The organism is Paenibacillus mellifer, assembly GCF_023195895.1.
In the GTDB taxonomy this organism is placed as follows: Bacteria; Bacillota; Bacilli; order Paenibacillales; family Paenibacillaceae; genus Fontibacillus; species Fontibacillus mellifer.
The window spans coordinates 1-57,671 of record NZ_JALPRK010000014.1; the positions used below are offsets into that span (position 1 = coordinate 1).

At 55.6% G+C, this 57,671-nt stretch carries 39 protein-coding genes and 1 riboswitch (1 of these 40 running past the window's edge); of the genes, 7 read left to right on the plus strand and 32 right to left on the minus strand.

Translation table 11 applies throughout. The annotated features are described in order from the left end of the window. Window positions 1–37: 37 nt before the first annotated feature. From M0651_RS15050 to M0651_RS15095, 10 genes are all read right to left on the minus strand, one after another. Window positions 38–1,315: a BNR-4 repeat-containing protein gene (locus tag M0651_RS15050; protein WP_248552569.1), complete on the minus strand. Its 1,278-nt coding sequence runs from the start codon at window positions 1,313–1,315 to the stop codon at window positions 38–40. A gap of 200 nt (window positions 1,316–1,515) precedes the next feature. Next, window positions 1,516–2,661, minus strand: coding sequence for a glycoside hydrolase family 88 protein (locus M0651_RS15055; protein WP_248552570.1), 1,146 nt, complete (start codon window positions 2,659–2,661; stop codon window positions 1,516–1,518). Between the two features lie 38 nt (window positions 2,662–2,699). Continuing rightward, window positions 2,700–5,078 carry a GH36-type glycosyl hydrolase domain-containing protein gene (locus M0651_RS15060; RefSeq protein WP_248552571.1) on the minus strand — a complete coding sequence of 793 codons (2,379 nt, stop codon included), beginning with the start codon at window positions 5,076–5,078 and terminating at the stop codon, window positions 2,700–2,702. A gap of 295 nt (window positions 5,079–5,373) precedes the next feature. Continuing rightward, window positions 5,374–9,507 carry a glycoside hydrolase family 2 protein gene (locus M0651_RS15065; RefSeq protein ID WP_248552572.1) on the minus strand — a complete coding sequence of 1,378 codons (4,134 nt, stop codon included), beginning with the start codon at window positions 9,505–9,507 and terminating at the stop codon, window positions 5,374–5,376. Beyond that, window positions 9,486–10,193, minus strand: coding sequence for a hypothetical protein (locus tag M0651_RS15070; RefSeq protein WP_248552573.1), 708 nt, complete (start codon window positions 10,191–10,193; stop codon window positions 9,486–9,488). Before M0651_RS15070 ends, M0651_RS15065 begins: the two co-directional genes overlap by 22 nt. 221 nt (window positions 10,194–10,414) lie before the next feature. Beyond that, on the minus strand, window positions 10,415–14,212 hold the full coding sequence (locus tag M0651_RS15075; RefSeq protein WP_248552574.1) for an Ig-like domain-containing protein: 3,798 nt from the start codon (window positions 14,210–14,212) through the stop codon (window positions 10,415–10,417). 125 nt (window positions 14,213–14,337) lie between these two features. Continuing rightward, the gene (locus M0651_RS15080; protein ID WP_248552575.1) at window positions 14,338–15,876 is read right to left on the minus strand and encodes an ABC transporter substrate-binding protein; all 1,539 of its coding nucleotides are present in this window, start codon (window positions 15,874–15,876) and stop codon (window positions 14,338–14,340) included. Window positions 15,877–15,914: 38 nt separating this feature from the next. After that, window positions 15,915–16,799 (minus strand): carbohydrate ABC transporter permease, encoded by an 885-nt coding sequence (locus M0651_RS15085; protein ID WP_248552576.1) that lies wholly within the window; start codon window positions 16,797–16,799, stop codon window positions 15,915–15,917. A 15-nt stretch (window positions 16,800–16,814) separates the two neighbouring features. Next, a complete protein-coding gene (locus tag M0651_RS15090; RefSeq protein WP_372490965.1) occupies window positions 16,815–17,747 on the minus strand; it encodes an ABC transporter permease in 933 nt (310 codons plus the stop codon). A gap of 205 nt (window positions 17,748–17,952) precedes the next feature. After that, window positions 17,953–20,262, minus strand: coding sequence for a helix-turn-helix domain-containing protein (locus tag M0651_RS15095; protein WP_248552578.1), 2,310 nt, complete (start codon window positions 20,260–20,262; stop codon window positions 17,953–17,955). 240 nt (window positions 20,263–20,502) lie between these two features. Between M0651_RS15095 and M0651_RS15100 the strand changes: the two genes are divergently transcribed. Further along, window positions 20,503–21,045, plus strand: coding sequence for a flavin reductase family protein (locus M0651_RS15100; RefSeq protein WP_248552579.1), 543 nt, complete (start codon window positions 20,503–20,505; stop codon window positions 21,043–21,045). 265 nt (window positions 21,046–21,310) lie between these two features. On the opposite strand, the gene rbsK is transcribed toward M0651_RS15100, so the two are convergent. The 4 genes from rbsK to M0651_RS15125 form a co-directional block, all read right to left on the minus strand. After that, the gene (gene rbsK, locus M0651_RS15110; RefSeq protein ID WP_308195518.1) at window positions 21,311–22,627 is read right to left on the minus strand and encodes a ribokinase; all 1,317 of its coding nucleotides are present in this window, start codon (window positions 22,625–22,627) and stop codon (window positions 21,311–21,313) included. Between the two features lie 366 nt (window positions 22,628–22,993). Next, entirely contained in the window at window positions 22,994–24,634 is a 1,641-nt protein-coding gene (locus tag M0651_RS15115) for a DHA2 family efflux MFS transporter permease subunit (RefSeq protein ID WP_248552580.1), read from the minus strand. A gap of 18 nt (window positions 24,635–24,652) precedes the next feature. Then, window positions 24,653–25,090, minus strand: coding sequence for a MarR family winged helix-turn-helix transcriptional regulator (locus M0651_RS15120; RefSeq protein WP_248552581.1), 438 nt, complete (start codon window positions 25,088–25,090; stop codon window positions 24,653–24,655). Between the two features lie 243 nt (window positions 25,091–25,333). Continuing rightward, window positions 25,334–28,369 (minus strand): glycoside hydrolase family 2 TIM barrel-domain containing protein, encoded by a 3,036-nt coding sequence (locus M0651_RS15125; protein WP_248552582.1) that lies wholly within the window; start codon window positions 28,367–28,369, stop codon window positions 25,334–25,336. Window positions 28,370–28,481: 112 nt separating this feature from the next. On the opposite strand from M0651_RS15125, the gene M0651_RS15130 reads away from it, so the two are divergent. Continuing rightward, entirely contained in the window at window positions 28,482–29,360 is an 879-nt protein-coding gene (locus M0651_RS15130) for a helix-turn-helix domain-containing protein (RefSeq protein ID WP_248552583.1), read from the plus strand. A gap of 22 nt (window positions 29,361–29,382) precedes the next feature. On the opposite strand, the gene M0651_RS15135 is transcribed toward M0651_RS15130, so the two are convergent. Beyond that, entirely contained in the window at window positions 29,383–30,306 is a 924-nt protein-coding gene (locus M0651_RS15135) for a dienelactone hydrolase family protein (RefSeq protein ID WP_248552584.1), read from the minus strand. 171 nt (window positions 30,307–30,477) lie between these two features. On the opposite strand from M0651_RS15135, the gene M0651_RS15140 reads away from it, so the two are divergent. From M0651_RS15140 to M0651_RS15150, 3 genes are all read left to right on the plus strand, one after another. After that, window positions 30,478–31,494, plus strand: coding sequence for a LacI family DNA-binding transcriptional regulator (locus tag M0651_RS15140; protein ID WP_248552585.1), 1,017 nt, complete (start codon window positions 30,478–30,480; stop codon window positions 31,492–31,494). Between the two features lie 217 nt (window positions 31,495–31,711). Further along, on the plus strand, window positions 31,712–33,160 hold the full coding sequence (locus tag M0651_RS15145) for a tagaturonate reductase (protein ID WP_248552586.1): 1,449 nt from the start codon (window positions 31,712–31,714) through the stop codon (window positions 33,158–33,160). Then, entirely contained in the window at window positions 33,148–34,635 is a 1,488-nt protein-coding gene (locus tag M0651_RS15150) for a UxaA family hydrolase (protein WP_248552587.1), read from the plus strand. The genes M0651_RS15145 and M0651_RS15150 overlap by 13 nt, the downstream gene beginning before the upstream one ends. Before the next feature lie 137 nt (window positions 34,636–34,772). On the opposite strand, the gene M0651_RS15155 is transcribed toward M0651_RS15150, so the two are convergent. Continuing rightward, entirely contained in the window at window positions 34,773–34,982 is a 210-nt protein-coding gene (locus tag M0651_RS15155; RefSeq protein ID WP_248552588.1) for a hypothetical protein, read from the minus strand. 215 nt (window positions 34,983–35,197) lie between these two features. On the opposite strand from M0651_RS15155, the gene M0651_RS15160 reads away from it, so the two are divergent. Continuing rightward, complete coding sequence (locus tag M0651_RS15160) at window positions 35,198–35,539, plus strand: cupin domain-containing protein (protein ID WP_248552589.1); 342 nt, start codon at window positions 35,198–35,200, stop codon at window positions 35,537–35,539. Window positions 35,540–35,913: 374 nt separating this feature from the next. Here the strand turns inward: M0651_RS15160 and M0651_RS15165 are convergent, their stop codons facing one another. The 9 genes from M0651_RS15165 to M0651_RS15205 all read right to left on the minus strand — a co-directional run bounded on the left by M0651_RS15165 (window position 35,914) and on the right by M0651_RS15205 (window position 48,292). Further along, window positions 35,914–38,661 (minus strand): carbohydrate-binding protein, encoded by a 2,748-nt coding sequence (locus M0651_RS15165; RefSeq protein ID WP_248552590.1) that lies wholly within the window; start codon window positions 38,659–38,661, stop codon window positions 35,914–35,916. Between the two features lie 39 nt (window positions 38,662–38,700). Beyond that, entirely contained in the window at window positions 38,701–39,969 is a 1,269-nt protein-coding gene (locus M0651_RS15170; protein WP_248552591.1) for a glycoside hydrolase family 125 protein, read from the minus strand. Window positions 39,970–40,037: 68 nt separating this feature from the next. Then, window positions 40,038–41,087 carry a glycoside hydrolase family 76 protein gene (locus M0651_RS15175; RefSeq protein WP_248552592.1) on the minus strand — a complete coding sequence of 350 codons (1,050 nt, stop codon included), beginning with the start codon at window positions 41,085–41,087 and terminating at the stop codon, window positions 40,038–40,040. Beyond that, complete coding sequence (locus M0651_RS15180) at window positions 41,087–42,172, minus strand: glycoside hydrolase family 76 protein (RefSeq protein ID WP_248552593.1); 1,086 nt, start codon at window positions 42,170–42,172, stop codon at window positions 41,087–41,089. Before M0651_RS15180 ends, M0651_RS15175 begins: the two co-directional genes overlap by 1 nt. Window positions 42,173–42,191: 19 nt before the next feature. Continuing rightward, complete coding sequence (locus M0651_RS15185; protein WP_248552652.1) at window positions 42,192–43,055, minus strand: carbohydrate ABC transporter permease; 864 nt, start codon at window positions 43,053–43,055, stop codon at window positions 42,192–42,194. A 59-nt stretch (window positions 43,056–43,114) separates the two neighbouring features. Further along, complete coding sequence (locus M0651_RS15190) at window positions 43,115–44,002, minus strand: carbohydrate ABC transporter permease (RefSeq protein WP_248552594.1); 888 nt, start codon at window positions 44,000–44,002, stop codon at window positions 43,115–43,117. A 27-nt stretch (window positions 44,003–44,029) separates the two neighbouring features. Continuing rightward, entirely contained in the window at window positions 44,030–45,334 is a 1,305-nt protein-coding gene (locus M0651_RS15195; RefSeq protein WP_248552595.1) for an ABC transporter substrate-binding protein, read from the minus strand. A gap of 775 nt (window positions 45,335–46,109) precedes the next feature. Beyond that, on the minus strand, window positions 46,110–47,294 hold the full coding sequence (locus M0651_RS15200) for a GntR family transcriptional regulator (RefSeq protein ID WP_248552596.1): 1,185 nt from the start codon (window positions 47,292–47,294) through the stop codon (window positions 46,110–46,112). A 116-nt stretch (window positions 47,295–47,410) separates the two neighbouring features. Continuing rightward, the gene (locus M0651_RS15205; protein ID WP_248552597.1) at window positions 47,411–48,292 is read right to left on the minus strand and encodes an ROK family protein; all 882 of its coding nucleotides are present in this window, start codon (window positions 48,290–48,292) and stop codon (window positions 47,411–47,413) included. Between the two features lie 96 nt (window positions 48,293–48,388). Here M0651_RS15205 and M0651_RS15210 point away from each other — a divergent pair, with 96 nt between their 5' ends. After that, entirely contained in the window at window positions 48,389–49,192 is an 804-nt protein-coding gene (locus M0651_RS15210; protein WP_248552598.1) for a M15 family metallopeptidase, read from the plus strand. A gap of 22 nt (window positions 49,193–49,214) precedes the next feature. Here M0651_RS15210 and M0651_RS15215 read toward each other — a convergent pair whose 3' ends face one another. From M0651_RS15215 to M0651_RS15245, 7 genes are all read right to left on the minus strand, one after another. Further along, window positions 49,215–50,171 carry a 3'-5' exoribonuclease YhaM family protein gene (locus M0651_RS15215; RefSeq protein WP_248552599.1) on the minus strand — a complete coding sequence of 319 codons (957 nt, stop codon included), beginning with the start codon at window positions 50,169–50,171 and terminating at the stop codon, window positions 49,215–49,217. 152 nt (window positions 50,172–50,323) lie between these two features. Further along, entirely contained in the window at window positions 50,324–51,379 is a 1,056-nt protein-coding gene (locus M0651_RS15220) for a protein-glutamate methylesterase/protein-glutamine glutaminase (RefSeq protein WP_248552600.1), read from the minus strand. Window positions 51,380–51,403: 24 nt separating this feature from the next. Beyond that, window positions 51,404–52,219, minus strand: a complete 816-nt coding sequence (locus M0651_RS15225; RefSeq protein ID WP_248552601.1) for a CheR family methyltransferase — start codon at window positions 52,217–52,219, stop codon at window positions 51,404–51,406. A gap of 3 nt (window positions 52,220–52,222) precedes the next feature. Continuing rightward, complete coding sequence (locus M0651_RS15230) at window positions 52,223–54,037, minus strand: methyl-accepting chemotaxis protein (RefSeq protein ID WP_248552602.1); 1,815 nt, start codon at window positions 54,035–54,037, stop codon at window positions 52,223–52,225. A gap of 19 nt (window positions 54,038–54,056) precedes the next feature. Then, complete coding sequence (locus tag M0651_RS15235; protein ID WP_248552603.1) at window positions 54,057–54,551, minus strand: chemotaxis protein CheW; 495 nt, start codon at window positions 54,549–54,551, stop codon at window positions 54,057–54,059. A 24-nt stretch (window positions 54,552–54,575) separates the two neighbouring features. Continuing rightward, window positions 54,576–56,693: a chemotaxis protein CheA gene (locus M0651_RS15240; RefSeq protein WP_248552604.1), complete on the minus strand. Its 2,118-nt coding sequence runs from the start codon at window positions 56,691–56,693 to the stop codon at window positions 54,576–54,578. A 145-nt stretch (window positions 56,694–56,838) separates the two neighbouring features. Further along, window positions 56,839–56,923: riboswitch (cyclic di-GMP riboswitch) on the minus strand. 158 nt (window positions 56,924–57,081) lie between these two features. Further along, window positions 57,082–57,671, minus strand: the 3' end of a protein-coding gene (locus M0651_RS15245; protein WP_248552605.1) for an FMN-binding protein. It continues 1,633 nt past the right edge of the window; only the last 590 of its 2,223 coding nucleotides appear in the window; the start codon falls outside the window, past its right edge — the gene reads right to left on this strand; it ends in the stop codon at window positions 57,082–57,084.

Genomic DNA, 57,671 nt, shown 5'->3' on the forward strand with positions numbered 1-57,671 from the left:
TCTTGGACCCTCCCGTCCAAGAGCTTTTTAATGAACTTCAGTTATTCCTGCCGTAATATAACTTAAGATTCGGAATATCCACCAGGTACAGGATATCCACGCCTTTGGCGCTACGCTCCACTGCCAGCCGCTCGATCGGTTTGCCAGGGGCCAACGAGGTTTCGGTCCATCCGGTTCCGCCCGCATTGACGGCCACGAAAGCCCGATCCGCACCACTTTGCTTCACGTAATAGATTCTCGCTTCCGTACCGGTCCAGGTAACGTCCACCGCAGCTCGCGTTGCCGCAGCATCGTAAACGGTCTGCAGCACCCAGCCTCCGGCGCCGTAGGTTGCCTGCTTCACGGCGAAATTCGCGCTGCCTGCTTCGCGATAACGATAGGCGATGATCGGATTACCTGCGGAGTCCACCGTCAGTTTGGCGCTTTGTACGCCGGGTCCGCCTGGATCGTCGCCGCTTTGCACGTAGGTTTCTCCAGGGGCTAAAGGTTGGACGATATCGGCCGTAGTCAACGTTGCCGGCAGCGACACCGGCGTTCCATCTGCCTGGGTAAAGACGCCTGTGGCCGGGCTGTACTTCAGGTACGACAGCTCATGGCGCAAGGCGCTTGCGGCAAAATGGGCCCACTCGAACAAAATATGCATATCGCCGTTGGCATCAAAAGCCAGGTCATCCGGATAAACGGACCGATTCAGCGTCGACGCAATCACACCAATCTGACTCCAAGTGGAGGTAGTATTATCCCAATGGAACAAGACGCCTTCCCGTTTCCCCGCAGGATCTTTGGCCGCACGTGCGAAGAGATACAAGTCTCCGTTGGGTGCCGTTTTGACGATCGGATAAGAGATTTTCATCTCTGGACCCGGCATATCCGCCGAATGATTCTGAGGAGCTCCGCCTACCGTATCCGAACGAAAATATCGCCAGTTATTATCATGCATCGAGGCAAACACATGAAACCGGCCGCTGCCGTCCCTCGCGATGGAGGGCTGATTGTGACCTAAATCGTCGATGTACTCAGCTACGACGGACCCATTCATAACCGGGATATTGCTCCAAGCCCCCGTTCCGTCTCTTCTGGCGATATATACGTTATGCTTGTCTGCGGTGCCCCCGGGCGCATTATAAGCCAAATAAGCATATTCATACCCCGTCCCGTACGTATCCAGCGGTGACCACCATCCTGCCTGGTTACTGGAATCCATCGGGTAAGGAGCCTCCGTAAGCTCCGCAGCCGCATATCCCGTAGATGTCGGAAGCAACGTCATCAACGCCACGAACCAGAGCCCGATTCGCCAACCTTTTCCCCTTTTCACTTTTCCCGCCTCCTCGAATTGAAATCGTTTACAAATTCATCCCCCGATAAACTTGGTCCTCCCGGTACCGGTACAAGCGTATCACGCCCTCTCGAGCCGGAATAGAAACAAAACAACGATCCGAATAGAACGGAATTACGCATTTTTGCTAAAAGTAGAACATTTCTCCTTTGCCACACAACTCCCCCGATTCGAGCGAATTAACGCCCGCGTTCGAACCAATATCCCGGGATTCCGTGGGCAAGGCGCATCAACGCTTCGAGAAAAAAGTAATCCCCCCAGATCACATAATCATCGATTGCGATGCCGCCTCTCACATAGTAGGAGCCGTGCCGCAGGAAGCCCTCACCCTCGCTCTCACCGTTCGTCGCACCCGAGAAACAATGCTTTGCCAGGGCTGCCACAGAACGTTCGGCGAAAGTCAAAAGCTCCGCCCGGTCCGAATCATCGGCGGGCAAATGCTCCGCAAGCTCCAGGACACCGCACGCCGCGATTGCGGAGGCCGAGCTGTCCCGAGGTTCGCTTTCTTTTTGCGGCGCATCAAAATCCCAATACGCAATCTGATCCTCAGGCAGATGTTCGATGAAGTAACGGGCCAACCGCTTGGACGTATCCAAAAAAGCAGCGTCCCGGAAATAACGGTAAGCCAGCGCGAAACCGTAGATTCCCCAAGCCTGCCCCCGCGTCCAGGTCGATCCGTCGCGGAAGCCCTGATGCGTGCCGCCTCGGACCGCATCACCCGTCGAGGTGTCGAAATAAAACGTGTGATACGAGGAGCCGTCGCCTCTCACCAGGAAACGTTGGCTTTGCTCGGCATGAATCCGGGCGATGTCGGCATACCTCGGATCCCCGGTTTGCTCGCTGGCCCAATAGAGTAACGGCAAATTCATGAGGCAATCGATGATGATACGTCCGCCATTAATTTCATCTCCCTCGGGGCCCCAGGCTTGCAGGATGCGGGCAGTTGGCCGCCACCGTGTCAGCAGCAAATCGGCTGCTTCCAGGGTCGACTTCCGAGCGGCTTCGTCTTGTTCAACGATCCACTGCGCTCCGGTGGACAACAGATACAAGAACCCGATGTCGTGATGCTCCAAATGGCTCTGCATCGCTAATCGTTCTTGGAAGGTCGCCGTGGCCGCAGCGGCGACTTGCCGAATGGCTTCGTCCTTGCTGTACTCATAGCTGAGCCATAAGATGCCCGACCAGAAGCCTTCCGTCCAGTCGGTATGCTCCACCAGCTGGTACTTGCCGTCTCCTTGGCTGACATGGGGGAAACCCGTCTGAAAACGGGAGACATTCGCGCGCGTCATGTCCAGCGTTTGTTCGATCAGTTGATTCCAGTTCATTTTTCTCCTCCTGTTGGTTGGTGAGATGGATGTTCAGATTACATAACGACATCCACACGGACGGACGAGCGTCCGGGATATGCCGGCAAGACATGGCCCTCCAGCGGCTGACCGTCGACGGTGATGGATTTAACGCCTTGGCAAACCCGGCTTTCGTTGCGAACCGTAATCTCATATTCGCAGCCGCGGAACCGGCGCTTCACCGTGAACCCTTCCCAATCCGAAGGAATACAAGGGTTGACGGACAGGCCATCGAGGACCGGCTTGATGCCCAGGATATATTGCGTTGCGGCGACGTACATCCAGGCGGCCGTCCCCGTCAGCCAGGACACGTTGGCTAATCCGAACTTGTCGGATTCCGGCCCGAACAAATTCGAGGCGTAGACATAAGGCTCCGCCTTGTACCTCCACAGGCCCGCTTTATCCATCGCCACGTTTGGGAGCAGTTGGCGGTAATATTTATAGGCGAGATCCCCGCGCCCGAGCAGGCATTCGGCAATAATCGCCCAAGTATTCGCATGGCAAAAGACCGCCCCATTCTCCCCCGTCCCCTTGTTGTAATTCGTCAAAGGATCAGCGGGATCGGGGAACGTGCTGATGGAAGGATTGATTTTCTTGATGCCCAGCTCCGTGTCCAGCAGCTCATGGACGCTGTCCATCGCCTGCCAGCCTTTCTCCGGATCAGCCATGCCGGAGAGAACCGCCCAGGTCTGGGCGTTCAGCCAGATTTTTGCCTCATCGTGCACATCGCTGCCAAGGAAGCGGCCGTCATCCATAATGGCGCGGCGGAACCAGCGCCCGTCCCAGCCCAGATTGTTGACCAGATCGCGTTGCTGCGCATACATCGCCTCATACTTCGCGACATCCTCGGGGTGACCGGCGGCAACGGCGAGATCCACCATCCGCAGCAGCACCCAGCCCAGTTGCATGGCCGTCCAGATGCTCTCTCCCCGTCCCTCGCGGCACACCCGGAACAGCTGGTCGTTCCAATCCGACCGCAGCATCAGCGGGAAGCCGTTTGGCCCCAGCTTCGACGCCGTAAAATCGATCGCGGCCTTCAAGTGCTCATATACCGTACCTTGACCGCCATCATAATAGGGTACTTCCGCTTGCAGGAATCCGGCGTCCCCGGTTTCGGCCAGCAAATCCCAAGCCGCCAATGCCGGCCATAAATGGTCATCGGAATGGATGCTCGTCACCGGTTCCCAACCTTCGTTCGGGAAAAAGTAGTGATTTGCGTGCCCATCCCGGTACTGCTGGCCGAGCAGCAGCCGCAGTTTGCCCAGCGCTTGCTCCGGATCAAACGGGACGACCGCCAAAATATCCTGCGACGTGTCCCGGTATCCAACACCACGGAACGTGCCGGTGGCATAAAAGGAAATATTGCGCGAAAACAGGAAGTTGCGATGCGCCTGATACGGGTTCCAGATGTTCAGCATCCGCTCGGCGTCCGGATCCGGCAGCCGGCAATTCCAAGCGCCGAGATAACCCTCCCATAAGGAGCGAAGCCCTTGAAACGAACGCTCTACAAACTCGGCTTCGCGGGAGCGCGTCAGCGCCTGCTCCACCTCAGCTTCATCCCGGGCTGTGCCTAGAAAGATATGAAGAGTCCGGCTTTCGCCTGGCTGCAGAGTGACCTTGAATTGCAGCGCGCCACAGGGGTCGCCGCCCATCAGCGTCGATCCGCGGCAGCCTCCTTCTTCAATCGCCGCTGGATTCGCCTCGCTGCGATAGCTGCCGATAAATTCCTCGCGGTCGCCGTCATATCCGGACAATGGCGTGTCGGAGGCAAAATAGACCAGCGGCGTCTCCTCCGGCTTCGGTTGATTTTCGACGCCGTACCGATACACCAACGCCTCAGACGGATGGTATTGCACAGAGACCTGATGTTTGTTATAACATTGCCACTGCAGCTCGCGCATAAATTCCATCATCCCGAACTCCACGTAAGCGTAGACGTTCAGCTCCTTGGCCACCGGGGTCTCATTGGACAAGGTTAATTTCCAAACCAGCGAATTTTCGTAGGGACCCACGAAATATAATGTTTGGGCGGCGATCCCGTCCCGCTTCGCTCCGAATCGGGTGTAGCCGAGGCCGTGGGCGCTTTTCCAAGTTTCCGGTTTGTCTGCGGCAGGTTCATTGGTGGGACACCAGTACGTCCCCGAGTCCGCGTCCTGGATGTACATATAAGGGCCCGAGCGATCCATCGGCAGGTGAAAAAAACGGTAGCGCGTAATCCGCCAAATTTGCGGCGATTTATAAAACGCCACCCCGCCGCCCGCATGGGACAACATCGTATGGAACGTGCCGTTGGACAAATAGTTCATCCACGGGGTCGGCATGTCGTGCCGGTGGAACTCGATTTCTTTTTCCGCGTCGCGGAAGGAATAATAGCTATGCGGGGCGATTGATTTCATGGGAATCCACTCCTTTAAGTCAAACAAACCACAAGATTAGCGACAATTTCGATAAATTGGTTGTTCTACAAGAACAATGGGTTTCTAACGGAACCCAGAGACGTTATTCGCTCAAAAAAGGGGAGCATCCGATTCTAACGGAACGAGAAGGCCTTATTTGGAGTGATATCAGCGAAATAGCCACCCTAACCCTCGAATAAGGTCACCCCTTTCCGTTACAGCGGGAAATAGCCGGGAAATGGGCGAATAAGGTCTTTTAGATCCGTTACCGTTCACCCGAGGCCGCCAAGTCTGCCTATTTGGGCTCCACCTCGTTTAGGGTCAAGCTATACGACAGATCTTTCATGTAGCGGCCGTCGGGATGAAGAAAGACCAAACCAAAGTCGATATCCTCGTCGGCGCCACGCACGATGGCGATCAAACGGTTTAAGCCGGGATTCAGAGCCAGTTCCTGTTCCGGCTCTGGCACCAGCTCGCCGTTGAGCACAATTTCAACCGTGGTCGAGGCACCGGCGAGCATGCGCAGCCGCCCTCGGCGGGGAGCCGCCCCCTCATCCGGTACGGTCACAAAGCAGCTGAGAAACCACGGATCTTCTCCCGCGTTGGCGATGTGCAGTAGGCCGGTGGAGCGGCGTTCTTTTTTCTGCATCCAGCCGTACAGGCCTTCGCCCAAATTGTTCAGCGAAAACTCCCGATCGGTGTAGTAGGCTCTCATCGCTTCGTAATCAACGTAAGGCGGACAAGGCAACGCCATCATGGTTTCCACGGCCCATTCGCCGTCGCCCTTCTCCTCGCTTAGCAGCTCATCGTCAAAAGACGCACCCAAGTTAGCCAGCAAGCGAGTATAGAAACGTTGCGCTTTATCGCTTTCGGGATCCGGCAACAGCTGGGAGCACACCACGGTTCCGCTCCCGACCTTGGCTTCCATCAGGAACGCGCCGGAAGGCTGCGCTTTCTGGCGATTGATCTCCACTAGCGCGAGGCGGCTGTATTCGGCGGTGTACCCCTGTACGAAGAAATCCTTCCAAGCCGTGTCTTCCACGCTGGTGCAAAGCACGTCCACGCCTGGGGCTTCCAGGCGGTGGGTGGCGAGGACCCGGTTGACCACTTCCCGCGGCGACAAGAACACCTTGTCGAAGCCAAACAGGTCAACCGGGCTGAGCCCGCGGGCAGTGGCGTGCGCGTAGTCCGCCGCCAAATGGTACGTCTCGTGCGGCGCCACGCGCACGGGACGGTCCAGCAGGCGGGCCAGCGCCGCCTGCTGCAAGGGCTCCGCCGGCAGGACGAGCACGCGTCCGCCGGCTTCGGCATGGCGCCGGACGGCTTCCGCCGCCCCCGGCGCCTCAAGCAGGCAGGCTTCGGCCACCAGCAGGCCGAAGCCCTGCCCGGGCGGCATGGCGGTGCCCCCGCCATGCCCGCCGAGCGCCAGCGCCGCGGCATCGGCCAGCGCGGCGTGCCGCAGCCGCAGCCGGCCAAGCAAGGCGGCGGCGGGGCCGCCGGGGCGCACCAGCGCGGCGGTCGGCAACGCCGCCGCGACCTCGCCCTGCTCCCCGGCCGCGCCGCCCATATATGCGAGCAGGTTGCGCAGCAGCAAGCACGCCTGCGGCACGCTATCGGCATGGCCCATCAGCTCCAGCTGATTGGCCACCATCCGGCCGCGGCCGTGCCGGTACTCCAGAAGCGGCGACCACAGATCACCGCCGTCGCCAAAATCGCCTGCGCTGCACTCCAGCAGCAGCGTGAAATCGCCGCGAACCGGCTTCTCGAAGGCGGCGCGGATAATCGGACGCGGACCTTCCTCGGCAAGCTCCGGCTGCCAAAACATCAGGTCATCGTCGCCGATCCAGGAAATCGCCGGATGGCCGTAATCTCCGGCATGGGCGCGCTGGAATGGGCGCCGCGACAACGTCAGCTTGCCGAGCGAGAGCTGATTCTGTTCCAACAGCAGCAACCGGCCGCCCCGCGCGACATACGCCTGGAGCAGCCGCTCCAACGTGCCGTCCGCATCCTCTGCGTAACTTCCGATGACCAGGAGCCCATCGGCCGGTAGACAGAGATCGGCCAACTGCTCCCGGTCCACCCGTTCACAGCCCGGCACAAGCCTGCGGATCGTCTCATAATCCGCATCGTTCCCCCAATAAGCCACCGGCCGGTTGACGGGAACGGGACGGCTCCGCAAGCTGGCGGAAAAGATCCGGTAGTTCAACCGCAGCTCATGAACCGGCTGTCCGTCGTGAAGAAGCGTTGCCGTGAGCTCCGCCTGTTCTTCCGACTGGACGGGCAGCGGCTGCCAGCTCATCCGGAGCACCTTCGGCTCCGCAGGGCTTTGCGTGAACTCAAAGCTATCCTCATGGACAAGCGTATCTCCTTGCTTCACGGTCAACTTCACCATGACGTTTCGGCTCGACAGTGTGTCATTGTACACGTCAAAGCTGCGGTCAATCGGCTGGTCGTCATAGAAACAGCGATCATATTCAGCCGCGATGATCGTCACCGGCTTAAACGTCTCAGCCATCACCGCAAAAGCGGGATTCGGCCGGTACCTCGGCTCTTCCTCCGGCAGCAGACCGTTATGGAGCGTCAACGAATAAGCCGGAATCTTCTTTGGCTTCACGCCGGGGAGCTCATCGTCAACCGGCGTCGGGAGGAGCACCTCCCGTTCGGGCATCGCCCGCATGAAGTAGTGGGCGAAATTAAACGTCGATAGGCCGGACACCCTCTGGCGTCGTGCATATTCCACGAACAGCCGCTCTTTCTCCGCCAGGCCTAGGGTGCTTTCATCGGTCCCGCGGTAAGCCCGCAGCCCAATGTACATGCTGCTGTTCTGTGGGCAGATGTACCACCAGCCGCCATGTTCGCCAAAAGTCAGCGGAACGGTGCGATCCCATTGTTCGATCGTCCCGTCGATGTTGTAGTGACGGCTTTCCACCTCCGTATGCGCTTTGGGAAGCAGCCGGTTATCCCCCTCAGCGATAATCGCCCGCGTCGGGTCCATTTCCCGAATGGAGGCCATCAGACCGGGGAGATGCTTCTTGAAACCGTCCCGTCCGTCCACCCAGCGCATCTCGTTTTGCACGCTCCAAAGGATGACGGAGGGATGGTTTTTATCCCGCCGGACCAACCTGCGTACATGCAGCCGACAAGCCTCCAAAAAGTCGGGATGATCCGCTTGCATCGACTTGCTAGAGCCGTAAATGGCCGTTTCGTCAACGATCAGCATCCCTTCCTCGTCGGCGATCCGCAGATAATCCGCCGGATAAGGCTCCGCGTGCAGCCGGATGCTGTTCACCCCAATGGAACGGCACATACGGTACCAGTTGCGGATATAACCTTCCGTCTGCTGGGTCCCGCCTTGAAAATGCCACGAGTCGCCGCGCAAGTTCAGCGGAATCCAGTTCAACCTAAACTGCGGGCCTTCGCACCAAAACTCGCGAAAACCAAATGTCTCCTCCCGCCGATCAATGACGCGTTCCCCATCCAGCAGCTCGAACTCGGCCCGGTACAGAAACGGCGAATCGGAGCTCCACCACGTGGCGTCCGCCCAGTCTAAATCGAACGAAACGCGGAAGACTTCCCCGCCATGATCGTTCTCGCACAGCCGCTGCCACCGGGCCGACTCGGATGAAACCGGCTCAATCGCCCGTTCCGCCATTAGAACCTGCTGCCCCTCCCCGGTCGTCCTCCTTGGAGGTCCTCCATCATCGGGGCTCGAAGCCAGCACCCCCAGTTCGCAAACGCGAAGCCGGACACGTAGCGGTGCATCCCCTGCAATCGCAGCCTTCCCTTCCGTCCCGCCGATCACGGCGTCTGCCTCAAGTCGCCCGTTCCGGACGGAAGTGCGCAGGGTGACGTCCTCTAAGGCCAGCGCCGGGTAACTCTCCAGATAAACATCCTGCCAGATTCCCCGGCAAACACTGCCAAACCAGGAGCCGACGAGACCGGTCACCTTCTTGGCTCCAGAGGGTAATGTCGTTTGATCGAAGCTCCCGCAGACGAGATGCAGCTCATGCTCCCGCCCCGGTGTCACGGAAGACGTGATATCCAGCCTTAGTGGCAGATAGCCGTCCTCCCAGACGGCGACTTCGTTGCGGTCCAAATAGATAACGGCTTTCTGCATAATGCCGTCCAGTCTCAGCACAATTCGCTGACCCGCCATCTCTTCCGGCACCCGAAAGTGGCGATGCAGCACGCCAGCCTCGGCGTCGTCCCATTCCTTCGGGTAACCGTACAAGTCCATCGGAGCAAAGCCATGTTCGGGGATTTCGCCGAAACGCTTCCCAGCCGCCTGTGCGTATGAATGTCTCCAGCTAGAAGGAATCCTCACCTTCTGTTCCTCATAGACGAGGGATTCCGGCAGCGTGCGGCGCCGCGGCTCACCATACAGCGGCATAAAATCCCATTCTCCGTTCAGGCATAACGTATGACGCATCGTGTCTCCTCCTCCATCCGGCCAAACGCCGCGTGCAGCACTAGCTCCAGCTTCCGCCAAAGCTCCTGTCCTGCCGGAACCCCCGTCCACGGGATAAAATGCGGTTCCATCGCTTCTGCCCAGCGGACCGGCTTGAGCGACGTGTTGAGCTTCCCTTCGTAAGTGGCAGGCTCAAGAGTCGCAGGCTGCTCCGAATAGAAGAACAACAAGCTCTCATGCAGGCCGATGATGCCGTATTTGTCCCCGTCGCCCGGCTCTTCCTCTTGATATTGATAATGGTGGTAGATGTAGCTCGCGACTTCTTCGGGCTTCAACCTGGCCAGCCTTCCATAAGGTTCGGTCAAGCGATCCGAGTGCCGCCAAGCCGCACCGAAAGCGGGTTGATGGTAATGAAAAATATCCGTCATCGGCACCCACCGCCGATCCATCCCCGTCTCCGTCTCCCCTCCCGGCCATACAGCCAACCGCTCGCCAGCCGCCATCAGTAGCTGCTCCGGCGTAACCGCCGCCTCCCGCAGACATTCATAATACAGATAGTACCGATTCCCGTCGGCAAACAGGCTGAGGTGATCTACATCCAGCTGTTCCATCGCTTCGGTGAGCCCAAGCGAAACTTCCGGGACCCGCCAGATCTTGGCCTTCCCAACTCCTTCTAGACCTTCGGCCCGGTAAATGCACCGTTTCATGGCCAACCTCCCAATAGATCGGGGAAATCTATTCGATAAATCGCATAGATTTCCCCGTTTATGTCGATTTCAAAGGAATATATCTGAAATTTCATATATATTAAAGCTTCCGGAAGAGGAAGTCCCACAATCTATATGAAAAATCGCATAGAATCCCACTTTCTAGCCGCGACCGAGGAAATGTATTCGATAAATCGAATACATTGATCTCGCAGCAGGAGTCACGGATTCAACGATACCCGAATATCGTCATACAACAGATAGTCAAACCCGCTGACATAAAAACCAACCTTCCCCAGCGGCCGATGGTTCGGATCGGTCCCGGCGATGCGCAGCGCACCGTCGACGTAGGCGGCGATGTCGCCCCCCTTAACGATCACCTTCACGGTATATTCCGTATCCGGCTGCAAATCAAGGCCCGGCAAATCGGCTTCCGCCAGCTTCTGCCAGCTGATGTCGTACAGGATCCAGCCGGAGGTTCCGTCCGCCCGCGTCCGGTAGCCGATCCGGGTGGATCCAGCCGCGTCCTGTCGGTCGAAAATATACATCACCCCACCGTTCTCGGGCATCACCACCGGCGTCTTCAGCGTAAACTCCAGCACATAGGACTCGAAGTCTCGGTCCAGCAAACCGGTAGCGCCGTTCAGGATCTTGTAGCGGTGATTGCCGTCTGGATCGGCCGCAATGCTGCGGTTTGGATCGACGGGCCAACCGTTGCCGCCGTTTTCAAAATCCGTCTCATGCATCACGTTGGATACGGTGACCGAGATGTCCGCTTTGATGAGCGGATTCACCGCGGACACCGCCGTGATGATCGTTTCCCCTTCATACACGGCGTTCACGACGCCCATCGCATCCACCGTCGCCACCGCCGGATCGGCCGATTGCCACGTAACCTCCGTCTCCGGAGTATCCGATGGATCGAAGGTGAGCTGTATAGACCGCTGTTCTCCGGGAATCATCCGAATCTGACTCTCAACCGGAAGGATCCCGGCCAGCTCTGTCGACAGCGCTTTAAACCGGATATCGTCAAACAGCATGTGGCTGACGCCGGCAACGTAAAACCCGACTTTGCCCTCGGCGTTGTGTCCGGGATCGTGGCCCTTCAACCGAAGCCCGCCGTCCACATACACGCTGATGTCGCCGCCTTTGACGAGCATTTTGACCTCATATTCCGTGTTGGGCTGTAAATCGTGGCCCGGCAGCTTCACTTCCTTCAGAATCGCCCAGGCAGGATCGTACAGCAGCCAGGCCGAGCTCCCGTCAGCCCGGGTTTTGTAGCCGATCCGGCTCGACCCACTGCCGACCTGACGGTCAAAGAGATACAAGGTCGCAGCGTTTCCCATCGTCTCCGGCGTCTTCAGCTTGAAGCTGAGTTCGTATTCGGAGAACGACTTGGAGCTCAGCGCCGAAGCTCCGTTCAGCACCTTGTACCAGCGGTTTTCGCCTTCCTTGACGATGCTGCGGTTCGCATCCTGAGGCCAGCCATTCGCTCCCGATTCGAAATTGGTGAAGTCCATCACGCCGTCGCCAGCTTCCACCGTGACGTTCACTGTAGCCGTAAACTGAGGATTTTCCGCCGATGCCACCGTGATCAACGTCTGACCTACCGCCTGGCCAGTGACAACGCCGCCTCCATCGACCGAAGCGATGGCCGGATCGGCCGAGGTGAAGGTCAGCGCCGGATTGTCGGCATTCCAGGGCAAGACCGCTGTCCGCAGCTTCACCGTCTTCCAGCGATCGACCGTAACGTTGTCGTCATAAACTGCGACGCCCTGTACCGGATAGCTGTCTTGACCGAGGGTCGTGCCCGCTTTTCCTTGGACGCCGATCTGATCAAACGGGATATCCAGAAATCCGGGAATTCGCTCGAATACTTCCGCATCCGAACGCAGCGACAGGTCCCCACCCGCCAGATTAACGAAACCTGGATCCTCCGCCGTAACCCAGTTGTTGGCATATTGAACCAGTCCAAATTTGTCGTACGCCCCGTTTTCATTGGTTGTCGAGCTGCGCGGGACTACGGGATTGTAGATCACATTCCCTTGAAACGTATTCGTGTCGGGATAATAGCGATTTTCCGTGAAGAAATTGGCCAATTCCGGGTATTTCTCCAAATAAGGCGTACCGACAAAGTTGTTGTTGGCTGCAAACAACGCCAGCCACTTCGGCATATAATTCATCGGTACCTGATCGTCCGGATCGTCACCCAGAAACAAGTCTGCATAATCGTACGGAACCTTACTGTCCACGAAAATATTGTTGCGCGTCAGGATGTGCGAGCCCCCGTTATTCTTAATCGCCGAATTGCCCATTTTATAGAAAATGTTCTCGTCGATCGTCAGCCCCATCGTAAAATTGTCGGGATACACGCCTTCAACCCCGGGTTTCGTTTCCCCGATATGGTGGAAATAATTGCGCCGGATCACGGTCCCGCGCTCCTGCGGCGTTTCGCCGGCGTTCATGTAGATCGCGCCGAGGTCGGAGAACGTTTTGCATACATCGTAAATGTTGTTGTATTCCACCACATGGTCGTTGCCAAAAATCAACACGCCGGGATGAGGCGCATCATGCAGCTCGTTGTGTTCCATCCGGTTCCCCACACCCGACAGGAGAACACCGGGATTATAAGCCTTGTGATAATAGGCAAAATCGTGGATATGGGAATTCTTCACGACGTTTCTGCCTGGCGAGAGCGTCGTTTTGTCGCCGCCCGTCAAGGTCACGGCCGTCCCGCCGATGTGATGGATATGCGTGTTTTCGATCGCGTGGTCCGTGCCGGGGACGCCTTCGAAGTCGTTGTAATAGAACCGGCTTTGCGTGTTCACCAGTACGCCGCTGTTGGTGAAGTTGCGAATTTCGCTGTTCTGGATCTTCATATGGCTGCCGCCCATGAACACCGCCGCCGAATCGCGGCCATTCTCCAGGATCAACTCGGAGAAGTTGATGTAAGAAGCGTTCAGCGCATTGATCATCGGCGATCTCAGCATTGTGACTTCAATGGTCGGATCGGCCGTCATAAATTCCGCATTCGGCAGAAAATACAACTTCCCCGCTGAACGGTCGATGTAATACTCGCCGGGCATATCAATTTCCTCCAGCAAGTTTTGCGCAAAGTGGAAATCGGGGTACCAGTTCTTGAAAATCCCGCTCATCTCTCCGTAACGAAGCGTAATGGTCTTGGCAGCCGGATCGATGGAGGCGATCTTGTTGTACGACCACTCCCAGCTATAGCCAAAAATCCCGTCCAGCCAAATGTCGTCCGCCTGCGTCCAGTATTGCGGACGATCATACGTGTACGTAAACGTCCCCCCTCGCGTATGCACTTCCCCATTGGGGTCTTTCCGCGTCGGTCCGGGATCGAGGATTTCGTCCATCTGAACCGTGCCCTCGTTCGGCCAGCGTGCTAACGTCATGCCTTGCCCGTTAACGTACAATTCCATCGGCGGCACCTCGCTCAGATCGTTGGCGAGATAATACCCGTGACGGCTTAAATTCCCATAATCCGTGATGCCAAGCCCCACCAAATCCGCCACCAGCACCTTCTCCCTCGCTTCAGGACTGAGGATGCGGCTTCGCACAGCCTCATCGACAACCGGACCAAATGCCGATTTCTCCAGCAAATCGGATCCGGAGATGACCACCTTCTCGCCGGGGTACGCCGCGTAGGTAATCGGCTTGTTTGCCGTACCCGAATCCTGTTCCCGCAGTTCGAAGCTCGCCGATCGTTCGTAGCGGCCTTCGCGCAAATAAACCGTGACACCTCCGGGGGGCAGCCCTTTCTTCGCTTTCAGTTTCCGAATGGCGTCCCGGGCTTTCTCCAGGGTCCGAAACGGAGCCTTCTTACTCCCGTTGTTGGAATCGCTGCCGTTTGTGGCTACGTAATAAGCCGTGTTGCGGGGATGGCCGGCATTGCCGGAATGGCCGTTTTCCGCTGCGGAAGCGACAGGTGATGCTACAGGATTTAACGTGAATAACAGACTGGCGATCATCAGCACGAGCCAACTTTTCTTCGTCATCGTTTTTCCTCATCCTTTCGCATGCGATATGAACGGCTTTGCCCTAAACTCTACGAGCAAAGCCGTCCCTCACAGCGGGTTCCTCCCTATCTCCGCTCCACGTACTCTCGTTCAGGCGAGTTCGATTACTTTAATCCCTTCTCCTTCAGGAACGCTTCAAATTGACGAGTAACCTCTGCCACATATTTTTCCTCGCCCGCTTCTTTCAGCTTGCCATACAGCACAGGCCACGTTTCGTCAAAGTCCAGCGTACCGGTGAGAATCCCCCGCTTATACTCGCCCCACACGGCGTTCAAGTTGGCAATCTCCGTGTTCACCGGTTCGGAATTAAACTTGAAGGCGCCAACCGGGTTGACTTCGGCTTCCTGATTGATTTTTTTCGTTTCTTCCCAAATGTTCTCCGGCTGTCCTTGCTTCAGGTACGAATTAAATACGCTGCCAAAAACCCAGTCCATATTCGGGCGATACCGGGTATCCGGCAAGGCTTCGATATAATCACCGGACTGTTTTTTGTAATGGACGTCTTCAATCCCGTTACAAATCAGGTTGTAGAGCTCTTTGTCGGTATTGATCAGATTGAGCAGCATCATCGCCCGCTCCGGATTTGGCGAAGTGCGGCTGATCGACTGGTTGGTCGTTGCCGAATAACCGTTGGAATACCAGTTGCTGATCGGAACCGTGATCACCTCATTGCCGCCGTTTTTCGCCATCACCTCGGCCTCTACGCCTGGCTTCAGCGTGACGTTGAATTCCACCGCGATTTGCCCTTTGGCTTCATAATCGGTAAAGTTGGCTGTTGCCGCATCCTTGTAAATATAACCTTCCTTGTACCATTTGCTGACCAGCCGGTAATTGTCCAGCTCTTCCTCGGGATAACGGTTTAACGTGTAGGTCGGGTCGTTGGTCTTGATGAAGAAATGATTGTCGAGCCCCGGTACGCCCCAAAACTGATCATCATGCACCTGCGGGATAAAATCGAAATAATTACCGAAGTTGCCAAATGGGATGATGTCCGGTTCGTTTTGCTTGATTTGGGCCAGGAACGGTTCAATGTCCTCGATTTTTTTGATGGATGCCGGATCCAATCCGTATTTATCGGCAAAACGCTTCTGCACGATATAACCGTAACGGTTGCCATTGATCTGCTGGTTCGGAATCCCGTAAATTTTCCCGTCGACGGTCAGGCCGTCCCACATCACTTGCGGAACGTCTGCTTTCAGCTCGGGAGCGTACTTGTCTAACAGGTCGTCGATCGGCTGGATCGCCCCTTTGCGCACCAGCTCCTCCGGCTTCAGCATGTAACCAGTCCAAAGGATATCAAACTTCTCGCCTGCCGCCAGCACAGTGTTCATCTTTTGCACATAATCGCCGATGACGATTGGCATCATTTTGACGGTGGCATTCAGCTTCTCCTTCACGATCTTGTTGACCGCTTCCTCCACCTTCGCTTGATCCGCCTGCAGTTGGGTTAAAGGATAATACCAGGTCAACGTGACGGGTTCAAGCTCGGTTGTGCCTCCCGTTTCCGTCGTTGGGGCATTCGCGTTTTTTCCGCCGTTTCCGGCGTCCCCGCCGTTGCTGCTGTTCCCGTTACCACCACAAGCCGCAAGTACGGATGCCGCCACCAGCACCAATGCCAAAATACCGATTAGCCTTTTTCTCATGTCTTGACCTCCAATATTTCATATGGATTTGTTCTATGTTAACCCTTGAGGGAGCCAACCGTAAGCCCTTTCACGAAAAACCGTTGAAAGAACGGAAAGATCACCAGCATCGGTCCGCCCGCCAGAACGGCGATGGCCATTCGCGCCGAGTTGTTCGGAAAGCTTGCCAAATCGATGCCCAACTGCTGGGTAAACTCAGAGTTCGAGGTAAGAAAGTCAATGCTCTTCAGGGTGCGCACCAACAGCAGCTGCAGCGGCACCTTGTTGGGGTTGTCGATATACAACATCCCGTTGAACCATTCGTTCCAGTAGGTGAAGGAGATCAACAGGCCCAGCGTAGCCAGCGCCGGCGTGGACAACGGCAGAATGATGCGGAAGAAGATACGGAATTCCCGTGCCCCGTCAATTTTGGCCGACTCGATGATTTCAATCGGGATTTTCGACATGAACCCTTTCATGACCATGATATTAAACGGCGAGAGCAGCACCGGCAGGATTAATGCCAGCAAGCTGTCCTTTAGGTGCAGGTATTGCGTCATCAGAATATACGAAGGAACCAGCCCGCCGCTGAACAGCATCGTGAAGAACACATAAAACGTCGTAATCCGGTTATACCGATAGTCCGGCCTGGAGATGACGTAAGCGGTCATCGCGGTTAACAGCAAGCCGGCCAAAGCCCCGATTACAGTTACCGTAATCGTCACCCCGTAGGCCCGAAGCAAGATATCCGGAGCGTCCAGCATATATCGGTACGCGTCCAGGCTAATCGATTTGGGGAAAAATTGGTAGCCGTTTTGGGTGATCGCCTTTTCGTCCGTTAAGGATACGGCCACAACGAGCAGAAACGGCAGGATGACAATCAGCGACAGGACCGTAAACAGGAGATGGAGACCGATTTGGGAAGGCTTGGTCGTTTTAGTCATGGTTGCATCTCCTCCTTACCATAGCGAATGATCGGGATTGATTTTGCGTACGATGCCGTTGGCTAACAGCACCAGGATGAACCCGACCACGGATTGATAAAATCCCGTTGCCGCGGACATGCTCACGTTCCCAACCTCGCGCAGCGCCCGATAGACGTAGGTATCGATAATATCCGTAGAGCCGTACAGGAAACCGGAGTTGTTCGGAATAAAATAATGCAGCCCGAAGTCCCCGCGGAACATGTTGCCGATCGAGAGGATCAGCATGATGATGACGAGCGGCGCCAGCAGCGGAATCGTGATTTTCATCGCCATCTGCCGTTTCGTGGCCCCGTCAATTTTCGCCGCCTCGTAATATTCGCCGTTGATACCGATAATGCCGGCGAAATAGATCAGCGTGTTGAACCCGACCGCTTTCCATAGCTGAACCAGAATGAGAATCACCGGCCACGGTCCGGCATTTTGGTACCAGCTGATCGGCTCCATACCGAAGGCCTCCAGCGTGCGGTTGATAAATCCGTCCGAATGATTTAAGAACGCGTAAGCTACGTACCCCACAAGTACCCAGGATAAAAAATAGGGCAAAAACAAGGCCGTCTGGTAATACTTGCTCCATTTCGCCTTCACTTCATTCAGCAGGATCGCGAGCAGGAGCGCCGCAGCCGCCGTGGTTAAGATGTAGGCAGCGTTATACAGCACCGTGTTGCGCGTAATCCGCCAGGCCGCATCGGTAGAGAACAAATACCGGAAATTCTCCAGCCCCACCCATTTGCTGCCGAACATGCCCAGGTCGTACCTGTAATTTTTAAAGGCAATAATCAGGCCAACCATAGGGAGGTAAGCAAAGATCAGCTTGTACACGATCCCCGGCAATGATAATACAAACAGCTCCCGGTTGTTTCGAAAATGGTGGAGCTCCCTTCGCATCCATGAATCCCTTTTCAACATTTCAAAGCCCCTTCCTTTCCATCCGTCTTACCTGCGACAATGGCTTTGCACGTCTAACGATAGCGCAACTGCGGGCGAAATCGTTACTGTACAATTTCAGGATTGCTGTACCGGGAGGCTGTAATGATTTCGGATTCCTGTATCGACACGTCAAAAAACCCGCAGGCGGTAGCTTCCCGCTGCGGGTCCATTTTGGTAAGGGGATTCATGTATTGCGGTCGATGGCCGCTTTCAGCCGGTATTCCTTCGGGGTTGCTCCGTAACGCCTCTTGAAGAGCCGATAGAAATAGCTTTCGTTGCCGAAGCCGACCTTCTCCATGATTTCCGCCACCGTCAGTTGCTGCTGCTCCAAATACAGCCGGGCCTGAGCCAAGCGGACTTCGTTGATTCGGTCGACGACCGATTCTCCCTCCTCCGCCTTGTACACTTGGCCTAAGTGAACGGAGCTCATCTTCAGCATGTCGGCGATCTTTTGCACATTGAGGTCGGGATCCGCGTAATGCTTGTCGATAATCTCGTTGACGGTATCGGCCAACAGCCGGTTTTTGTTCTCGCGCCCGCTACGGCGTTGCTCCAGCACCTCTCTTACGACTTCTAACAGTACCATCTGGATTTCGTCCAGCGTTTCCTGTTCCAAAATACGTCGGTTAATCGCCTGGAGGTTTACCGACACCGGATTGGCGTTGTGCTGATTCATCTCGCCTAGCGTATTGCTCAGCGCCACCGTTAAATGCAGCAGTCCGGAATACATATTCTCATAGCTGAATCCGCCAAGGAGCTGGATCCAGCTGCGGATCGCCTGTTCTGTTTCCTCCGGATCGCCGCTCTTCAGCCCTTCTGTCAGCCGCCGCTCCAGCTCTTGCGGGACACGGAACGCCTCATTGGTTTCGTTGGCGTGCAGCCGTTCCGGTTCAAGGATCGCTCCTTTGCCAACGATCATGCGGTAGTTCGCCCGCCGCACCGCCAGGTTGTAATGCTGCGTAACCTGACGGTAATCCTCAAACACTTCGCTTAACGTTACCGTGAAGGTAATCCGGTAATAGCGGAGGATTGTGTTTTGCAGCTCGCCGAAACGGTCCCCCAGCTTCTCCAGCTCCTCGCGCTCCCCGCCGACGATGAAGACGAGGTGACCGCTCTTCATATCCGCCGCCTCACAGGAACCGTCGCTTCCGAGCAGCTCCTGACCGATGTTAGCGACGGCGAAGTAGAGCAGGGATTCCGCCCCGGAGCCTTGCTGTTGGGCTAATTTCTGGGCATCGTCGATCTGTACGAGCGCCAGCCGAAGCGGCGATGGATACGCAATGTCGATGCCGTATTGCGATATTAGCTTTAAGAAGGCCGGCTCCTCCAGGCTTTCGCTCAAGCTGATCAAGCTGCGCAAGTGATACTGCTTGGCAATATTCCACTGCGTAGCCCGCTCACGCTCCAGCCCCTTGAGTTTATCCAGCATTACCGTCACGTTATCCGCGATGAGCGACAACTCATCCTTCGCGTGACTTGATGAACCTCCTCCCGGCGGAGGGACCAAGGTAAGCAGATGGCCCACTGGTTTGTACAGCCGCAGCGCGAAGAACACCGACAACAAGACAGCAAGCAGCGCCACGGAGAACGTGACCGCAATTTCCGTCCACCTCATCTGCCGTACACTACCAAGCACATCGTCGTAATCTTGCAGGCTGATGATTTGCCAGTTGTTTAAAGCTTTGCTTAAATAGGTGACCTTGTATTTGCTTCCATCTTGCGCGTAGATAAACGAGTCCAGGGGATGCTCCGAGCCGGCGATCTGCCGGAGAACCTCCTTGGTATCCAACCCCGCAGGCAGCGGGCGATCATTGGACATCAGCAACCGACCCTCGGCGTCGGTGACGAACAGCATATCATTTTCTCGGTCAACCACCCGATTAAGCGCTTTCAGATTGTCCAGCATCCAACCGGGTTTCACCGTTAAAATCAACACATCATTGTTAACGGAACCCAGTGTGAGCCCGTCGTACACGAAAAAAGCAAACACGTCTATTCCTTCGTTCCCGCCGTCCAGGTCGAGCGGTAACAGCTGCAGCTTCGGCAGTTCGCTGTCGGAAGCCATGATTTTCTCCAAAGCGCCGTACAACTGACCGTTGTCCATCCCGTGGTTGAGCGACGAGAAAAACCGGCCCTGCTTGCCGTTGTGAAATATGATGGCGTGCAAATAAGGGGAACTAGCCACCGTTTTGTTCAGGCGTTCGATTTTTAAAATACTCTGTTTATAGTCCCCACCGGACTTCAGCGCGATCATCTCTTCATCATTGTATAGGGATACCGCCAGATCTTTGACGATGCCGTTCATGTTCTCGATATTGTAGTTGAGTTGGGTGAGCAGTTTGCGGTCGGCGTCGTTTTGCAGGCTCAGCACCTTATCGCGCGCAACGGAGTTCAGAACGAGGGAGGCAATCGCAAGCATGGCCACAACGGGCATAAAGCTGAGCAGGATCCGCTGCAAATATTTACGCGAGCGGAGCATTTGCAGCACATTCATTGGTTCTCACTCCCTGCGGATGGCTTAGGGTTGACGTTCATAGATCTTCTTGTTCGGCATTGGGAGGATGCCAAGTATCGGGTGCCCTAAATATATCGTTCACTTTTGGGGTTGTCAATCGTCCTCCTTCCACCGCGCCGTGAATTGTGACCGTAATCACCTTGCCACTCCTTTAACCGCGTTATCCTTCGAAAGAGATGGACCAATGATATAGAAATAATGGATTCAGGAGGGCGTAACATGGAGAAAATCGAGGTTGATTTTGAAAAAATGTACTATGGTTTCCCGGTCATTCTAACCAGCTTTTACGATGAAAATGAGGTCGCGCATGTGACACCGTCTTCATCCTCTTATTCGCTCAAGGACATGATTATGCTGGGCTTTAACAGCAAGGGCTTTGCCGCACAGCACCTCAAGGCAGGCGCCGACTTCGTGGTGAACCTCCCGGACCGTTCCCTGCTGGAGTCGGTCAACTATTGCGGTTCACGTTCCGGCGCGGAGGGCAGCAAATTTGCCGCAGCCGGTCTGACGCCGGAAGCCTCGGAGCATGTACATGCCCCTGTCGTCAAGGAATGTCCAATTTCGACCGCCTGCCGGGTCGTAGAAGTTGTCGAAAGCGAGCATTTCCCTGGCTTAACCAATATCATTGGGCGAATCATCAGCCGTACCATAACCAAAGACGTTTTGAATGCAGAGGGACGCTTGCAGATCGACAAGCTCAATCCGATCATCTATGCGGGGGACGGGGTTAATAAAGGGTTTCGGTTTTTGCAGGAAAGCTGACAGCTGCGGCGGGCACCGAGCTCAGAAATGTTGTATTATATGCAACATTCTAGATTTGAAACGGCAATATCACCGCAAAATGTTGCATTTATTACAACATTATCAGCGGCTTATCCTCCCGTGTGCTTAAAATGTTGAACTATCTACAACAATTTCTTTTAGAGCGGGTTGTAGGCGATAGAAATGTTGCACTTTTTGCAACAATTCCTCATGCGAAAAAGCGGTTTCGTCGTTTGGATAACGACGAAACCGCTTTTTCTGTAGTTCACTCTATGAGCCAACGCCGCAGCACGTTCGCGTGATTATACACCGGGTCCTTGGCGGCAAACAGCAAGGTGACCGGGCGTTCGAGCGCGAGCTCGCGGATGCGGTCAGCCAGCACGGCGCACTCCGGGCTGGTGTTCAGCTCCCGGAGATAGCTTGCGCTGAACTCCGCATACCGTTCCATTCGGTGCGCGTAGGCCTTGCGCAGCTCCGGGCTCGGCGCGATCGCCTTCATCCACTCGTCGAGCGCCGTATCCGCTTTGCTCATCCCGCGCGGCCATAGGCGATCGACTAATATGCGGTACCCATCGTCGGGGGCAGCGGGTTCGTAGATCCGCTTCACGCGGATCTGCGCTTCATGCGTTGTCCGGGACGAGCCCGTCGCCGCCGCTGCAAACTGCCGCACTTCGTCCGCCGTTGGCATCCCCGCCTGGGCGCCGAACTTCGTCACGGCCAGCGCGGAGGCCAACGACGCAAATCGCAACGCCTCCTCCAGGCTTTGCCCTTGGGCGAGCGCCGTCGCCAGCCCGGCGTTGAAGCAGTCGCCCGCCCCGGTCGTATCCACGACGGAGACGGCATGCCCCGCTACCGTACGAACCTCCCCGGCCTCATCCAGATAGGCCAAACCGTCCGCCCCCAGGGTCGTCACGACCTGGGCTGTACCGAGCGCTCTCAGTCGCTGCATCGCCGGGCCAAGGAAATCGCTGGTCGATACATTAGTCGCCACCAGTTCCATCCCGGCATACCGCCCTAGCTCGGTGCGATTAGGCGTCAAATAGTCGATGTAGCCATAGAGCTCTTGCGGCAGTTCCCGGGCCGGGGCAGGGTTCAAGATGACCTTCTTGCCCAGCGATTTGGCGGTGCGGGCCGCGTAAAGCACCGTCTCCACCGGGATTTCCAGCTGAAGCAGCACAATATTAGCTTGTTTCAGCTTGTCCAGGTGCAGATCGATATCCGCGGGGGACACCCGGTCGTTAGCGCCGGGGATCACCACGATGCTGTTATCCCCCTCGGCGACATAGATCGAAGCGACGCCTGTCGTGGCGTCGGACAACCGCTTTACGCCGCTGATATCTATGCCTTCCCGGCTTAGGGCAGCTAGCAGCTCGTCACCGAAGGCATCCGCCCCGACCGCACCGATCATCGAGGTGACCGCACCCAAACGCGCGGCGGCAACCGCCTGGTTCGCGCCTTTCCCGCCCGGAATGAAGCGGAACCGATCGCCGAGAAGGGTCTCCCCGATTTGCGGGATTTGCCGCGTCTCAACGACGATATCCATATTTAAGCTGCCGATCACAGCCACTTGAGGTGTCGACATGATCATCCGTCCTTAACTGAAGTAGGTTTTGCCTTCAAGTTTATGCCAGAACCATCTTTTCAGCAAGCCATCCTGGCGGCAAAATAGCTCTAACGCGGATCAGCAACGCTATTGGGCCAAAAACAAGTCGTTTGGAAATGTAACGCTTGTGACAGAGCTTATATTGCGATTTAGGAGTAAAAACAGGAAAAATCGGGCAAATAAGACTTCTGACAAGCATTAGATTTGCTCCTCCCCTATTTTAGGCTTAATAAGCCTCGTGGTAAGCGTTAGTGCTTCAGCGCCCGCTCGGCTCCATCCGCCGCAAAAATAACAGAGCCCTCGCATCGGAGATACGAGGACTCTGGCATATAAATTAGCTTATGCTTATTGGGTGACAGAAGCTTGAGCTCCCTGCACCGCCGCGCCTTCCTCGCCGCCTTCTTTGGCGGTCTGCGGAGTTGGCGCCTGGTTCGTCGACCGAAGTGGCAGTTCTCTCAGGAAGAAGATCAGCACGAAAGCCACGACCAACACCAAGGTTCCGGTCAGGAACACGGTGGACAACGTATTGCCCAGCGCGTCGCGTATGCCTTGGATCATCTGCGCGAACAGCGGCTGCGCATCCGCAGGCAAGCTGGCTTGCGTTTGCTCCAGCAGCGGCTTGTTCATCAACGTTTGCGGGTTAGCAAAAGCGGTCATCTGCTGCACCATCTGCGGATCCATCTTGCTCATATCAGGCGCTGAAGACGACTGCAGCGCTTCTTTCAGGTTTTTCGTCAAATTGTTTGACATGACGGTACCCATCACCGCGATCCCGATCGTACCGCCGAGGTTCCGGAACAGCTGCGTCGAGGCGGTAACGACACCCAGCTCTTTATGCGGTACGGCGTTTTGCGTAGCCAGCGAAAATACCGGCATCCCGACGCCTAGACCCAAACCGAATACGATCATACTGAGGATGGCGACCGGTACACTGTTCATAAAGATCATGATCGCCATCCCCGCAATCATGATTGGAATGCCAAACAGTGCAAATTGTTTGTATTTGCCTTTCTTGGCGATCATCTGGCCGGTGATGGCGCTGGCCACGACCATGACGATCGACATCGGCATCGTCACGTAGCCGGCATACGTCGGCGAAATGCCCAGCACGCCTTGCACGAAGAATGACAGGTAAATCAAGGCGCCCATCATCCCAAAATTCATGATAAAGCCGATGATATTAGAAATTGTCACAACATCGTTCTTAAACAAGTGAAGCGGCAAAATCGGATTTTTCACCTTCGATTCGACGAACACGAAAATCAATGCGGATACGACCGAGGCCGCGAGTAAACCGATAATTTGCGTCGAACCCCAAGCGTACGTCGTTCCCGCCCAAGAGAAGGCCAGCAGCATCGGCACGATTGTCGTCGTCATGAACAACGAGCCTAAATAGTCGATGCTTTGGGAGCTGCCGCGTTCCATTTTCGGAAATAGCGACAGAATCATGACAAACGCCACGATGCCAAGCGGCAAGAAAATCCAGAACAGCCAGTGCCAATCCATGTGATCGACGAGATAGCCGCCCAAGGTTGGGCCAAGTACGCTGGAGAAGCCAAAAATAGCGGTCATGAGGCCCATCCATTTGCCGCGCTCACGAGGCGGGAACAAGTCGCCTACGGCCGTGAAGGCGGTCGATTGAATGATACCGGCGCCGATCCCTTGAATCCCCCGGTAGGTAATGAACTGGAACACGTCCGAGGACGTCCCTGTCATAAAGGCACCTGCCATAAAGAGCAGTATCCCGATCAGCAAAAAAGGCTTCCGCCCGTACATATCGGACAGTTTACCGACTAGAACCGTAGCGATGGTGGACGTCAGTAAGTAAATATTGATTGTCCAGGTATAATAGTCCATGCCGTCAAGAATCGAAATGATTCGCGGCATGGCGGTGCTCACGATCGTCTGGTTAATGGCGGCGAAGAACATCGCGGCCATGATGGCGATCATGATCGAAACTTTACGTTTAAGTGTTAAATGTTCCATGTAGTTTCTCCATCTCCGTTATAATTTATTGTCTATATTTGCAAGCACTACGCCAAAAATTCGTCGCAAATGCTGTAAATCTTCCTCCTGCAGCTGATTAAAAATCCCCTCAAGCATTTCCTTCTGCCGTTCGGTAACCTGGCTGATGATTTCCCTGCCCCGATCCGTAATTGAGATATTTACCACCCGACGGTCGTTCTCTCCGCGTTCTCGGTTGACGAAACCTTCCGTGACCAGCCGGTCCGTAATTCCCGTGATCGCCGCCGAGGTAATTCCCAGCGCCTCCGCCAACTGCGATACGGTATGGGAACCGGTGGCATTCAGCATGTAGAGCATTTTATATTGTGGAAAGCTGAGGTTAAAATCACCGCCGCGTTTGTTCCACTCCTGCGTGATCGCCTTAATCAGCGTTCGAAACATCGAAGTCACTTCGAACAGCTCTTCTTTTTTCACCAATGCCTTTCCCCCTCCTTCCTGCCTCGAGCTGTTCGTTTATTTAACAATTTAATTAATTTACTGTTTAAATATTTTAGCGTTTAATAATATACTCCCTAATGAATCGCCCGTCAAGCCTTCCTCCCCACAAAAATTTGGCATAGAAAAATAAAGCTCCCTGCCGCGCAAGCTCCCCTGACCATACTAAAAGAAGCCGTTCACCCGAACTTGGCCGGGGAACAGCTTCTTTATAAGTAGCTACTTCTATTCTTCTTCCTTGAATACCGGTTGGATCGTCACCTCGAAATCGAACGACTTCTGAGTAAAGCGGTAAGGCTCCGCCAGCTGCGGTCCGCAGGAGCCCGATCCAGCCCCGCTCATTTGGTAATCCAGCGAAACGATGGTCTCGGCACGCCGCTTCAGCTCATACGTATGTTTGGCTGCCGTCAGGTCCTCGGCCGTGTAATGCAGAGCCTGGAATGAGAACGGCTGCGCCGCCGCGAATTTCAGCCCCATGCCTTGAACGGTGGAAGCGATCGCCCAATCGGTGCCATTGCGGGAACCGGTCTCCTGCGGCATGACGTAGTTCTCGAACATGTCGTCCACCGACAGCAGGTATTTTCCTTTGCGAACGCTCGCGCGTTTGTCGATATAGCTCTCATGCGGACCGTAACCGTAATATTCGATTTCCTCGGTCCCCTTCGGCATGGTCAGCTCGAGACCGAAGCGCGGCAGATAAGGAAGATTCTCGCGTACGTCGGCATGAACCGCCAGCTTGACTTCCCCCGTGATCCCAACCGTCCAGACGGCGCTGCCGCGCACGAACGGTTCGTAACTGTAGCTGGCGAGCGAGAAGTCGACGCGGACTTCGACCGTAGCGTCCGGCTTCTGTTCCCACCGGCTGGCGTACACCTTCATGGCTGCATGGTGGAGCCCGGCCGCTTCCCATTCCCGACGGATGTACATATCGTTGTCCATCGGTGCCCGCCACAGGTTAAACCGGGCCGGACGGGAAAGCAGCGGAACGCCCTGCTTCGACAACTGCCGCGGCATGCCGAGCTTCAGGTCAAACACGTGCTTGAAATCGAATCCGGTCACGGTAAGGAGTCCGTCCTGTTCTTCTGCCGTCATAAAAGCCGCGTATTCACTGAAATGCGGTTGATCTTGCTGCACCGTACCCTTCACCCCGGCCAACTCGAATTGATAGAAGGCAATTTCGTACCCTTCCTCCGCCCAAGGCGTATCCTGTTGCTGCCGAACCGAACAAGTCAAGACGAACGGTCCTGGCACATCCTGCGGTAGATCGGTAGGAAGCGACAATATCTGTGTCTCACCCGGACCCGCGGAGAGCGAAGAGCGTCCCTGCCGCATCACTTCCCCCTCCCGCTCCAGCTTCCAGCTGGCCGTCACATGCGACAAACTGCTGAAGTCATAGCGGTTCAGGACGCGGAACCGACCTTGCCCGGCGTCTTCCGCCTCAATAAGAACCGGTGCAATGACCTGTTTCAATTCCAGGAGCCCCGTGTGCGGCCGGCGGTCCGGCGATACCAGTCCGTCGATGCAGAAGTTCCCATCATTCGGCTGATCCCCGAAATCGCCGCCATAAGCGTAATAACGTTGTCCGTCCGGCGTCTCGGCGGTAATCCCATGGTCGCACCACTCCCAGACGCAGCCGCCCATCAGCTTCGGATACTGATAGATAACGTTCCAATAATCCTGTAAATCGCCGGGACCGTTCCCCATCGCATGGCTATATTCGCAGAGGAACAGCGGTTTAGTGCTGTTCTCGTCCTGGGAGTACCGCTCGATTTCCTTCACCGAGGCGTACATCCGGCTATCCAGATCAAGGCAGGCCGTGTCCGGATCGCCGTAATACCGGGCATCCGCCCCTTCGTAATGCACCGGACGAGACGCGTCGCGTGCTTTCGTCCACTCCGCCATCGCCATATGGTTGGCGCCATACCCGGATTCATTGCCCATCGACCAAATGATGACGGAGGCATGGTTTTTATCCCGCTCGACCATACGGACCGCCCGCTCCACGAACGCATCCCGCCATTCCGGATCCTTCGTCAGTTTATGGAAGACGCCTTCTTCTAGTTTCCCGGTGCTGGTGACGCCATGGCACTCCAAGTCCGCTTCATCGACGACGTAGAACCCGTATTCATCACATAAATCAAGAAACTTCGGATCATTCGGATAATGCGAGGTGCGGATCGTATTGACGTTATGCCGCTTCATCAGCATTAAATCCGTCATCATATGGTTAATAGGAATCGTTTGCCCCAGCTCCGGATGGGAATCGTGGCGGTTGACGCCTTTTAACTTCACAGCTCGGCCATTGATGCGGAAGATACCGTCTATGATTTCTACCTTTTTGAAGCCGACACGAAAACGCAGGACCTCTTGACCCGCCGTTAGCAGCAGCTCATACAATCGAGGTTGCTCGGCGTTCCATAACTGCAGCTGCGGCACATCCAACTCGATGGCCCCTTTGCCGTCAAAATGCGCCTCCTGCCGTCCCACCAACTTCCCTGTCGGATCGCGCAATTCCGCTTGCACGGTCAGGCTTCCCGTCGTTTCGATCTCCGAGAGGAGCTTGCCCCCGGTCAGATCGTCCGACAACAGCGGTTGGTTGAATACGTCGCGAACATGCGAGGTTTCCCGGGATAGCAAATAGACATCACGATAGATTCCGGAGAATCGCCAGACATCCTGATCCTCCAAATACGTGCCGTCGCACCATTTCAACACCAGAACGGCAATGCGGTTGCGGCCCGCAGTGACGAACGGCGAAAGGTCGAATTCCGCTGGAATCCGGCTGCCTTGGCTGTAACCCACGAAGCGGCCGTTCACCCACAAGTAGAGGCAGGCATTTACTCCTTCGAACACGATGTGCGTCTCTTTCCTCGTCCACGCTTCCGGCAAATTAAATTCCCTAACATAGGTGCCTGCCGGGTTGTCATCCGGTACGAACGGAGGATCATAGGGGATGGGGTAGTTCACATTCGTGTAATGCAGCTGATCGTAACCGTTGGTTTGCCAGCAAGAAGGCAAGATCTGATCGTCCCAAGCGCTTACATTCGTTTCCGTCTCAAAAAAGCGCTCGTCTACCTCACGAAGACTGCGGTGATAGCGAAATTTCCACATTCCGTTTAACGTTTGGTAATGCGGTGAGTGACCGCGTTTTCCCGTTCGGGCCGCCTCGGCGTTGCCGTACGGAACATAAGTAGCTCGGGCCGGCAGCCGGCCGATGTGCAGGCAAGAAGGATTTTCCCATTCATGGTTCAGTTCCAACATCATTCACACTCCCAAAACGATTTGCTCTCATTATAGAGGTGGGATATAATCGGGCGGAAGCCACAATTCGGACAATCCACCAGACAAAATGGACAAAATGGAGTGAACAGCCATGGACTTGCTCCCGCTTAAAAGCAACTTAACCCCTTCCCACAACGAGCTTCTGCCGCTGTCCGTGTATACGGTTGGGACGGAAATCCAGCCGCCTCTCACGCGGATGAAGGGGTTTTCAGCACATCAGCTGTTCTTAACCCTCTCCGGGGCAGGGCAGTTTCGCCGGCTAAATGTCGACAAGGACAAATGGGACATTCTTCAACCGAGCCAACTGCTCTTCATCCCCGCCGGCTGCGCCCATGAATATATGCCTTATGGGGAGTCCCCCTGGTTCGTCGGGTATGTCACACTGCTGGAAAACTTCGGCGAAGTGTTAAGCCGTTGGGGTTTCGGGGATACACCTCGCCTGCTGCAGCTGTCGGACGTCTCCCTGTTTACGGACCGCCTGCTTGCCATCTGGCAGCGATCCGGCAACGACCATGACCCATGGCAAACGACCGAATTGTTGTATTCACTGCTGCTGGCCATCCTCAAGGATACGTCGTTGGGGCAAAAAGGCGTGCAAACCGAGTCGGCTGTCCCGCTGGTACAGCCGGCCGCACCTCCTGCCTCCTACCGCGCGTCGGTCGTGGAGGTTGCGGTTCGCTTCCTGCATGACCACTTAAACCGGCCGATCACCATCGCCGGGTTGGCGGGCCATGTCGGCTACTCGCAAAAGCAGCTAACCCGGCTGTTCCGCCAATCGATGGGATTGACGCCGCTGCAGTACCTCCATCAGATCCGGCTGAAAACAGCCCGCCATCTGCTGCTGGAGCATCCCGACATGACGATCCGCCAAGCGGCCGCCTATGTCGGCTTAGAGCCGGTTTATTTCGCCCGGCTGTATAAACGCGAGTTCCACCGCCTGCCGTCGGAAGAGCTTCGTGAGGGGCGGTAGGCGACCGCCAACGCGGCCCTTCCTACAGTCCCGCAGGACGTACCAAATGCTCGGCGATAAACTCCGGCCAGACGGCTCGCATCTCCGCGGTTTCCATATGCCCGCCGCCGGTGATGACGGTCTGCCAATGATTCGGCTGCCCGGCGGCCGCATAGGCTTCACGTAGTCCCTGATCCAGCCGCTGCACCCCTTCGAACGGGCATAACCGGTCGTTTCGACCGACGAGGCTCAGTCGGGGCCGGGGGGCGATCAGCATTTGGATCTCCAACGTTGTAAAATGCTTCAGCAAGCCGGGAACATAATAATAAAACCCGTGATGCTCCAGACCTCGCCTTGCAATCAAGGTTTCCGCATCGACCTGACCGCAAAGATCGACCACGACGCTGATTCGTTCATCTAGCGCCGCCAGCCACCAGGACATCAGCCCCCCCATAGACATGCCAATCGTTCCGATTCGCGAGGCATCCACATCCTCCCGGGTGCACAGGTAATCGATCAGCCGATGGTTATCATAAATCATCATGCCCCATAACGAGCGTCCGTTCCATAACATCTCCTTCACCAGCTCGCCTTCGGTTCTGCCGCTGCGCTCATTGAAGGCCCACATGTCGATGCTGCAGACGGCGCAGCCCAATCCGGTCAACACCTTGGCAAATGAAGGCTCTTGAAGGTAAGCGCTGCTGCGAATCATCTCCTTGCGACCGTTGCCATAATTTCCTCCATGGGAGTGGTTAAACACGATCAGTGGGAAAGGTCCTTCCCCTTCCACAGGTTTGGCAAAATACGCCGGCACAAGCTCCAGCCCGTTCAAATCCAGCAGCAACGTCTCCAGCACAACTCCGTCGAACGTCTCCTGCTTCAACCGTTGGGCTGAAATCGTTCTTTCGAAGGGCGGTAACTCTCCGAGAACTTCCCACAATTTCGACCGCCGTTCCGTGTCACGCATTAGGCTCACTCCTCCGTTCTTTTTAACCTGATTATAGCGCTTTCAATAAGATGGCGACAAATATTATTTTCACGTGTGCAAAGCTTGTTTTTCTTGACGATTTAAAGAACTCGGGATTACAATGAAAACGTGAAAATAACATGCGAATTCCTCCGCGAAAGATGAGGTTCTATGATTACAATCAAAGACATTGCCCGCGTAGCCGGCGTGTCCCACACGACGGTATCCCGGGCGCTGAACGGCAGCCCGCTGATTAAGCCTGAGACGCGGGGCAAAATTGAAAAAATTGCCGCCGAAATGAACTACATTCCAAATGTCAGCGCCAAAAGTCTGGTGATGAAGAAGACGTATACGATCGGATTGTTTTTCTCCAGCATCGACCAAGGGACGTCCGCCAGCTTTCTCGTTGATGCGATTAAAGGTATCCATCATGCACTGGATGAGAACTACAGCCTAACCGTGCACGGAATTGACGGCATCCGGCATTTGGAGGGCATTTCGCCGCACCGCTTCGACGGCATTCTGGTCATGAGCCAAAGCGATGCGGACAATGCGTTCATCTACCATGTGAAGAAGGCCGGCATTCCGCTTGTCGTCCTGAACCGCCATCTGGACGATCCCGGCATCGCCAACGTCGTGGCGAACGACCGCGAAGGCGTGCGGGAAGCGATCGACTACGCCATCGGCCGCGGCCATCGCCGGTTGGCGATCATGGAAGGCAAAACAGGCTTCCGATCGGCGGCCGAGCGGAAGCAAGGTTTCCTGGAAAGCTTGCTCGCCCACGGTCTCTCCCTCCCCGCCGAATATCAGGCGGCTGGAGATTACAGTATCGACAGCGGGTTCCGGATGATGTACGCGCTGCTGAATCTTCCCGTACCGCCAACGCTGGTGTTCTGCGCGAACGACGATATGGCGATCGGGGCCATGAACGCCTGCTTCGCCCGTGGCGTGAGCGTGCCGGATCAGGTCTCGCTGATCGGCTTCGACGATATCGTATTCGCCAGCTATACGAATCCGGCCTTGACGACGATCCGCAAGCCGGTCGCCGACATCAGCGAACTTGGGACCCGCAAGCTGATCGAGCTGATGTTGCCTCCGGGATCAGACCATGCGGATGCGGAACAACCGGGCGAGACGCTGTTCGTTCCAACATCGCTAATGATTCGCCAGTCGGTCGCCGCGATTTAACGGCTGGCGGTTGACGCTGGCAGAAACTCAGCTGTTTCCTGTCGATATCGCTCTACCCAGAATTATCACCTGAAATAGATGCACCATAGACACAAATTGCCCAAGGTCGGTGATCAAGTCGAGAATAGCGGCATGTAGGCAACTATTTTTACGGCTTCGGTCGCACCTCATTTTGTTCACGTGTGCATGAAATCCTAATAAAGGAGTCGAGGAATCAATGGATACGCCGCTTTCCCTAAATCCGCTCTTATCCCGAACCTTATTCCCCCATTTGCCCGCTTATCCGGAACGAATGATCCAGTTCGGCGAAGGCAATTTTATGCGCGCCTTCACCGCCTGGCAGGTCCAGCAGATGAATCAGCAAGGCCGATTTCAAGGCAGCGTGGTGATGATCAAGCCGCAAGGAAGTCCGGTATCCGAGCATTACGCCAAGCAAGATCATCTTTATACGGTACTCATCAACGGGATTGCGGAGCAGCAAATCGTCCGCGAACACGAAATCCTCCACTCCGTCAGCCGGCTGATTAGCCCGTACACCGAATATGAACGGTTCCTCGCTCTGGCGGAGCAGGATTCGCTGGAGTTCATCACCTCGAACACGACCGAAGCCGGCATCACCTACAACCCGGAAGACCGGTTAACGGATGCGCCGCAGCGCAGCTTTCCCGGTAAACTGACCGCCTTGCTCTATCGCCGTTACCAACTGGGAAAAGCGGGATTTACGATCATCCCTTGCGAGTTAATCGACCGTAATGGCGAGAAGCTGCGCGAAATCGTATTGCGTCATGCTGCCGATTGGAATCTGGGCGACGGGTTCACGGATTGGCTCGAACGGGAAAATACGTTTTGCTGCAGCCTCGTGGACCGCATCGTCCCCGGGTTTCCGCAGGAGAGGGCGGATCAACTGGAGCAGGAGCTGGGCTACCGCGACCGCCTGATGGTGACCGCAGAGCCGTACCTGCTGTGGGTCATCGAAGGCCCGGCTTGGCTGCCTGAACGGCTGCCGCTGGCCGAGTCGGGACTGAACGTCATATACACGGATGATTTACGCCCGTACCGCGAGCAGAAGGTTCACCTGCTGAACGGTCCCCACACAGCGATGACCGCTTTGGGTTTACTTGCCGGACTGGAAACGGTCGAGGAAGTGATGAACGACGAGGATTTGTCCGTATTTGTACGGGAGCTCATGGAGGAGGAGATCGTTCCGATGTTGGATTTGCCTATAGAAAGGCTAATCGCTTATGCCCAGGCCGTACGCGAACGATTCATGAACCCGTTCATCCGGCACGAGCTGGCTTCGATCTCCCTGAACAGCATCGCCAAATTCCAGACCCGACTGCTGCCCGTGCTACTGCGTTACCGGCGGGAACGCGGCGACCTGCCGAAGCGGATCACACTCTCCTTCGCCGCACTCCTCGTGGGTTACCGCGGCGATCGGTTGGAGCGGAAGGACAGCCCTGACGTGCTCACCCTTTTCGATCGAGCCTGGGCGCATCCCGCCGAAGTGATCCCGACCCTTTTGCAAGAAGCCAAGTTATGGGGTGAGGATTTGTCGGGCGTTCCCGAGCTAGCCGACACCTTGGAGCGATATGTTCGGAAGCTGGACGCTTTTGGCGCCCGGGCCACGTTACAATGGATAGGAGGCGGCAGCCCATGCGGCGATTAATGAGAATGAATTCGCGCGACAATGTCGCGGTAGCTTTACGGCCAATCGCAGCCGGCGAAGAGATTCGGTTGGATGAGGTGACCGTTCAAGCCAAACAAGACATTCCTCAAGGCCACAAAATCGCATTAACCGACATCTCCGTCGATTCGTTCGTTACCAAATATGGCTATCCGATCGGTCATGCCATTGCAGCCATCGCCGCCGGCGAATGGGTGCATACGCATAATGTGAAGACGAATCTAGCCGGGGAGGAGCAATACGAATATCAGCCCGATCTGCATCCTGTGACTTATCCGAAGCAGTCTATGACATTTCAGGGCTACCGCCGGAGCAATGGGAAAGTCGGCATCCGCAACGACTTGTACATCGTGCCGACCGTCGGTTGCGTGAACGGGATTGCTGAGCAAATGATCAGCGCTTTTAAGGCAGAACATTCGGATCTTGGTCCCTTCGACAATATCACCGTGCTGAAGCATCCCTACGGCTGCTCGCAGTTGGGCGAAGACCACCTCATGACGCGCAGCATCCTCGCGGATGCCGTGCAACATCCCAATGCAGGCGGCGTGCTAGTGTTTGGCCTGGGCTGCGAGAACAACGTGGTAGCCGAGTTCCGCCAGCGGCTTGGAGATTACGACGAGCAGCGCGTCAAATTCCTTGTTGCCCAGGAAGTCGAAGATGAGCTGGGGGCAGGTCTGGCGCTGCTCGAAGAGCTGGTGGAGGCGGCCCAGAACGACCGCCGGGAGCCGGTTCCGCTCAGCGAACTAAACGTTGGGCTGAAATGCGGCGGGTCCGATGGCTTCTCCGGGATTACGGCGAATCCGCTGCTGGGCGCTTTCTCCGATTTTCTCATCTCCCAGGGCGGCTCTACCATTCTGACCGAGGTCCCTGAAATGTTTGGGGCCGAACAGATGCTGATGGCTCGCGCGGAAAGCCCGGAGGTGTTCGAGCAAATCGTCGCCCTCATCAATGATTTTAAGCAATACTTCTTATCCTACGGCGAACCTGTCAACGAGAATCCCTCGCCTGGCAACAAAGCCGGCGGCATCAGCACGCTGGAGGACAAATCGCTGGGCTGTACGCAAAAAGCCGGGACCGCCCCGGTAGTCGACGTGTTGAAATACGGGGAGAAGCTGCGCAAGAAGGGGCTCAGCCTGCTGCAAGCGCCAGGCAACGACCTGGTGGCCTCTTCGGCATTGGCTGCCGCGGATTGTCAGTTGGTCCTCTTTACGACCGGCCGCGGCACTCCGTTCGGCAGCTTTGTCCCGACGGTAAAGGTCGCCACGAACAACGAGCTGTTCAACCGTAAGCAGCACTGGATGGACTTCAACGCGGGAACCTTGCTGGATACGCCGATGGAAGAGGTGCTGGAGCAGTTTATCGCTTACGTCATCGCGGTGGCCAGCGGCCAACCAACCCGTAACGAAATGAACGAAGTCCGCGAGTTGGCCATTTTCAAAACAGGAGTCACCTTGTAAGAACATGGATCACATAAACGCGATCTAAAAAAGCCAGGGTCTCCGTTTCCGGTTAAACCCTGGCTTATGCCATTATGTATGTCATATGCAGGCCGCATCCATTGAAAGCACGGACATGAAGGAATGTGATCGTCAAATCAACCCGTGAGCAAGGCCAACCTGTCGATTTGCTGGTATAACTGCTCCGCCTCGTCCGCCAAGCTGGGTTGATTCAGCCGGATCGACATGGCAAGCAGCCGGTCAGCTTTCTGCTTGAGCCGCTTCATCTCCATCATGACCACTTCTTGATCCATCCCCGGATAACGTTTCACGAGCGTGACTCCTTTCACCACATTTTCAAAAAACATCCATTCGCCTTCCTCCAATTTACTTCATTTTGCAGTAGTGGCCATTTCCTGGAGTTTTGAAATAGGGACAATATTTTCAGGGTCTTGATCTAGATCAAGAATAAGTCAGCGGCTTAATGTTAACATAGGAGACAGGAAGACCATGATCCCAACGATGATAATCCAAAAACCCATTCAATTATCCGGCCCTGTGACCGGTCAAGGAGGAACTATCCATGGAAAAGCTCGCATTAGCCAAACTTCAAGACTACCAACCTGAGAAATTCACCAAACGTATCGCCTTCAAGAAAGGCGAAAGTGTCGTATTCGTACTGAACTTTATGCCGGGGCAGGAGCTGCCAACCCACACGCATCCGAATACCGACGTCTTTATTCTTGCCTTGCAAGGCAGCGGGGCGATCACGGTGGAGGGGGTAACCTCGCCGTTGGGACAAGGTGAAGTGCTGCACCTGGAGGGAGCCGAAGCCTTCTCCTATCGTAATGACGGAGCCGAGCCTGCCAGCTTGTACGTCGTTCTAACCAAAGTACCTTCCGCGGAATACGCGCAGAACATTTAACGCAAAGTCCTGCACATGTCAAGGGTTCGTCCCATAAGTAAGAAGTGGATCTGATCGTGGAAATGTTGCATTTTGTGCAGGATTTGGACGGTGAAACGGGGATGTGGAGGTGAAATGTTGCATGTTCTGCAACATTTTCATCCCCCAACCTGTCCTGCGTGGCTGGAATGTTGCATATTATGCAGCATTTCGGGGCGTCTGCGAAGGAATCGGCTGAAATTGTTGCACAAACTGCAACATTATTGCCGGTGACAGCTCCGCCTGGAGGTCGGGTGATCTGCCAATTCGAATCGCTGCCACTGCCATCCCTCCTCGCAATAGGCAAAAAACAGACCGAAGGCTGGACTTGCATCCGCCCCGGTCTGTTTGTTCTTTTACTTCTCGATAAGGTCTCCCAGTGAAACGGAATATCCCTTGGAGACATTACCAGAATTGTCAACCGATTTGAACTGTACCGTGTACCCTTTCGGATTGTTCACGTCCGGCAGTACGGCGGTTTGAACGCCGCGCGCTACCTCCATCATCTCGCCGAATGGCTTCTTGTTCTTCAGCAGCCGGATCTGTACCTTCTCGCCGTCCCTATCATACGGGCCGTCCCAAGTTAACCGGATTTGTCCCTTCTCCTTTACTGCTCGCACATGTTCAACCTCTCCCGGAGGCGTATGATCACGAGGCGGTTCAGGAATAACGGGGGGTGCTGTAAATACGGCTGGATCGCCGAACGTGAACTTATCGAGGTTAAACAGCCAATCCGATCCTTTGAAGAGCAGGAACACGATATGTTTACCGCGGACCGGGGCGGTAACCTCCGCTGAGAATACCTTGAACTCCTGCCAGCCGCCGGTTCCGGTGACGCTCGCCTCCGCGATCACGGGGCCGCTTGGACTGTCCAGCCGTACCTCGATCGTCCCTCCGGCGGTATCGCTGGCCGCGTTGACATGGAATTGTGTGATTCCGCCGCCATCGCCAAAATCAACGAAGTTGTACATCGCAGAGGGTTGGTTAGGTCCGAACATCCCGGCGAGATACGTTTGCCCCCCGCCTTGCTCCGTACCGAAACCCGAGCCAGTCGTATAGCTTTCGGCCTCCAGCTTGCCGTATGCATCCTGAGCCTTGCCTTTGACCGTCGTGAAGCTGAACCAGTCCAGGTTACACGGAAAATCGCTGCCGTCCGTACCATGGAACACCAGGTAGACGTCATGGATACCGGCTGCCGCCGTGTCATCGACCGTGGACATCACATCGATCCATGTCGCCCAGTCGCCTACAACGGGGATCTGAAGGGTGCCGACGGTTGGCCCGTTCAAGCTGTCCAGCTTCACTTCGATCGTTCCGCCTTGGTTTCCGCTCGCGACATGCGCCGTGATCCCGGCCGCACCGCTGCCAAAATCAATGTCCTCATACTGAACGTACGCACCGTTCGCGATCTCCTCCAGGAAGCCGTATTCGCCGTTTCGGCTTACCCCTGAACTGTCGTCGAACTCGCCGGCCTTTCGTTTGGCATAGGCATCGGTTCTCGTCGGATCGGTCTCCGTAAACCGAAACCAGTTCAAGTTAAACAGATAGTCGTCATTCGCTTTGACAAAAGTGAAGTAGACGTCATGCTTACCGGTTACGGTCACCGGATTGCCCTGGTCATCCCTGAGTACGGCAACCGCATCGATGAACTGGTTCCAGCCGCCCGTGCCTTCGACTCGGACCGTACCGATCTTCGGTCCGTCTTCGGCGTCCAGTCGGATTTCGATCGTTCCGCCGGACGTTCCGCTGGCGGCACGAGCGATGAAGCCGACGGCTTCCGTCGTCCCGAAATCGACGTTTTTGTAAACCGCGGTGTGTCCGTGCTTAATCCCGCCAAGCTGCAACGTGCCTTCCGCGCTGCCCTCCAGCACGAAGCCTTGGCCGATGTTGTATTTTTCCGCTTCAATTCGTTGATAGGCCGGCTTCACCGGATAAACCGGGACCGTGGGCTTTGGCTGTACGACCGTCAGTGCCTGAACGGCGCTGGAGGCGGCCCAAGATTCATAAGTGCCGGACAACAGCTGCCCGATCCAGTTGCCGTCGACGATCCCCTCTTCGTTCCGATGGCTCCAAGCCATGGCTGCATTCAAAGCCAGCCATTCTTCGAACTTCCGTTCAAATTCCCGATGAGTTCGGGATTTGCTGCCGTCCACCGCTTGCTGCAGATGAGCCAAATTGCGCAGCAGGATCGTTTTGCCGCCCTTCAGATCCCCGTTCGGGCCTTCATAACCCAGCAGTCCGTTCGCTTCCGTCTGATGGGCCATCGTAAATTGGGCAGCCTTGATCGCATCCTCCAGGTACACCTTGTCGCCGGTAATCCGATGCAGCATGGTCGCGGCACCGATAAACGTCCCCTGATTGTAATGCGTGGCGTCCGGCACAGGTCCACGATCCGGTTCAATCCGGTCGAATACCTTCCCGTTTCCGTCCGTCAGCATCGTTTTGCCCCAGCGGTAAATATGGGTCGCCGCCTCCAGGTAATGCGAGTCCTCCGTGATCTCATACAGGTACACCGCCGCCTCAGCTGCCGGGAAGTTAATACAAGCGTTCTTCGTGACATGCTCGCTGTTCAACCACCACAGACCGCCGTTCGCAAATGCGTCATCCCATTGGGTATCGTATACAAAATCAAAGTAATATTTCGCTTTGTCCAGGTAGCGAGCTTCCCCGGTGATTTGATAGGCTCTTGCACTAGCCATCGCCCACCACATGATGTCATCGTTAAACGGATTGTTCGTCCAGTCCTCACCATATTTAAGAACGGCGCCATCGAAAATATCATCGATCTGGGCGCGAAGCTGCGCCTTTAATTCCCGATCCGAGGTACGAAGATAAGCATCCATGACCATTTCCCATAGCTCGGCTTCCACCCAAAAGCCCTGGTAGTTGGAGCCGCGATTGGAATCGGCCCAATAGTACTTGGCCTGCGGATCCCAGAACTTGGCGTTAAACGCCTTGATCGCGGCGTCCGCATCCGCGTGGCCCGAGGTGGCCGCTTGAGCTTCCGGAGCCTTCGCCCCGGTAAGCAGCGATATCGAGAGAGCCATCGTTAACGTCAGAGCAAACATTTTCGTAAACGTACCTTTTACTTGATTTCGGTTCACGGCAAAACCTCCATTTGCGGATTCATTCCGTACTGAAAGCTAGCGCATGGCAATTTCCAAACCACATAAACTGAGCACGAATTCAACAAACATCGCGTTGGACCAAGAGAACCATTCCCTCGAGTATTCCGCAGGGTTATCCTTGTGGAAACCTTCATGCACCAAGTTCGTTCCGGCGTCCGTTCGTTCGAACATGCCCAGGATGTCCAGCTTTTCCGATTCTTCGATGGCAGTGATTCCCTGGATAGACAAGGCGATGTGCCAAATGTAGTCCGGGGGAGTGTGCGGGCTGCCGATCCCTTTCGCATAGGTGCCTTCATAGTAGTAAGGATTGCGTCGGCTAAGGATCATCCGGCGCGTGTTCAGATAGATCGGATCGTCCTTGCTGCAGTAGTCCAGATAAGGCAACGACAACAAGCTGGGTACATTGGCGTCATCCATCAGATTCACACCGCCTAGCCCATCAACCTCGTACCCGTACACCTTGCCAAACTTCTCGTCCTCGATGACGGCGTATTGTTCAATCCCTTGGCGAATGTCCTCCCGCAGCGCACGCACCTCATTGGCGAAAGCGCCATCCCCGTAAAACCGCTCATTGATTTCCAGCAAATAACCCAGCACAACGATTGCAAACAGGTTCGACGGAACGAGATAACCGTATTTGCAGGAATCGTCACTCGGGCGGAAACCTGACCACGTCATGCCCGTATACGCCACCGGTCCGGGGAGCTTATCCGTTTCCCCGCTGTTCTCCCGGACAAACGTATACTTCGAGTGTTCTTCGTGGCGTTGCTCGGTCCGCCAGGTTTGCAGGATTAATTCGGCCGCTTGCTTGAATTCCGGCGTAAAGTGGCGAGTTTCCCCGGTGTTTTTCCAGTACAGATAGGCTAGTTGCAAGGGATAACATAACGAGTCCACCTCGTATTTGCGCTCCCAAATCCAGCCGGACATTTCGGTTATGTCCGATTGGTGACCGCGAAAATTCTCGAATTCGTTAAACGCGTTGGCGTACGGATCCCGCAGGATCGATTGGCATTGCGTCCTCAACACGCCTTCGATAATCTCGCGTAAGCCGGCATCCTTCGCCGCCGGGATGAGATACGGCCGTAGCTGGTTGACGGAATCGCGCAGCCACATGGCCGGAATGTCGCCGGTCAGCATAAACACCGTCCCGTCCTCGTGGCGATGGATCGTCGTTTCCAGCGTATTTTCATAACAACGTTTGAACATCTCCACGATTTTCGGGCGATGCTTCATCTTCGTTTCCGCCAAAGCGATGATGTCGTTTTGGGTCAGTTGCTCAGTCATGATTTCTCTCCTCCGTTTAATCTAGTGGTTGTTTAATGGGACCTTTCCCCTTTTCCTGCGCGGCTTCTTCACTTAGAAACCTCCAGCTTCGCCGCCGCTTCCAGAAGCATCAAACCGCTCAGCTGAACGCTGAGCTGGACCGGCAAGGTGGGCGGCTCCTTCCAGGAAGGGCCGCACAAGAGAGGGTTCTCGATCAGCCCATCGGAACGGAGTTTCTCCGCATTCGTGAGAAGCACTTCCCGAACGTGCGGACACGCCGGGTCGATCTCCAGGAGACGGACGAGGTAGCGAATCAGGATTCCTTTGAATAAGCCGGTATCGTCGATGCCTTCTTCGGGAAGCAGACCGGTGCCGGGCTCACCCAACTCCTTGAAGCAGGCGGCAGCGGTCCGTCTGGCGTCCTCCAGATACAGCGATTCACCGGTGCAAACGTATAACTCAACGCCAGCGCCGATATAGACGCCCTGGCAATACGTGAATTTCCAGTCCTTATCGATCGTCCCGTCTCCAGTCCGATTCATGCCGTCCCAGACAAATCCCGTCGCGGGGTCAACCAAATGAGTTTTGTTCCACTCGTAAATCCGTTTGGCCCAAGCGAGGTCGTCAGGCCGGCCGAACAAGCTATAGAGCCGGGCCGCAAGAATCACTGCGGGCGCATTGGCCGGGGTATTTTTGTAATCGAGCTGATCCTTCTTCCACGCCATCCCGCCGCCGCAATGCTCATTCCAAGCCGTTTGGATGTCCGCCCACAGCTCCTGCACCTTTTCCTCGTACCAAGGTTCGCCGGTCGCCCGGTAAGCCCGCAGCAGCGCCAGCGCCGTCCACTCCATGTCGTCGTAATAGTTATGGGTAAACGTCCCGCCGTTGTAATGTTCCAGGCTGCGGCAAAACCGCCGCATCCGATCCGGCAGCGCCGGGTCGCCGGTCCGCTCGTAGGCGTCCACCAGCACGTCAAGGACGTGGGCTTGCCACCAGTAGTAGAAATTTTCGTCAGCCCGACCCGCCGTACGCGGATACCACTGGTCCAGGATGCCGGTCTGCGCGTTCATGTAGCAGGCAAACAGATCGCGGTGCATGCGTTCCGCTAGTTGGGCCCAACCCAGTTCGCGGCGGTCCATCACGTCGTCTCCCGTTCAGGCGCGGCATCCGGCGTTAACCTCGAGGCCGCTTCCATCAGCATCACGCCGCTCAGCTGCGAGCTGAGGGACACGACGGCATCCGGCTCGGGAGCTTGGCTCCAATCCGTGCCAAACCGCGGTTGCCCCTTTGCGGTCTGCCGGCTCCAGGCACGTTCCGCCTGAAGGTCAACATACTCGGCGACTTCGGGATGGTCCGGGGCCGCCTTAGCCAGCTCCGCCAAATAGCGGATCAAGATGCCTTTGAACAGCCCGGCGTCGCCGTCTCCTTCCTCCGGCAGCAGCCCGGTTTCGCTGGAGGTGAACTCCTGGAGGACGACGCGGAACGTGCGGAGCGCCGCCTCCAGGAAAGCCACCTCCCCGCTTACCCGGTACATCTCCACGGAAGCCCCGATAAAGACGCCTTGGCAGTAGGTGAATTTCCAATCCTTGTCGATCGCGCCGTCTCCCGTCCGGTTCATACCGTCCCACACCAGCCCGGTAGCCGGATCAACCAGGTTCTCCGCCTGCCAATCGTAAACCCGCTGCGCCCAAGCCCCATCGTCCGGGTTACCAAACGCTTGGTACAACCTGGCCGCCAGGATGACGGCAGGAGCGTTGGCCGGGGTGTTTTTATAGTCCAGCTGCGATTTCTGCCAAGCGATCCCGCCGCCCATCTGCTCGTTCCATCCGGTTTGGATGTCCTGCCACAGCAGAAGGGAGGCTTCTTTGTAGCGTGGTTCGCCGGTAGCCTGATACGCGCGCAGCCAGGCGAGCGCCATCCATTCCATATCGTCGTATAGCTCATTGGGCCAGGCGCCGCCGTTGCGCCGAAGGAGGCCGTCGTACAGCTCCTCCAGCCGCCGGGCATAGAGCCGGTCCCCCGTGCGCCGCAGTCCGTCAACCAGCACGTCAACCGCATGCGCCATCCACCAGTAATGAAAAATCACGTTGCACGTCCCGTTTTCGCAAGGCATTTGAATATTGTACATCTGGATCTCTTCGTTCCAGAACCCTTCATCCAGCGCGGTCTGGGCCAGATCGGCCCGCTGCCGCCGCACGTCGGTTTCCTTCGTGGTGGTCTTCATGTGATCTCTCCCATCTGTCCTATCCCTTGATTCCGCTAAAAGCAATGCCCTGGATAAAATATCGCTGCAGCAGCAGGAACAGCACCAGAATCGGCAGTATCGCCACCAGCGCTCCCGCCATCATCGGCCCATAGTCCGTCTGATAGTTGTACGAAAAAGCCTGCAGTCCCATTTGGATCGTCGCTTTGGCCGGATCGTTCAGCACGATCATCGGCCACAGGAAGCCATTCCAGCCCGCCTGGAACGTGAAGATCCCGAGCGTGGCCAGCGCCGGCTTGGTCAGCGGCAGATAAATGCGCCAGAAGATTTTGAACTCGCCGCAGCCTTCGATCCGTGCCATTTCCATCATGTCTTTCGGCAGCGTCAGGAAGAACTGGCGCATGAAGAACACCGCAAACGTGCCGGAAGCCCCCGGCAAAATGATGCCCCAAAACGAGTTCATCAGCCCGTTCCCGCCGCTGCCGAACAGGTCGTTTCCGCCGACCAGCGGAATGTGGCGCAGCACGTACACGCTTGGGATCATGGTGACGATCCCCGGCACCATCATGGAAACGAGCAGGATCCGGAAGAACGGCTGATTCATCCGGAAGTTCAGCTTGGCGAACGCATAACCGCTCAGCGAGCCGAAGAACAGGTTGAACAACACCCCGACCGCCGCCAGCAAAAAGGAGTTCCAGAAATAAAGGCCGAACGGCACGGTCGTAAACGCATTGTAGTAGTGATCGAAAGTCAGGTTCGTCGTAAACCATTTAATCGGCATAGAGAACATTTCTTCATCCGGTTTAAAGGAGGTCAGCACGCTCCAGTAAAAAGGCAGAAACATGATGACCGCGATAATGGCGCCAACCGTATAAAACAGCGCATTGGCTAACTTCTTCTGCATCGGTACACCGAGTTGGGTGTGACGGGTTCCGACGCCGGTTCTGGTCGTCTGTTGATTTGTCATACGATCGGCTCCTCCGCTTTCGTGATTTTCATGCTGATCAGCGAAAATACGAGAATCGCCATCGCCAGCACGAACGCCTGCGCCGAAGCATAACCCATTTGCAGTTGGTTAAAGCCCTGCTGGTAGATCAGGTACACCGGGGTTTTGGTGACGTTGGCCGGCCCGCCCTGCGTCAGTACAAACGCCTGGTCGAACAACTGCAAGGCACCGATGATCGACAGCACGCTGACGAGGAACGTCGTCGGGCGAAGCTGCGGCCAAGTGATATAGCGGAAGCACGCGAACCGTGACGCCCCGTCCAGCCGAGCCGATTCGTACAGGTAATCCGGCACGCCCTGGAGTCCGGCTAAATAGATGATCATGTTAGAGCCAACCGACTGCCACAACGTCATGACAATAATCGAGACCATGGCCGTTTCCGTCTGCGATACCCAGGCCGGGCCCGTGATGCCGATATACGACAGCAACCCGTTAATCAACCCGTATTCGGGATGCAGCATCCAAATCCACACCGTGGCCGCGGCGACGGCGGAGGTCAAGGTCGGCAAGTAGTAGAACGTGCGGAACAGCTTGACCCCGCCTTTCTTTTTGTTCAGTAGCATCGCCAGCAGCAAAGAAATCAACAGATTCAGCGGTACGAATACAATCGCGTAATAGAACACGTTCAAGAAGGTCTGCCAGAGCAGGGTATCGCCGATCAGTCGGCGGTAATTGTCCAGCCCAACCCAATCGTTGGTGCTTAGTACGTCATAGTTGGTGAAGCTGAGGTAAAGGGCCATCACGACGGGGATGACCATGAATACGGCAAACAACAGCATGGTTGGTGTAATGAACAGATAGGCCATTCGGGCCTGATGCCGTTCGAGCTTATTGACGGATGCCATTCTTCGCTCCCCTTTCAGAGGCCGGTTTTATTTCACGACCGCATTTTCCGCAAGCAGCTTGTCGCCTTGCTCCTGGGCTTTTTTCAGCGTATCGTCGATCGATTGCTTGTTCTGCAGCAGCAGCTCCAGGTTTGGAATCAGCGCGTTCTCCTCCATGACCGAATAACCCGGATGCGTCGGACGCGTCTTAGCGAATTCCAACGTCTCCGTAAACGGCTTCCACAACGGATCCTCGGTGAAGAACGGATCCTCGAGCGCCGGTTTGAAGCCTGGCAGGTTCAAGCTCGTTTTCGCCCACAGCAAGGCGTTGTCCTTGTTCGCCGTCCACCACTTGATGAATTCCCATGCCTCGTCGGGATGCTTGGAGCCTTGCGGAATGACGAGCCCGAAACCGCCCATGACGCTGCCCTTGTCACCATTAGGGCCTGCAGGAGGCGGAACGATGCCGTATTCCAGATCCTTGCCGTATTTATTGTAGGTGCTCATCATCCATGGTCCGGTGTACAGCATGGCGACCTTGCCCGTCACAAACGCGTCGGTGCCTTCGCCGAGACCTTTTTCGAAGCCGACCTTGTATACTTTGTCCTCGTTCAGCAAACGCTGCCAAAACTCCAGAACCTGCTTGCCCTGCTCATTGTTGAAGTTGGTTTTGCCGTCCTCGCCGAGCATTTGCCCGCCGGCTTGCTGCAGGTACATGTTAAACAGACCCGGATCGGCCATCGAGAAACCTGCGGTTTCGAGTTTGCTGCCGTTCCACTTCGTCAGCGTTTTGGCGGCCTGCTCCAATTCGTCCCACGTTGTCGGCGCCTCCAAGCCCGCATCCGCAAACATCTTCTTGTTGTAGAACAACGCGCGGGCATCCACCGTCAACGGCAAACCGTACAATTTATCGTTATTGGTCAATTCCTTTAACGACTCCTCGTAAAAATCGCTTTTGTTCACGCCGTCGCGCTCCATATATTCATCAATCGGGCGAAGCACGTTTTTCGGAGCGTACAGCGCCGTTCTCCAGCGGTCCCAGAACAAAATGTCCGGCGAACCGCCGCTCGTTGCGGCTGTCAGGAACTTCGTGACCATATCCTGCTGAAGCACGTATTTGACTTCGATTTTGTCCTGCGACTTGTTGAAGGCGTCGACCATCGTCTCGAACTGCTTCTGTCCTTCACCGCCCCAGTCGCCCCAGAACGTCAGCTTCACTTTCTTGGTACTGCCGCCATCACCGCCGTCCCCGCTGCCGCCGTTCCCGGCGTTGCCTCCGCTGCTTCCTCCGCAACCGGCTAGCATTGCGCCGAACAGCACGGTCACCAGCATCACAAGCATCCACTTTTTCATTTCGTAAACCTCCCCTTTTCGTTTCGAATAACATAGAAATTAAAGCGTTTTCAATAAACATAGTATATTAGCATCATATCATTATGTCAATAGGGAAAAATATCGATGTTCCTGGTATATAAATTACATATCAAACGTCCCCTCCTACTTTCTTGTACGACAAAAAGCGGCCCCTTTGTACGGGGGCCTTGTTCGGAAATTTCGATATGGGCTTCATATTCGGAAATTTCGGTATGATTTCTCCCTCGTCCGTCCTCCAAATGCAAAAGTGCAGTTGGTATACTGCAAAATGCGCTTGCTAGTGTACTCAAATGTAAAAGTGCAGTTGATTTGTCGTAAAATGCTCTCGGAAGAGACTTCAAATGTAAATGTGCAGTTCAAATTTACTCAAATCGCCATTTTCAGCCAAATTGTCCTCAATCGGATGCACTTTTGCATCCCAAGGGCCCCCAAACGCAAAAATGCCGAAACTCAACTGCACTTTGCAGTTGGGTTCGGCATGAGGGTGGCAGTTACCTTAGTACATAGGCGAGTACTCGCCATCGCACTATGGAGACAGCACTCCCCATCGCACACGGCCACGGTTACGTCAGCCACGGGGCGGCAGCTCCTTGCTGCGCCGCGAACGGCAACCCCAGCACTATGTAGGCCGCAGTTGGCCATTCCCACGGAGTGGCGACTCACCGCGCGCCGGTCTTGCCTTTGTCCCGCAGGGCGGCAAGGGCATCCACCCGTGGTGGCACTAAGCCGCCCCCGCAGGCAGGCGAGCCCGGCGCTACTTGCGCCGTTCTCTTGCAGGTCCGGTGGACTCGCCTGGAACGAGCGCGGCGGGCAGCTTGATTTTGTTCGCTGAAGGCCGGTTCTCAAGCAGGGCCAGCACATTCTCCACGGCCAGCTTGCCCATGTCTTCTTCGCTTTGGCGCATATGGGTGAAGGCGTAGCCCTCGCCGATGCGGAACTGCGGACTGTCAAAGCAGATGATCGATACGTCCTCGGGAATGCGAAGCCCGAGCCGCGTTACTGCGGCTTTAGCCAGCAGCGCAATGTTGTACTCGATGGCGAAGAACGCCGTGATCGACGGATGCGCCTGCAAATGGCGCATGATTTTGTCAATGTCGCGTTCGATGTTTTCGTCGTTGAATGAGTTCGGCAGGGTGGAGGTCAGATCGCTGATCCATAGCTCCCGCTCCGCGGCGATGCCGCGGCCGGCATGCGCCTGCACGAACCCTTCGATCCGTTCCTCGACGGCCGACGTATCGACCGGCGGCGGGGACAACAACGAAATGCGGGCGTGCCCAAGATCAAACAAATACTCCGCCGCCTCCTGTGCCGCCTTCACATTGTCGGTGCTGATAGAGGCCGCTGCTACGCCTTTCAGTTCCCGGTCGATCAGCACCAGCGGAAAGCGTTCGATCACCATCTTGAGGATTTCCGCATTAAAGTATTCCCCCTGCGCCGGGAATACGATCAAGCCGTCCACTCCCAGCTGCAGCAGCTTGCGAATGGTCGCTTCTTCATTCTCCTGGATGCCGAACGTACGCTTCAGGACGAGGTAACAATCCTGCTCCCGTGCAGCATCCTCCATCCCGTAAATCAGCCGGGTTCCATAGCTGCCGGCGAAATCCGTCAGCACGACGCCGATCAGCTTCCCGGCAGCTTCCCCGTCCGCTCTGTTCCCGCCGTAGGTCCCGTCCAGCCGGCCATGCTCCGCCGCACCGACCCCATCGGCTTCCGGATCGGCGACAAAAGAACCGCGTCCCGGTTTTCGAACGATAATGTGCTCGGCGGCCAGCATTTCAAGCGCTCTCTTGCTCGTAATCCGGCTCACCTGATATTCCTCGGCCAGTTCCTTCTCCGACGGAATTCGGTCCCCGGGCTTATAGCTATGGTCCAGGATTTGCCGTTTCACATCATCAAAAATTTTCTCGTACATCGGTTTTGACGAGGTACTTTCACTCATGACGTTCCTCCCACGTTCCCCTAAAAAAGGACATGATATATATTATAATATATCATGATATATCGCGATTGTCGAACCATGTTTGAAACGTTCCGCGAACCGCTCCTCCAGGAGCATCAGCCGCGGCTTGTCAAAGCCTCCAGCCCCAGGGCAAGCGCACCGCAAAGTCCTGCCCGGCTGCCCAAGCCCGGCGGGACGATGTAGTCGCCGATGTTGCTTAATATCGCCGGAGCATTCACATACCCGGCCAGATTCCGCCGAACCTCCTCGCGTATCAACGGGAACAGCTGCGGTTGCTGCATCACACCGCCGCCCATGATCACTTTTTGAGGCGAGAGCATCAGGATGGCGCCTGTTACCGCTTGGGCCAAATAGTAGGCTTCGATGGCCCAGGCCGGATGATCCGGAGCCAGCTCATGCCCCTTCGCCTTCCAGCGTGCTTCCAGGCTCGGACCCGCAGCCATGCCTTCCAGGCAGTCGCCATGATACGGGCATAAGCCGGGGAAATCGTCATCCGGATGCCGGCGCGGCAGGACGTGGCCCCCCTCCGGGTGAATCAGCCCGTGCACGAGCTTGCCTTCCGCCAGCACCCCGACGCCGATGCCGGTCCCCACCGTATAATACACGCAGCTGTCCAGACCTTGAGCCGCGCCCCACTTCGCCTCGCCCAAGGCGGCGGCATTCACGTCCGTATCCCAGCCATAGGGAACGTCAAATCTCTTCTTTAACTTGCCAAGAACATCGTATCCGTTCCAGCCTGGCTTTGGCGTCGTCGTTACGTAACCGTAAGTGGCGCTGTCCCGATTGATGTCGAGCGGGCCAAACGATCCCACGCCGATGGCCTCTACATTTTTATCGCTAAAATAGGCAATCACCCGTTCCAGGGTTGGTTCCGGCAACTCCGTCGGGAAACTAACGCTGTCTTCGATCACGCCGTGCTCATTTCCGACGCCGCAGACGAACTTCGTCCCGCCCGCTTCGATTGCTCCGATCCGCATCGATATCTCCTCCTTCGAATGTCTGGGATATGCTATAATCATAGAATTCTATCGCTGTATCCTATCTATCATTCTATTGGTGTAAGGAGTATGATCATGTACCCTTTCCTTAAAAACAAACAAGCGTCCCGGCCAGCCCAAAAGATGGGCTTGTTCGCCCTGACCGCCCTGATGCTGATCACCTGTGTGAACACACCCAGCACGGGATCTACCGCGGCCTCACCCAAGCAAACCGAGCCAGCAGCCATCTCCTCTAAAGCTTCCGAGATCACCAAGAAATATCAACTACCCAAAGGGAAGGGCTTCGTTTATCTTGACGAGGTAATCCCAAGCGCCGCATATGATCTCCGCTATTATACCGGTGACAACTTCATCGGGGAGCGGATCGACGGGTACAACGGACCTTTTGCGATCCTGACCCTACGCGCCGCCCGTGCGTTGAAGAAGGTCAACGACGATTTAGAAACCCAAGGCTATCGCCTGAAAATCATCGACGCTTACCGTCCGCAGAAAGCGGTGGATCTTTTCGCCCGTTGGTCCAAGGATCCTCTCGATACCGAGATGAAAGAACGTTTCTATCCCGATGTGGATAAGAAGAATCTATTCAAGCAAGGTTACTTGTCCTCCAAATCCGGCCATTCTCGCGGCAGTACGGTGGACCTTACGCTGGTCTACAAGAAGACCGGCGAGGAAGTGGACATGGGCAGCCGGGTTGATTTCCTTGGCTCGATTTCCGCACATGGGGCGGACGGTCTGACCAAGGCGCAGCGTACGGCCCGCTATGTCCTCAAAACGGCGATGGTCAAGCAAGGCTTCAAGCCCTATAGCAAGGAATGGTGGCATTATACGCTAAAAAACGAGCCTTACCCGTCTACCTATTTCGATTTTGACGTAGAATAGCCTTTCGTCGTTATGCCGCTGTTTACCACTTCAACCGGTAAATCCCCTTGTTCTCCAGACCCCGAATCAGCGGGGTCCACGCTTCGGACTCCGGCGTTGTAGCCAATGCGTCCTCCACCATCTGCAGCTTCGCGTCCAGCGCGTCGATATGGTGCAGGGCGACAGCCTCCGGCGTCTGCGGCTGCACCGGGCTGCCCCATTCCCCTAAATTATGGTGAGACAACACCAAATGCTGCAGCCCGAGCACCTTCGGCGAATCCAATGCGATGCCGAGGCGGATCGCCGCTTCGGTTATCCATTGTGAGGACATGGAAATATGCCCAAGCAGCTTGCCCGGCGTACTGTACTCGGACACGATGCCGAGTTCGGCCACCATTTCCTCAGGCTTGGCAATATCATGTAGAATAATCCCTGCCTTCAGCAAATCCCGGTTCAAGAACAAACGCTGTCCGCACAGAAAATCGCCAATTTCCAGCATCCGTACCATGTGGTAAGCCAATCCGCCGAAATAAGCATGATGATGTGTTTTGGCTGCGGGGTAATGGGCCAGCTTCTCCTCCACCTTCCCAACGCAATACCGGACGATTGCTTGGATCTCCTCATCGGCGATATCGTTGATCACGCCTTGAATCGTATGAATCAGCGCCTCGGATGAGATCGGCGCGGAACGGATGAAATCCGTCAGCCTCACCCCGTCTTCCGGATTAGCCGGCCGGATTTGCATGATCTTGACCTGCAGCTTCTCGCGGTAGGTTTGCACGATCCCCCGCACCTTTACCAGCCCCATCGGGAAGAACGTTTCCTTGTCGGTTGACGAAGCATCCCAAAATTTAGCCGGCATTTCCCCTGTCGCGTCACACAACACGATATCCAAATAATCCTTTGGCGGATTGGCGTTCGTCTGCTTTACCTCCAGCTCCTTCAGCAAATAAAAGCCCACGAACTCATCCTGATTTCTTAACTGATTAATTTGCGTCACGCATAATTCCTCCAAATCCATTGATAAATCCATTATACTATGGGACTGCCAAAAGCTCAGCGCCTTTTCCCTTCGTCAACTTATCTCGGTATACATAAAAGGACGCCGCCCCGTGATATCACAGAGACAACGTCCTTCCATTCTCGAAAAAATTACGATTCCCGCTTGGGCTCCTCCAGCAGCATAGAGCATAATGCCCGGGGCATCAGCTCCAGTGAAACCTGCCTCTCCACCGCGCCCAATTCATAAGCGACTTTGGGCATCCCGTACACCACTGACGAAGGCTCATTTTGCCCCAACGTCCGCGCACCTTTGCGGCGCATCGCCAACAAGCCTTTGGCTCCGTCATAGCCCATGCCGGTCAAGATGATGCCGACGGCCCGCGGGCCGCATTCCCGGGCGGCCGAGTCGAACAGGACGTCGATCGACGGGCAATGGCCGTTGATTTTGTCGCCTTCAAAGCAGTCGACCCGATACCGGCCATCCACCTTGCGCAGCCGCATATGCCGGTCTCCCGGAGCGACCAGTACTTTCCCCGGCTCCACGATGTCGCCGGAAGCCGCTTCCTTCACGGTAAAGGACGTGCTTTGGTTCAAGCGGTCCGCAAACATCCGGGAGAAAACCGGCGGAATATGCTGGACGATCACGATTCCGGGAAACGACGTTGGCAGCCGGTTCAGCAAATAGGAGATCGCCTCGGTTCCTCCGGTGGATGCGCCGATGGCGACGATTTGGCCGGCACCGAACGGACGCTCCGGCACCGGTAGTCCTGCGCTCTTTCGTTCGGCATGCAAACGGCGGGGCGCCACGTTCGTTTTGGCTGCTATTTTCACCTTATCGATCAAATCCAGAATGAACCCTTCAACGCCTCTAGGCGACCGTGGATCCGGCTTGCAGACGAAGTCGACAGCCCCCGCCTCCATGGCGTCGAAGACGGCATCGCTGATCGTGCTGACGACGATGACCGGCAGCGTGTATTGAGGAAGCAAGCGGCGGAGGAATTCGATCCCGTTCATTTTCGGCATCTCCACGTCGCATATCATCACGTCCGGTTGAAACCGCAATATTTGATCCCGGGCATCAAACGGGTCCACCGCTTTACCGACGACTTCGATGGCCGGATCCGAGGATAACCCTAAAGCCAATACCTCGCGGTACATCATGGAATCATCGACGATCAGCACGCGCAACTTACGGTTGTCCCCCATTGCACTCCCCCCCTCGTCTCCTTGTTAATCCTTCCGATAGATCGCCGGCCGGATATACTTGAACGGCGTCGTTTCCCGCTGCAGCGATTCGGAATGGCCGATGAACAGATAACCCCCGGGCTCCAAATGCTTATAGAACTTGTCCACCAGCGCTTCCTTCGTCGGGGTGTCGAAGTAGATCATCACGTTCCGGCAGAAAATGACGTGGAATTTGCGCCTGAACGGAAACGTCGGCTCCATCAAGTTGAATTTGCGGAAAATCACTTCCCGCTTCAGCTTGTCGCTGACGGTGAAATGCTCGCGGTCCCGGGCATTGAAATACTTCATGCGCCAGGAGGGGGGCAATGCCGATAGGTCGTCAGCCCCGAATTCCCCCCGCTGCGCTTTGGTTAATATTTCCGCAGAGATGTCCGTTGCCAGCACCTTGGCATCCCACAGCGGTTTGCCCGCGCCGAAATATTCGTCCAGCAGCATCGCTAGCGTATAAGGCTCCTCGCCTGACGAGCAACCCGCGCTCCAGATCCGCAAATCCCGGTCCTTCACCACCGTTTCCAAATAAGGCAGGACGCGGTCGCGCAAAAACTCGAAATGGTCAAACTCCCGCATGAAGAACGTATGGTTGGTCGTGATTTTGTCCACCAGCGTCATCACAGCTTCCCCGGAACGGTCCGAAACGACGTATTGATAATATTCCTTAAAGTTGGAAAAGCGTTTGCTGACCAGAACCTGCTGCAGCCTGCCCATCACCAGCGCGCGCTTCTCCTCCTTCAAATGGATTCCGTAATGTTGGCGAATATATTCCGACAGTTGCCGAAACTCCTCGTTCGTAATGACAATCATGGCTTAGTACTTTCCGAACTCCGAGTCGCTGAGCAAAATTTTCGGAGCTCCGGTTCCGCTGCCAAACTCGGATTTCCGCGGTTCATTCATCTGTTCCAATACGCGCAGCACCTCGGGATTCATTTCCTCCCTGCCGGCATAATCGGCATAATGGCTGCGCTTCAACTTGAACCGCGCCACCTGCTGCTTCAGCAGTCCGGCCTGGCTCGACAATTCCTCGCTGGCTGCGGCGCTTTCCTCCGAAGTGGCCGAATTGGTCTGAATCACTTGAGATACCTGCGATATCCCTTGATTAATCTGCGTAATGGCTGCCGCTTGCTCCGTGGAAGCCATAGCTATATCGCCGACCAAGCCGGCCACCTGTTCGATATCCCCGACGATCGATTTCAACGCCTCGGCCGTTTGATCGGCGATGCGTGTGCCTTCCTGTACTTTGTTGATCGAGCCTTCGATCATGTCGGTCGTCTCCTTGGCAGCGTTCGCCGAACGGGCTGCCAGATTGCGCACCTCCTCGGCGACCACGGCGAAGCCTTTTCCATGTTGCCCGGCGCGAGCGGCTTCCACCGCGGCATTCAGCGCCAGGATATTCGTTTGGAACGCGATTTCGTCAATCACTTTAATGATCTTGGAGATGCTGCCGGACGCCTCGTTGATTTCGCGCATCGCCCCCAGCATATCCTTCATCTGTTCGTTGCCCTGCAGCGCGCTTTGCTTGGAATCGGCTGCCAGTTTATTAGCTTCGTTGGCGTTCTGCGCGTTCAGCTTCGTCTGGGTGGAGATTTCCTCCAGCGAGGCGGTAAGCTGCTCGACGGAGCTGGCTTGTTCGGTGGCGCCTTGAGACAACGCGATGCTGGAATCGGAAACCTGCTTCGAGCCGGAAGCAACCTGATCCGCCGCCGTATTGATGCTAGCCAGAATCTCGTTGTTCCGTTCTACCATCTCCTGCAGCTTGATCCCCATCAGGTCTTGCTCTGATCTCACTTTCACCTGAACGGTCAAATCGCCGTTGGCTACCTGCTCCACGACCCGGGCTTGGTCGCGGATGCTGCCGATCATCCGGGAGAAGGCTTGCATCAGCTTGCCGATTTCATCTTGACTAGTCGTATCCACGCTGACGCTAACGTCGCCGAGCGCCAGGGCTTCGGCCGCTTTCGACAGCTTCCCGATCGGTCTGGTGATGCTCAGGACAATTAATACTGCCAATCCCACGGCTACCAGCGCCATCACGATGAGGATGGTGATCAGCACGCCGAAGGTGCTGCTGTACATCGCATCGGCTTCATCGCTTTCCTTGTCCGCATTCGACTGATTGAACTTCACGAGATTCAAGAGGGAGTTCGAAGCGTCATCAAATTCCTTCTTAGAATCGCCGGATATCAGGTCGAATGCATCATCCGTCCGATGCTGGGCAACGAATGCACGAACCTGCTCGCTCGTTTTCAGGTAATCGTTCCATTCTTGCTTGAACTTCTCATATATTTCCCTTTCCTCTTGCCCGCTCAGCTTCTGATCGTAATTGTCGATATGCTGCTGCAGCCCCTTGCCTTCCTCCTCCAGACGTGCCTTCATCTGCTCTAATAACTCCGGTCTTCCGCCGGCCATGACATAACGAAGCTCGGAAATTCGATAATCGGACGTCATCGTATTTAACGTATGCGCCGCGTCCATGGCCGGAAGCCACTCGTCGCTGATCAGCGATGACTGGTTGTTGACCTTACTGACGGAACTGATCGAGTACAGGCCAAGTCCTATCATCGCAATAACCATAATGGAAAAGGCAAAAATTAAGCGCGTTTTGATCGTCAGCTTCTTCAACATGTGTATCCCCCCGTTAGTTTCATAGATGACTTAAATGCTCGGCTTCCTCATGCTGAAGCAGCTTGTCGCCGTCCAGCAGCAGCTTAATTTCTCCTCCGACCTTGCCAACCCCCTTGATGAACCCCTGGGGATTCCCTGCTTTGAGGTCCGGCGGCGGAACGATGTCCTCCTCGGCGATCTGTACGACCTCGGACACGCTGTCGACGATCAAACCGATCGAAACCTCGCTTAGTTCCACAACGACGATACAGGTCCGGTCGTTATAGTCGCGAAACGGCTTTTTAAAGCGCAGCCTCACATCCATGACCGGAATGATTTTTCCGCGCAAATTTATGATCCCGCGGATATGCTCCGGGAGCTCCGGCACCTCCGTGATGGCCTGAATTCCGATAATTTCCGTGACATACCGGATTTCGATGCCGTATACGTCGGTTCCGATCAGAAATGTGAGGAACTTTCCCGCTTGCGTATCGTCCTCCTGCTCGGTTTGCAGCTGCGTGGTTGGATTTGTCATGACCTGGTTCTCTCCTTCGGGATTCTATGATGTAAGAGCAAGTCCGCCGACGTCGAGGATGAGGCTGATGCTTCCGTCTCCAAGCATCGTGCAGCCTGCAAGCCCCCGGATATTACGGATTTTGCGGATGTAGGACGGCAGGCTTTTCACGACGACCTGCTGCTGACCAAGCAACTGATCGGCAAAGATACAGAACGTCTGATCGTCCTGCTCCACCATGATCAATATGCCTTCCTCCATTGCCGTAACGTTGGTCGCCACTTTAAATCGTTCGTACAAGCGCAGCACGGCGTAACATTGTCCCCGCACCATCACCATTTCGTTGCCTTCGGGGTCTACCACGACGCTGCCAGGGTCGGCTCGGAACGACTCCTTGATCGCCGTGGTCGGAATCGTATATCGGGACCTCCCCACCTTGACGTTCATCCCGTCGATGATCGCCAAAGTCAACGGAATGCGGATGCTGATCGTTGTTCCCTCGCCTGCGGCGCTGTCGACGGAGACGCTTCCCCCAACACTTTCGATATTCCGCAGCACAACGTCCATGCCGACACCGCGTCCGCTGAATTCGGTAATGACTTCCTTGGTCGAGAATCCCGGCAAGAAGATCAGGTTGTAGATGTCACGATCGCTCATTTCTGCTTCGTCCCGGAAGATCAAATTACGCTCCCGCGCCCGCTCCATGATCTTCTCCCGGTTTAATCCGCGACCGTCGTCGCGAACGAGGATCAGCACTTCGCCGCCGACGTTTTTGGCCTCGAGCGTCAGCGTTGCGGTCTCGTTCTTCCCGGAGGCAGCCCGCTCACCCGGCGCTTCGATGCCATGGTCGATCGCGTTGCGCACCAAGTGCATGATCGGATCCGAAATGTGCTCGATAATGTTCTTGTCCACTTCCGTATCCTCGCCAACCAACTGGAGCCGCACTTGCTTCTCCTGTTTCTTGCACATGTCGCGGACGATCCGGTTCATCTTCTGGAACGTATTCACCAGCGGTACCATTCGAATGGACATGACCTTATCCTGAATCTCTCCGGTAATCTTCCGCAGCTGCCGCGCCGCCTTCCGGAATTGTTCCAGCTCAAGCCCCGCCAATTCAGGGTTCTGCGTGACCATCGATTCGGCGATAACCAGTTCCCCGACCAGATCCATCAGCTCGTCCAGCTTGGCCAGATTCACGCTGATGAAGCTGGATTGCTGCGTTCCCGAGGTGGAAACGGATGGCTTGGCAAGAGATTGCGTTTCCTCCGGGAGCGTAGGATGACCGGTTGGGGCGACGGGCGGCTGCTCCGCGGCAGACGATAGATCGTCGGCAGAGCGAACGTCAACAGAGGGCTCCGGCATGAAATCCGGCGGGGAAGCAGATTCCGACATCCCCGCAGGCGGCGTCGTTTCACTGATCTCAAGATGCTTGAGGCAAGGCGCTTGCGAAAGAAAGGCGGTAATGGTTTCAGGACTTTCCCCATTGCGGAAAAACAGTTGAAATCCCTGGATTTTGATCATTTCCGCGGTGTCCGGGTTGGTCTCAATGTCTTCCGGCCAGTAGCTGAAATGCTCCGTCAACTCCTTCAGGCTATGAACCACCTGGTAGGCACGCACATTTTCCATATTGTAATCGTCGTCGAAGAACAGGATCGCTTTCAAATGAGCGTCTTGTGCGATGGAGTGGGTGCCCTCGTCCAGGATGTCGCCGGCATCCTCTTCGGAAACGGGCGCGTCCCGCTGGCCGGCATGCCTGCGCTTAAGCTCCTCCAAGTAGCGGTGGATGCTGCTCTTCAGCAGAGAGCTATCGCCGTCGGGCGAATCGCCTTGCCTGATCTTATAAAGCTCGAGCTTGATAAAATCGCCGCCTTGGAGCAGCAAATCGGATAAAGCCGAATAATCGGTTAATCGAGGTTGATGTTCGCGGATAAAGGCAAATAGATCCTCAATGACATGAGACAATGCCGCAATATTGTCAAAGTTCATCATCGTGGAAGACCCTTTAATCGTATGCATGATACGGAATATAACGTCAATCGCGGCGGAGGAAAACGCATTCGCTTCCTCGCATTCTAAAACGCTTTGCTCCAGCTGTTCCAACAGCTGTGAATTCTCGTGAAGATAGATCTCCAACAAGGGATCTGAAGTTCCGAATTCTGTCATGACATAAGCTCCCCGTTATTGCAAAGTTCGACAAATTTGGATATATTTCGACAAATTTTTCGCATAAAAAAGACCCTTTCTCGATCATGTTGCATTTTCGAAGAAAGAGAACTTTTTGAAAGAATAGAAACGCATCCACTCGTTACCCTGAAACCCGGCCGCCTTGGTAAACTTACGTTAGGCCCGTGGCTTTGCGTCCTTGTCTTTCGGCAAGTTTGCCCTTCTAGTAAAATTGCTATTTTTAGTTAATTTATACTAACATGCCAGGACAGAAGTTGTAAACCAGGAATTTCAGTGGCACCCCACCGTATAACAAAAGCCCCCACAGATCCAATCTGGGGGGCTTAATGCACCAAGTCTTTAGACTCGCCAACTTCGGCGAAGGCAATTATCTTCCAGCGTTCTCAAGCGCGTTCTTCACCGCGTCGATCACTTGGGCCGACACGGCCTTCACGCCATCGGTTTCACCAAAGGCTGCCGGGCGATACCCGTATTTATGCAACGATCCTTCGGTAGTTGGCGTTTCAATTTCCGTCTTGACGGTTGTCTCGTCGGCGGATAATTGTTCTGCGGTTTTGATTTTTCCGTTCGCATCAAGATAGAATACTTCCATTTTGAACGGAATGTTGTTTTGCACCGTCACCATGACATAAACGGATTTGTCTTTATTAATTCCGGCAAAGATGCCGTTGATGTAAGCCGTTTTGTAGGACTCTTTGATTTCTGCCTTCTTATAGGCATTTTCGACAGCCGTTTTCAAAGCGGTGCTGCTGCTGGTTGCTCCAGTCACGACATCCACTTTTGCCGCTTGCTCTCTCGTTCCGGCAAACAGCAGGTCACGGGTCAGGATCGGGATCGCTCTAACAACCTCAGCATATGCCGAAGCACCGCGGTCAACCATGTTCACACCAACACGATACAGCTTCAATCCAACAACGACACCGTTGCGCAACGTGACATCCGCACGGTTCGTCCCTT

Bases quoted from the DNA above. Each gene is read 5' to 3' on its own strand.
- M0651_RS15055 (WP_248552570.1), bottom strand. From the start codon at position 2,661: ATGAACTGGAATCAACTGATCGAACAAACGCTGGACATGACGCGCGCG.
- M0651_RS15060 (WP_248552571.1), bottom strand. From the start codon at position 5,078: ATGAAATCAATCGCCCCGCATAGCTATTATTCCTTCCGCGACGCGGAA.
- M0651_RS15065 (WP_248552572.1), bottom strand. From the start codon at position 9,507: ATGCGTCATACGTTATGCCTGAACGGAGAATGGGATTTTATGCCGCTG.
- M0651_RS15070 (WP_248552573.1), bottom strand. From the start codon at position 10,193: ATGAAACGGTGCATTTACCGGGCCGAAGGTCTAGAAGGAGTTGGGAAG.
- M0651_RS15075 (WP_248552574.1), bottom strand. From the start codon at position 14,212: ATGACGAAGAAAAGTTGGCTCGTGCTGATGATCGCCAGTCTGTTATTC.
- M0651_RS15080 (WP_248552575.1), bottom strand. From the start codon at position 15,876: ATGAGAAAAAGGCTAATCGGTATTTTGGCATTGGTGCTGGTGGCGGCA.
- M0651_RS15085 (WP_248552576.1), bottom strand. From the start codon at position 16,799: ATGACTAAAACGACCAAGCCTTCCCAAATCGGTCTCCATCTCCTGTTT.
- M0651_RS15090 (WP_372490965.1), bottom strand. From the start codon at position 17,747: ATGTTGAAAAGGGATTCATGGATGCGAAGGGAGCTCCACCATTTTCGA.
- M0651_RS15095 (WP_248552578.1), bottom strand. From the start codon at position 20,262: ATGAATGTGCTGCAAATGCTCCGCTCGCGTAAATATTTGCAGCGGATC.
- M0651_RS15100 (WP_248552579.1), top strand. From the start codon at position 20,503: ATGGAGAAAATCGAGGTTGATTTTGAAAAAATGTACTATGGTTTCCCG.
- rbsK (WP_308195518.1), bottom strand. From the start codon at position 22,627: ATGTCGACACCTCAAGTGGCTGTGATCGGCAGCTTAAATATGGATATC.
- M0651_RS15115 (WP_248552580.1), bottom strand. From the start codon at position 24,634: ATGGAACATTTAACACTTAAACGTAAAGTTTCGATCATGATCGCCATC.
- M0651_RS15125 (WP_248552582.1), bottom strand. From the start codon at position 28,369: ATGTTGGAACTGAACCATGAATGGGAAAATCCTTCTTGCCTGCACATC.
- M0651_RS15130 (WP_248552583.1), top strand. From the start codon at position 28,482: ATGGACTTGCTCCCGCTTAAAAGCAACTTAACCCCTTCCCACAACGAG.
- M0651_RS15135 (WP_248552584.1), bottom strand. From the start codon at position 30,306: ATGCGTGACACGGAACGGCGGTCGAAATTGTGGGAAGTTCTCGGAGAG.
- M0651_RS15140 (WP_248552585.1), top strand. From the start codon at position 30,478: ATGATTACAATCAAAGACATTGCCCGCGTAGCCGGCGTGTCCCACACG.
- M0651_RS15145 (WP_248552586.1), top strand. From the start codon at position 31,712: ATGGATACGCCGCTTTCCCTAAATCCGCTCTTATCCCGAACCTTATTC.
- M0651_RS15150 (WP_248552587.1), top strand. From the start codon at position 33,148: ATGCGGCGATTAATGAGAATGAATTCGCGCGACAATGTCGCGGTAGCT.
- M0651_RS15155 (WP_248552588.1), bottom strand. From the start codon at position 34,982: ATGTTTTTTGAAAATGTGGTGAAAGGAGTCACGCTCGTGAAACGTTAT.
- M0651_RS15160 (WP_248552589.1), top strand. From the start codon at position 35,198: ATGGAAAAGCTCGCATTAGCCAAACTTCAAGACTACCAACCTGAGAAA.
- M0651_RS15170 (WP_248552591.1), bottom strand. From the start codon at position 39,969: ATGACTGAGCAACTGACCCAAAACGACATCATCGCTTTGGCGGAAACG.
- M0651_RS15175 (WP_248552592.1), bottom strand. From the start codon at position 41,087: ATGGACCGCCGCGAACTGGGTTGGGCCCAACTAGCGGAACGCATGCAC.
- M0651_RS15180 (WP_248552593.1), bottom strand. From the start codon at position 42,172: ATGAAGACCACCACGAAGGAAACCGACGTGCGGCGGCAGCGGGCCGAT.
- M0651_RS15185 (WP_248552652.1), bottom strand. From the start codon at position 43,055: ATGCAGAAGAAGTTAGCCAATGCGCTGTTTTATACGGTTGGCGCCATT.
- M0651_RS15190 (WP_248552594.1), bottom strand. From the start codon at position 44,002: ATGGCATCCGTCAATAAGCTCGAACGGCATCAGGCCCGAATGGCCTAT.
- M0651_RS15195 (WP_248552595.1), bottom strand. From the start codon at position 45,334: ATGAAAAAGTGGATGCTTGTGATGCTGGTGACCGTGCTGTTCGGCGCA.
- M0651_RS15200 (WP_248552596.1), bottom strand. From the start codon at position 47,294: ATGAGTGAAAGTACCTCGTCAAAACCGATGTACGAGAAAATTTTTGAT.
- M0651_RS15205 (WP_248552597.1), bottom strand. From the start codon at position 48,292: ATGCGGATCGGAGCAATCGAAGCGGGCGGGACGAAGTTCGTCTGCGGC.
- M0651_RS15210 (WP_248552598.1), top strand. From the start codon at position 48,389: ATGTACCCTTTCCTTAAAAACAAACAAGCGTCCCGGCCAGCCCAAAAG.
- M0651_RS15220 (WP_248552600.1), bottom strand. From the start codon at position 51,379: ATGGGGGACAACCGTAAGTTGCGCGTGCTGATCGTCGATGATTCCATG.
- M0651_RS15225 (WP_248552601.1), bottom strand. From the start codon at position 52,219: ATGATTGTCATTACGAACGAGGAGTTTCGGCAACTGTCGGAATATATT.
- M0651_RS15230 (WP_248552602.1), bottom strand. From the start codon at position 54,037: ATGTTGAAGAAGCTGACGATCAAAACGCGCTTAATTTTTGCCTTTTCC.
- M0651_RS15235 (WP_248552603.1), bottom strand. From the start codon at position 54,551: ATGACAAATCCAACCACGCAGCTGCAAACCGAGCAGGAGGACGATACG.
- M0651_RS15240 (WP_248552604.1), bottom strand. From the start codon at position 56,693: ATGACAGAATTCGGAACTTCAGATCCCTTGTTGGAGATCTATCTTCAC.